Origin of the sequence: Natrinema pellirubrum DSM 15624 (genome assembly GCF_000230735.2) — an archaeon.
GTDB classification, from domain to species: Archaea; Halobacteriota; Halobacteria; order Halobacteriales; family Natrialbaceae; genus Natrinema; species Natrinema pellirubrum.
Genome location: NC_019962.1, coordinates 392,237 through 446,521, shown reverse-complemented (window position 1 = coordinate 446,521; position 54,285 = coordinate 392,237). Strand labels below are relative to the sequence as shown.

General features: G+C 66.7%; 58 protein-coding genes and 1 pseudogene (1 of these 59 running past the window's edge). 27 read left to right on the top strand and 32 right to left on the bottom strand.

Annotated features, from left to right (window positions below; translation table 11 throughout):
• Window positions 1–122 carry the 5' portion of an EstA family serine hydrolase gene (locus tag NATPE_RS02215; RefSeq protein WP_006180216.1) on the bottom strand. The gene continues 1,006 nt to the left of window position 1, outside the view, so only the first 122 of its 1,128 coding nucleotides appear in the window; it begins with the start codon at window positions 120–122; its stop codon lies off the left edge, out of view.
• 117 nt (window positions 123–239) lie between these two features.
• Between NATPE_RS02215 and NATPE_RS02210 the strand changes: the two genes are divergently transcribed.
• From NATPE_RS02210 to NATPE_RS02200, 3 genes are all read left to right on the top strand, one after another.
• Complete coding sequence (locus NATPE_RS02210; RefSeq protein ID WP_015298705.1) at window positions 240–2,099, top strand: molybdopterin biosynthesis protein; 1,860 nt, start codon at window positions 240–242, stop codon at window positions 2,097–2,099.
• Window positions 2,100–2,420: 321 nt separating this feature from the next.
• Window positions 2,421–3,407: an ABC transporter substrate-binding protein gene (locus NATPE_RS02205; protein ID WP_006180217.1), complete on the top strand. Its 987-nt coding sequence runs from the start codon at window positions 2,421–2,423 to the stop codon at window positions 3,405–3,407.
• Window positions 3,404–3,838: a desampylase gene (locus tag NATPE_RS02200; protein WP_006180218.1), complete on the top strand. Its 435-nt coding sequence runs from the start codon at window positions 3,404–3,406 to the stop codon at window positions 3,836–3,838. Before NATPE_RS02205 ends, NATPE_RS02200 begins: the two co-directional genes overlap by 4 nt.
• A gap of 18 nt (window positions 3,839–3,856) precedes the next feature.
• On the opposite strand, the gene NATPE_RS02195 is transcribed toward NATPE_RS02200, so the two are convergent.
• A complete protein-coding gene (locus tag NATPE_RS02195; protein WP_172637282.1) occupies window positions 3,857–4,288 on the bottom strand; it encodes a hypothetical protein in 432 nt (143 codons plus the stop codon).
• 333 nt (window positions 4,289–4,621) lie between these two features.
• A complete protein-coding gene (locus NATPE_RS02190; protein ID WP_006180220.1) occupies window positions 4,622–6,097 on the bottom strand; it encodes a sulfatase-like hydrolase/transferase in 1,476 nt (491 codons plus the stop codon).
• Window positions 6,098–6,240: 143 nt separating this feature from the next.
• Here NATPE_RS02190 and NATPE_RS02185 point away from each other — a divergent pair, with 143 nt between their 5' ends.
• The gene (locus NATPE_RS02185; protein ID WP_006180221.1) at window positions 6,241–6,471 is read left to right on the top strand and encodes a hypothetical protein; all 231 of its coding nucleotides are present in this window, start codon (window positions 6,241–6,243) and stop codon (window positions 6,469–6,471) included.
• Between the two features lies 1 nt (window position 6,472).
• Here NATPE_RS02185 and hisS read toward each other — a convergent pair whose 3' ends face one another.
• On the bottom strand, window positions 6,473–7,771 hold the full coding sequence (hisS, locus tag NATPE_RS02180; protein WP_006180222.1) for a histidine--tRNA ligase: 1,299 nt from the start codon (window positions 7,769–7,771) through the stop codon (window positions 6,473–6,475).
• Between the two features lie 159 nt (window positions 7,772–7,930).
• On the opposite strand from hisS, the gene NATPE_RS22525 reads away from it, so the two are divergent.
• Window positions 7,931–8,071, top strand: a complete 141-nt coding sequence (locus NATPE_RS22525; protein ID WP_006180223.1) for an ATP-binding protein — start codon at window positions 7,931–7,933, stop codon at window positions 8,069–8,071.
• Here the strand turns inward: NATPE_RS22525 and NATPE_RS02175 are convergent.
• From NATPE_RS02175 to NATPE_RS02165, 3 genes are all read right to left on the bottom strand, one after another.
• Complete coding sequence (locus NATPE_RS02175) at window positions 8,044–8,634, bottom strand: alpha hydrolase (RefSeq protein ID WP_006180224.1); 591 nt, start codon at window positions 8,632–8,634, stop codon at window positions 8,044–8,046. The genes NATPE_RS22525 and NATPE_RS02175 overlap by 28 nt on opposite strands.
• A complete protein-coding gene (locus NATPE_RS02170; RefSeq protein WP_006180225.1) occupies window positions 8,634–8,984 on the bottom strand; it encodes a DNA-binding protein in 351 nt (116 codons plus the stop codon). The genes NATPE_RS02175 and NATPE_RS02170 overlap by 1 nt, the downstream gene beginning before the upstream one ends.
• A gap of 103 nt (window positions 8,985–9,087) precedes the next feature.
• A complete protein-coding gene (locus tag NATPE_RS02165) occupies window positions 9,088–9,543 on the bottom strand; it encodes a 30S ribosomal protein S19e (protein ID WP_006180226.1) in 456 nt (151 codons plus the stop codon).
• Window positions 9,544–9,639: 96 nt separating this feature from the next.
• Here NATPE_RS02165 and thiL point away from each other — a divergent pair, with 96 nt between their 5' ends.
• Window positions 9,640–10,518 (top strand): thiamine-phosphate kinase, encoded by an 879-nt coding sequence (thiL, locus tag NATPE_RS02160; RefSeq protein ID WP_006180227.1) that lies wholly within the window; start codon window positions 9,640–9,642, stop codon window positions 10,516–10,518.
• A 24-nt stretch (window positions 10,519–10,542) separates the two neighbouring features.
• On the opposite strand, the gene NATPE_RS02155 is transcribed toward thiL, so the two are convergent.
• From NATPE_RS02155 to NATPE_RS02145, 3 genes are all read right to left on the bottom strand, one after another.
• Window positions 10,543–11,706 carry a site-2 protease family protein gene (locus NATPE_RS02155; protein ID WP_006180228.1) on the bottom strand — a complete coding sequence of 388 codons (1,164 nt, stop codon included), beginning with the start codon at window positions 11,704–11,706 and terminating at the stop codon, window positions 10,543–10,545.
• A gap of 247 nt (window positions 11,707–11,953) precedes the next feature.
• Complete coding sequence (locus tag NATPE_RS02150) at window positions 11,954–12,193, bottom strand: DUF7123 family protein (RefSeq protein WP_006180229.1); 240 nt, start codon at window positions 12,191–12,193, stop codon at window positions 11,954–11,956.
• A gap of 256 nt (window positions 12,194–12,449) precedes the next feature.
• On the bottom strand, window positions 12,450–13,286 hold the full coding sequence (locus NATPE_RS02145; protein ID WP_006180230.1) for a molybdopterin synthase: 837 nt from the start codon (window positions 13,284–13,286) through the stop codon (window positions 12,450–12,452).
• Window positions 13,287–13,423: 137 nt separating this feature from the next.
• Between NATPE_RS02145 and NATPE_RS02140 the strand changes: the two genes are divergently transcribed.
• The 4 genes from NATPE_RS02140 (at window position 13,424) to NATPE_RS02125 (ending at window position 18,859) form a co-directional block, all read left to right on the top strand.
• Complete coding sequence (locus NATPE_RS02140; RefSeq protein ID WP_006180231.1) at window positions 13,424–14,446, top strand: CapA family protein; 1,023 nt, start codon at window positions 13,424–13,426, stop codon at window positions 14,444–14,446.
• 92 nt (window positions 14,447–14,538) lie between these two features.
• Window positions 14,539–15,264 carry a UMP kinase gene (gene pyrH, locus NATPE_RS02135; RefSeq protein ID WP_006180232.1) on the top strand — a complete coding sequence of 242 codons (726 nt, stop codon included), beginning with the start codon at window positions 14,539–14,541 and terminating at the stop codon, window positions 15,262–15,264.
• Window positions 15,261–16,973, top strand: a complete 1,713-nt coding sequence (gene lysS / locus NATPE_RS02130) for a lysine--tRNA ligase (RefSeq protein ID WP_006180234.1) — start codon at window positions 15,261–15,263, stop codon at window positions 16,971–16,973. The genes pyrH and lysS overlap by 4 nt, the downstream gene beginning before the upstream one ends.
• Window positions 16,974–17,017: 44 nt before the next feature.
• Complete coding sequence (locus tag NATPE_RS02125) at window positions 17,018–18,859, top strand: site-2 protease family protein (protein WP_006180235.1); 1,842 nt, start codon at window positions 17,018–17,020, stop codon at window positions 18,857–18,859.
• Between the two features lie 24 nt (window positions 18,860–18,883).
• Here the strand turns inward: NATPE_RS02125 and NATPE_RS02120 are convergent, their stop codons facing one another.
• Entirely contained in the window at window positions 18,884–19,408 is a 525-nt protein-coding gene (locus NATPE_RS02120; protein ID WP_006180236.1) for a PadR family transcriptional regulator, read from the bottom strand.
• Window positions 19,409–19,565: 157 nt separating this feature from the next.
• Between NATPE_RS02120 and NATPE_RS02115 the strand changes: the two genes are divergently transcribed.
• Both NATPE_RS02115 and NATPE_RS02110 read left to right on the top strand, forming a co-directional pair.
• Window positions 19,566–21,053, top strand: a complete 1,488-nt coding sequence (locus NATPE_RS02115) for a heme-binding protein (protein WP_006180237.1) — start codon at window positions 19,566–19,568, stop codon at window positions 21,051–21,053.
• Window positions 21,054–21,154: 101 nt separating this feature from the next.
• The gene (locus NATPE_RS02110; protein ID WP_006180238.1) at window positions 21,155–22,486 is read left to right on the top strand and encodes a dicarboxylate/amino acid:cation symporter; all 1,332 of its coding nucleotides are present in this window, start codon (window positions 21,155–21,157) and stop codon (window positions 22,484–22,486) included.
• Here NATPE_RS02110 and NATPE_RS02105 read toward each other — a convergent pair whose 3' ends face one another.
• From NATPE_RS02105 to NATPE_RS02095, 3 genes are all read right to left on the bottom strand, one after another.
• Entirely contained in the window at window positions 22,487–22,672 is a 186-nt protein-coding gene (locus NATPE_RS02105) for a hypothetical protein (RefSeq protein WP_006180239.1), read from the bottom strand. It lies immediately after the preceding gene.
• Window positions 22,673–23,042: 370 nt separating this feature from the next.
• A complete protein-coding gene (locus tag NATPE_RS02100) occupies window positions 23,043–23,429 on the bottom strand; it encodes a DUF5611 family protein (RefSeq protein ID WP_006180240.1) in 387 nt (128 codons plus the stop codon).
• A 151-nt stretch (window positions 23,430–23,580) separates the two neighbouring features.
• On the bottom strand, window positions 23,581–24,591 hold the full coding sequence (locus NATPE_RS02095) for a DUF7093 family protein (protein WP_006180241.1): 1,011 nt from the start codon (window positions 24,589–24,591) through the stop codon (window positions 23,581–23,583).
• Window positions 24,592–24,792: 201 nt separating this feature from the next.
• On the opposite strand from NATPE_RS02095, the gene NATPE_RS02090 reads away from it, so the two are divergent.
• From NATPE_RS02090 to NATPE_RS02070, 5 genes and pseudogenes are all read left to right on the top strand, one after another.
• Window positions 24,793–25,089 carry a DUF6432 family protein gene (locus NATPE_RS02090; RefSeq protein ID WP_006180242.1) on the top strand — a complete coding sequence of 99 codons (297 nt, stop codon included), beginning with the start codon at window positions 24,793–24,795 and terminating at the stop codon, window positions 25,087–25,089.
• Window positions 25,090–25,128: 39 nt separating this feature from the next.
• Entirely contained in the window at window positions 25,129–26,217 is a 1,089-nt protein-coding gene (gene ygfZ / locus NATPE_RS02085) for a CAF17-like 4Fe-4S cluster assembly/insertion protein YgfZ (protein WP_006180243.1), read from the top strand.
• Between the two features lie 84 nt (window positions 26,218–26,301).
• Window positions 26,302–27,357, top strand: coding sequence for a hypothetical protein (locus NATPE_RS02080; RefSeq protein WP_006180245.1), 1,056 nt, complete (start codon window positions 26,302–26,304; stop codon window positions 27,355–27,357).
• Between the two features lie 91 nt (window positions 27,358–27,448).
• Window positions 27,449–28,621: pseudogene (locus NATPE_RS02075) on the top strand (thiamine pyrophosphate-dependent dehydrogenase E1 component subunit alpha).
• Window positions 28,622–28,698: 77 nt separating this feature from the next.
• Complete coding sequence (locus NATPE_RS02070; protein WP_006180249.1) at window positions 28,699–29,187, top strand: hypothetical protein; 489 nt, start codon at window positions 28,699–28,701, stop codon at window positions 29,185–29,187.
• Between the two features lie 42 nt (window positions 29,188–29,229).
• On the opposite strand, the gene NATPE_RS02065 is transcribed toward NATPE_RS02070, so the two are convergent.
• Window positions 29,230–29,748 carry a gamma carbonic anhydrase family protein gene (locus NATPE_RS02065; protein ID WP_006180250.1) on the bottom strand — a complete coding sequence of 173 codons (519 nt, stop codon included), beginning with the start codon at window positions 29,746–29,748 and terminating at the stop codon, window positions 29,230–29,232.
• Between the two features lie 148 nt (window positions 29,749–29,896).
• Entirely contained in the window at window positions 29,897–31,252 is a 1,356-nt protein-coding gene (glnA, locus tag NATPE_RS02060; protein WP_006180251.1) for a type I glutamate--ammonia ligase, read from the bottom strand.
• 123 nt (window positions 31,253–31,375) lie between these two features.
• Here glnA and lrp point away from each other — a divergent pair, with 123 nt between their 5' ends.
• Window positions 31,376–31,840, top strand: coding sequence for an HTH-type transcriptional regulator Lrp (gene lrp / locus NATPE_RS02055; protein WP_006180252.1), 465 nt, complete (start codon window positions 31,376–31,378; stop codon window positions 31,838–31,840).
• Window positions 31,841–32,120: 280 nt separating this feature from the next.
• Here lrp and NATPE_RS02050 read toward each other — a convergent pair whose 3' ends face one another.
• Window positions 32,121–33,233: an IS630-like element ISNpe13 family transposase gene (locus tag NATPE_RS02050; RefSeq protein ID WP_015298696.1), complete on the bottom strand. Its 1,113-nt coding sequence runs from the start codon at window positions 33,231–33,233 to the stop codon at window positions 32,121–32,123.
• Window positions 33,234–33,312: 79 nt separating this feature from the next.
• Window positions 33,313–34,980 (bottom strand): thermosome subunit beta, encoded by a 1,668-nt coding sequence (gene thsB, locus NATPE_RS02045; RefSeq protein WP_015298702.1) that lies wholly within the window; start codon window positions 34,978–34,980, stop codon window positions 33,313–33,315.
• Window positions 34,981–35,415: 435 nt separating this feature from the next.
• Between thsB and NATPE_RS02040 the strand changes: the two genes are divergently transcribed.
• Window positions 35,416–36,165, top strand: a complete 750-nt coding sequence (locus NATPE_RS02040) for a hypothetical protein (RefSeq protein ID WP_006180256.1) — start codon at window positions 35,416–35,418, stop codon at window positions 36,163–36,165.
• A gap of 17 nt (window positions 36,166–36,182) precedes the next feature.
• On the opposite strand, the gene NATPE_RS02035 is transcribed toward NATPE_RS02040, so the two are convergent.
• From NATPE_RS02035 to NATPE_RS02020, 4 genes are all read right to left on the bottom strand, one after another.
• Complete coding sequence (locus tag NATPE_RS02035) at window positions 36,183–36,497, bottom strand: HalOD1 output domain-containing protein (protein ID WP_006180257.1); 315 nt, start codon at window positions 36,495–36,497, stop codon at window positions 36,183–36,185.
• A gap of 243 nt (window positions 36,498–36,740) precedes the next feature.
• Entirely contained in the window at window positions 36,741–37,064 is a 324-nt protein-coding gene (locus NATPE_RS02030) for a DUF7577 domain-containing protein (protein WP_006180258.1), read from the bottom strand.
• A gap of 74 nt (window positions 37,065–37,138) precedes the next feature.
• The gene (locus NATPE_RS02025; protein ID WP_006180259.1) at window positions 37,139–38,038 is read right to left on the bottom strand and encodes an acyltransferase; all 900 of its coding nucleotides are present in this window, start codon (window positions 38,036–38,038) and stop codon (window positions 37,139–37,141) included.
• Between the two features lie 76 nt (window positions 38,039–38,114).
• Window positions 38,115–38,330 carry a hypothetical protein gene (locus tag NATPE_RS02020; RefSeq protein WP_006180260.1) on the bottom strand — a complete coding sequence of 72 codons (216 nt, stop codon included), beginning with the start codon at window positions 38,328–38,330 and terminating at the stop codon, window positions 38,115–38,117.
• Window positions 38,331–38,454: 124 nt separating this feature from the next.
• On the opposite strand from NATPE_RS02020, the gene NATPE_RS02015 reads away from it, so the two are divergent.
• Entirely contained in the window at window positions 38,455–39,510 is a 1,056-nt protein-coding gene (locus tag NATPE_RS02015) for an aldo/keto reductase (RefSeq protein WP_006180261.1), read from the top strand.
• Between the two features lie 39 nt (window positions 39,511–39,549).
• Here NATPE_RS02015 and NATPE_RS02010 read toward each other — a convergent pair whose 3' ends face one another.
• The gene (locus NATPE_RS02010) at window positions 39,550–39,870 is read right to left on the bottom strand and encodes a DUF7521 family protein (protein ID WP_006180262.1); all 321 of its coding nucleotides are present in this window, start codon (window positions 39,868–39,870) and stop codon (window positions 39,550–39,552) included.
• Window position 39,871: 1 nt separating this feature from the next.
• Window positions 39,872–40,216 carry a winged helix-turn-helix domain-containing protein gene (locus NATPE_RS02005; protein WP_006180263.1) on the bottom strand — a complete coding sequence of 115 codons (345 nt, stop codon included), beginning with the start codon at window positions 40,214–40,216 and terminating at the stop codon, window positions 39,872–39,874.
• 105 nt (window positions 40,217–40,321) lie between these two features.
• On the opposite strand from NATPE_RS02005, the gene NATPE_RS02000 reads away from it, so the two are divergent.
• The 4 genes from NATPE_RS02000 to NATPE_RS01985 all read left to right on the top strand — a co-directional run bounded on the left by NATPE_RS02000 (window position 40,322) and on the right by NATPE_RS01985 (window position 42,872).
• Window positions 40,322–40,756, top strand: coding sequence for a hypothetical protein (locus NATPE_RS02000; protein WP_006180264.1), 435 nt, complete (start codon window positions 40,322–40,324; stop codon window positions 40,754–40,756).
• 201 nt (window positions 40,757–40,957) lie between these two features.
• On the top strand, window positions 40,958–41,125 hold the full coding sequence (locus NATPE_RS01995; protein ID WP_006180265.1) for a DUF7560 family zinc ribbon protein: 168 nt from the start codon (window positions 40,958–40,960) through the stop codon (window positions 41,123–41,125).
• Between the two features lie 196 nt (window positions 41,126–41,321).
• Window positions 41,322–42,308 carry a bile acid:sodium symporter family protein gene (locus tag NATPE_RS01990; protein WP_015298700.1) on the top strand — a complete coding sequence of 329 codons (987 nt, stop codon included), beginning with the start codon at window positions 41,322–41,324 and terminating at the stop codon, window positions 42,306–42,308.
• A 105-nt stretch (window positions 42,309–42,413) separates the two neighbouring features.
• Entirely contained in the window at window positions 42,414–42,872 is a 459-nt protein-coding gene (locus NATPE_RS01985) for an NUDIX hydrolase (protein ID WP_006180267.1), read from the top strand.
• An 88-nt stretch (window positions 42,873–42,960) separates the two neighbouring features.
• Here NATPE_RS01985 and NATPE_RS01980 read toward each other — a convergent pair whose 3' ends face one another.
• Complete coding sequence (locus NATPE_RS01980; RefSeq protein WP_006180268.1) at window positions 42,961–44,397, bottom strand: DUF402 domain-containing protein; 1,437 nt, start codon at window positions 44,395–44,397, stop codon at window positions 42,961–42,963.
• Entirely contained in the window at window positions 44,394–44,771 is a 378-nt protein-coding gene (locus NATPE_RS01975; RefSeq protein WP_006180269.1) for a DUF7532 family protein, read from the bottom strand. Before NATPE_RS01975 ends, NATPE_RS01980 begins: the two co-directional genes overlap by 4 nt.
• A gap of 324 nt (window positions 44,772–45,095) precedes the next feature.
• Between NATPE_RS01975 and NATPE_RS01970 the strand changes: the two genes are divergently transcribed.
• Entirely contained in the window at window positions 45,096–46,409 is a 1,314-nt protein-coding gene (locus tag NATPE_RS01970) for a dicarboxylate/amino acid:cation symporter (RefSeq protein ID WP_006180270.1), read from the top strand.
• Window positions 46,410–46,487: 78 nt separating this feature from the next.
• Window positions 46,488–47,510, top strand: a complete 1,023-nt coding sequence (locus NATPE_RS01965; protein WP_006180271.1) for a PrsW family intramembrane metalloprotease — start codon at window positions 46,488–46,490, stop codon at window positions 47,508–47,510.
• Between the two features lie 38 nt (window positions 47,511–47,548).
• Here NATPE_RS01965 and NATPE_RS01960 read toward each other — a convergent pair whose 3' ends face one another.
• The gene (locus NATPE_RS01960) at window positions 47,549–48,154 is read right to left on the bottom strand and encodes a riboflavin synthase (RefSeq protein WP_006180272.1); all 606 of its coding nucleotides are present in this window, start codon (window positions 48,152–48,154) and stop codon (window positions 47,549–47,551) included.
• Between the two features lie 23 nt (window positions 48,155–48,177).
• Window positions 48,178–50,064 carry a PAS domain-containing sensor histidine kinase gene (locus tag NATPE_RS01955; protein WP_006180273.1) on the bottom strand — a complete coding sequence of 629 codons (1,887 nt, stop codon included), beginning with the start codon at window positions 50,062–50,064 and terminating at the stop codon, window positions 48,178–48,180.
• Window positions 50,065–50,242: 178 nt separating this feature from the next.
• Here NATPE_RS01955 and NATPE_RS01950 point away from each other — a divergent pair, with 178 nt between their 5' ends.
• Window positions 50,243–50,497, top strand: a complete 255-nt coding sequence (locus tag NATPE_RS01950) for a DUF7533 family protein (RefSeq protein ID WP_006180274.1) — start codon at window positions 50,243–50,245, stop codon at window positions 50,495–50,497.
• A gap of 52 nt (window positions 50,498–50,549) precedes the next feature.
• Here the strand turns inward: NATPE_RS01950 and NATPE_RS01945 are convergent, their stop codons facing one another.
• The 4 genes from NATPE_RS01945 to NATPE_RS20925 all read right to left on the bottom strand — a co-directional run bounded on the left by NATPE_RS01945 (window position 50,550) and on the right by NATPE_RS20925 (window position 54,134).
• Entirely contained in the window at window positions 50,550–51,707 is a 1,158-nt protein-coding gene (locus tag NATPE_RS01945) for a M24 family metallopeptidase (protein WP_015298699.1), read from the bottom strand.
• Window positions 51,704–53,587, bottom strand: coding sequence for a UvrD-helicase domain-containing protein (locus tag NATPE_RS01940; RefSeq protein ID WP_006180276.1), 1,884 nt, complete (start codon window positions 53,585–53,587; stop codon window positions 51,704–51,706). The genes NATPE_RS01945 and NATPE_RS01940 overlap by 4 nt, the downstream gene beginning before the upstream one ends.
• A 74-nt stretch (window positions 53,588–53,661) precedes the next feature.
• Window positions 53,662–53,820: a DUF7563 family protein gene (locus tag NATPE_RS23525; RefSeq protein WP_006180277.1), complete on the bottom strand. Its 159-nt coding sequence runs from the start codon at window positions 53,818–53,820 to the stop codon at window positions 53,662–53,664.
• A 128-nt stretch (window positions 53,821–53,948) separates the two neighbouring features.
• Window positions 53,949–54,134 (bottom strand): HVO_0416 family zinc finger protein, encoded by a 186-nt coding sequence (locus tag NATPE_RS20925; protein ID WP_049905393.1) that lies wholly within the window; start codon window positions 54,132–54,134, stop codon window positions 53,949–53,951.
• Window positions 54,135–54,285: the final 151 nt, after the last annotated feature.

The following is a 54,285-nucleotide window of genomic DNA, read 5'->3' as shown; positions in this document are numbered from 1 at the left end:
TCGATCACCGGTTCGCCGTCGACGTAGACGGCGAGTTGGGCCCCGTGGTGGAGGCCGGCCTCGAGATGGCGGTCGAAGAGATCGGCGATGCGCTCGCGGTCCCGCTCGGAAATGCGTGACATGGATCGCACCTCTTCGGGCGGATGCTTAATCGTTGTTGTACGAGAACATATCACAGGAGCGTAGCACCTGACGGCGAGTCGACCGACGTTTTTAGCCGCGGCGCTCCAAGAGCGGGTATGAACCGCAAGGAGTTCCGCGATCTGGCCTCACCCGACGAGGCCCGCGAGGCGATCGACTCGCTGTCCCTCGAGGGCGGGATCGAACGCGTTCCGCTCGAAGACGCCCGCGGCCGTGTCCTCGTCGCGCGACTCGATGCCGAACTCGACGTGCCCGGCTTCGACCGGGCGAGCCTCGACGGCTACGCGCTCCGAGCCCGCGATACGTTCGGCGCGGACGAGGCCGATCCAGCCCACCTCGAGATCGTCGGCGAGGTCCACGCCGGCGCGAAGCCAGACGTGGCACTCGAGGAGGGTCAAGCGGCCGAGATCTCGACCGGTGCGGTGATGCCCGACGGGGCCGATGCGATGGTGCCGGTCGAGCGTACCGATACTGACGGCGACGAGGTCCTGGTCCGTACTTCGGTCGCCCCCGGCGACAACGTCATGTTCGCCGGCGCGGACGTCGCCGCCGGCGAGCGCGCGCTCGGTCCGGGGACGACGATCACGCCCCGGGACATCGGTTTGCTATCGGCGCTGGGCATCGACGAAGTGCCGGTTCGGGCGAAACCGACGGTCGGTATCGTCTCGACCGGCGACGAACTGGTACGGCCGGGCGACGAACTCGAGAGCGATCGGGGCGAGATCTATGACGTCAACAGCTACACGATCGCCGCGGGGGTCGAGGACGCGGGCGGCGAGGCGGTGCTGTATCCCCACGCCGGCGACGAGCAATCGGAGATGGAGGAGATCCTGCGGACCGCGGCCGACGAGTGCGATCTCGTCCTCTCGTCGGGATCGACCAGCGCGAGTGCAGTCGACGTCATCTACCGGGTCATCGAGGAGCAGGGCGAGTTGTTGCTCCACGGCGTGAGCATCAAACCCGGGAAGCCGATGCTGATCGGGCGGTTGGACGACTCCGCGTATGTCGGCCTTCCGGGCTATCCCGTCTCCGCGATGATGGTCTTTCGAACCTTCGTCGCGCCGGCGATCCGCGAGGCCGCCGGGAAGCCAGAGCCCGCATCGGCAACCGTTTCGGGGCGGCTGGCGCGGCAGGAACGCTACGAGGAGGGCCGCCATCGACTCATGCCGGTCGGCCTCGTGACCGACGGCGACGGCGAGGTACTCGTCTACCCCGTCGACAAGGGCAGCGGCGCGACCACCAGCCTCGCGGATGCCGACGGCGTCGTCGAGGTCGGGCCCGAGACCGACTACCTCGAGGCGGGCGAACCCGCCACCGTCACCCTCTTTTCGCCGGACGTCCGGCCGCCGACGCTCTTTGCCGTCGGCGAAGATGACCCGACGTTCTCGCGGCTGCTCGACGGCCTCGAGAACCCCCGCTATCTCTCGGTGGGCAGCCGCCCTGGCCTGCGGCGGCTCCGGGAGGGGGTCCCCGACGCGGCCGTCGTCGCCGGCCCCGTCGAACCCGAGTTCGAAGCGATCGAACTCGGCCGCTGGGAGCGCGAGTGGGGGCTGGTCGTCCCCGCGGGCAACCCCGCCGAACTCGAGGGGCTTGCGGATCTGGTCGATCGCGACCTGCGCTTTATCAATCGGACGACCGACTCCGGCCTGCGCTCGAGCCTCGGCGCTGCGGTGGCCGATCTCGCCGACGAGCGGGGCGTCGACCGCCACGACATCGTCGACGCCATCGACGGCTTCGACTTGGGGCTGCGCGCCCACGAGAGCCCCGCCCGGAAGGTCATCGCCGGCGACGCCGACGCCGGACTGGGCCTGCGCGAGACCGCCGACCGACTCGATCTCGGGTTCGTCCCGCTCGGCGAGCAGCCGGTGTGCGTGCTGGCGAACCCCGATCGAACCGAGAAGGAGGGAGTTCGGGAACTCGAGGCAGCGCTTTCGGACGTATCGTCGGCGCAGCGATAGCAGCGAGTCCTTTCGACCAGTTCTCGGCCGCTCGAGAGCTATCGGCGTTCCGTCGGAGTGAGGAATGGACTGCCCTAAACCAGTCACCCGGTGCGCGGTGGCGCGCGCTGGCGGCCGCCCTCGTTAGCACTCGGTCGGCCGATGACACTGCGCGAGGGATGAGCGAACGCCGGAGGCGTGAGCGAATCGGTTGGGGAGGGCGTGGCCGCTCCGTGGTGCCACGATAGCAGGACATGATTCATTCACACTGTCGTCAAGTGGGTTGTATATCATCATTCCTCGAGCCCGCCGTTTTTGACCGCTCGCTCCCTACGGACGACCATGCGAACCGTCACGACGCTGCCCTCGGCCACCGAAATCGTCGCCGCACTCGGCCGCGAGCCGGTCGGCGTCTCCCACGAGTGCGACTACCCGCCGGCGGCCGCGGACGCCCCCGCGATCACTCGCTCCCGGCTCGAGGTCGACGAGTCGGCCTCGAGCGGCGAGATCGATCAACAGGTCCTCGAGACGGCCGACACCGAGGCCGGCGTCTACGACATCGACGTCGAAACGCTCGACGCCCTCGAGCCCGACGCCATCGTCACGCAGGGGATGTGTGACGTCTGTGCGGTCGACGTGGCGGTGATCGAAGACGCCGTCGCCCGGATCGATGCGAGTCCCGAGATCGTCCCGACCGACCCCCACAGCGTCGGCGACGTGCTGGACGACATCGAACGGATCGGCGCGGCGATCGACCGCCAGCAGCAGGCCAGCGAGTTGCGGGCCGATCTCGAGGCCCGGCTCGAGGCGATCCGGGAGAGGACGGCGGACATTCCGCCCGAAGACCGCCCGCGCGTGGCGATCCTCGACTGGACCGACCCCGCCATGGTCGCGGGCCACTGGACGGCCGAACTCGTCGACTGGGCCGGCGGCGAGTACGGACTGGCCGACGCCGGCGAGCGCTCGCGCCCCCGCGAGTGGGAGGAGATCCGGGCGTACGACCCCGAGGTGCTGATCGTTGCGCCCTGTGGGTTCGGCCTCGAGCAGATCGCACAAAATGCGACGGATCTGACCGAGCGCGACGGCTGGGCGGAGCTGACGGCGGTCCGGGAGGGACGGGTCTGGGCGATGGACGGCGACCACTACCTCAACCGGCCCGGGCCGCGGCTGGTCGACACCCTCGAGGCGCTGGCCCCGATCGTCCACCCCGAGCGATTCGACGGCCCCGACCCCGCGGTCGCGGTGCCGTTCGACGATCTCGAGGCGGACGTCCCGGGCAGCGAGTCCGTCCAGGGAGACCCTCGAGCCGAGGTCGACTCGGGACCGTGATCGTCCTACCGACCGGGATCCGGGAGACGATCCTCGAGCGTGCCCGCGACGGAACGCCTGCGGAGATCTGTGGCGTCCTCGGCGGCGAGTACGACCCCGACGGGCGGAGCCGCGTGGCGTCGCAGTACCCGGCCAGGAACGTCGCCGACGACCCGCGGACCAGATACGAGATCGATCCGGAGCAACAGCTGCGGCTTTTCGACCGGCTCGAGGACAGCGGCGAGGCGATCGTCGGCTTCTATCACTCCCATCCCCGCGGGCCAGCGCGGCCGAGCGCGACCGACGCCGCGAACGCGACCTGGCCCGATCGGTCGTACGTGATCGTCTCGCTCGAGCCCCTCGAGATCGGGTCGTGGCGCTGGCGGACGGGGAGCGACGGAGCCGACGCTCCCGGCGATCGGTTCGAGCGAGAGCAAGTCGTCGTCGAGTGACCCGGTCCGTCTGCGGGGTCAGTCGTCCTCGAGTTCGTCGGCCCGCTCGCGGGCCTCGGCCGCCCGCTCGCGGAACTCTTCGATCCGCTGGGTCAGCTTCTTGCCCGCGGTGTAGGCGAACTCGTCGGGCATCATTCCGTACTCGATCTCGAGGGTGATCATCGTGTCACAGCCCTCGACGATCTCGGGGGCCCAGCTGCCCTGTGCCAGTTTCGACTCGTCGGTGACGATCGCCTCGCCGTCCTCGACGTCGATAAAGGCCGAGACGATGTTCCAGATGTTCGGATTGCTCGAGCTGACCTCGTCGAACAGGCCCTCGAGACGCGACCCTTTGATGTCCTCGTCGCGCAACTCTTCGAGGAGGTCCTCGAGTGCGTCGGCGATCTCCTCGTCGCGGGCGGCCCGCTCGCGGAGGTCGGCGGGCGAGTCGTCGGTGTCGTCGCGCGTCATCGCTGTCCCCCCGTCTCGTCGGTGGCGGCGATCATAGACGATGGTATCGGCTTCGGCACCGTAAACGTACGCTTCCGTTTCGACATTGTATGGTGGAGTCGTCTTCGGAGTCGTCTCTTCAAACGAGAACGTCACCGAACGCGCTGCCATCGTTACGGACGACAACAGGGAGCGCCCTGCTATCGTGGCAACACGGAGTGGCCACACCCTCCCCAACCGATTCGCTCACGCCTCCGGCGTTCGCTCATCCCTCGCACAGTGTCATCGGCCGCCCTCGTTGGCACTCGGTCGGCCGACAGCGCGCGCCACCGCGCCTTCCAAACCAACTGAAAGCTACGACGCATTTTCCAGCACACCGCTCACCCAGACCCGGTTCGGGTCGTCCGTCTCATCCATCCACTCGGTCAGCCGCTCGCGCATGTTTGTGCGGACGGTCTCGTACTCGGGATGGTCGATCAGGTTTCGCAACTCGGCGGGATCGGCCTCGAGGTCGTATAGTTCATCCATATCGGGGCCGTTGTAGACGTATTTGTACGCCGCCGTCCGGACCATCCGCTGACTGTAGAGGCCGAACTCGTCGCCGTGGTACTGGGCGAACGTCGAGTCGCGCCACTCGAGGTCGGCGGGCGGCTCGCCCCCGTTCTCGAGCAGCGGGACCAGGCTCCGCGAGTCGAAGCTCTCCGGAACGGGGACCTCGGCGATCTCGAGGAACGTCGCCGCGAGGTCGTGGAGGTGGACCGGCGTCTCGCAGGTCGCGCCGTCGGTGACGCCGGGCCAGCGGATCTGCAGCGGGATCCGATAGGTATCGTCGTACATCAACGGCCCCTTGTTGAACTGGCGGTGGCTCCCGGCGAAGTCCCCGTGATCGGAGGCGTGGACGACGACCGTCTCGTCGGCCAGCCCGTGGTCGTCGAGGGCCCCGAGGATCCGCTCGAGTTGGTGATCGATCATCGTGAGAAACCCCCAGTACTTCGCGAGCGCCTCGGCCCACAACTCCCAGTCGAAGTCCGCAACGCCGCGGTAGGCGAGGTAGTTCTCGTGGACGCGCGGTTTCCCGTCGTAGGTCTCCGCGTAGCTGTCGGGTGGCTCGATGTCATCCGGATCGTACATCGAGGCGTAGGGTTCCGGGACGACGTAGGGATGGTGGGGCCCGTAGAAATCCGTTCGGTGGAAGAAGGGGCCGTCCCGGTCGCCGTCGGCGTGGGACTCGATCGCGTCGATCGTCCGTTCGGCGAGGAAGTACGCGCGCGTCTCCTCGACGTCGATGGGGGACTTCGCGGCGACGAACGTCCCGTTTTCGCCGTCTCTTGGATCCTCGCCGGTGTAGATCGTCCCCTCGAGTGCGACCTCGCCGACGGGCGTGCCACGCTCCCTGCGGTACTCGCGAAACGCCTCGTCGATGTCGTCGTGGTGCGTGTCGCTCCCGCCGAGATACGAGAAGCCGAAGTCGGCCGGCGTCCGCTCGCGACCGGCGTGCCACTTGCCCGTGTAAGTCAGGTCGTAGCCGGCCGCGACGAGTTCCTCCGAGAACGTCGGCAACTCGTCGGGGAGATCCTCCCGGATTGCGTCGGGCTCGTGGCAGTTGTTCAACATCCCGTGACCGTGGGGGAACTGCCCCGTCAGCAGCGACGCACGAGCGCTCGAGCAGATACTGATCGGGGTGACCGCCTGCTGGAAGCGGACCCCCTCGCTCGAGAGCGAGTCGATCGCCTCGGTTTCGACCGGCGGCCCGTCAGGCGCGCTGGCGTCGTATCGCTCCTGATCGGTGAGGACGAACAGGACGTTCGGGCGGGAGTCGGAGTCGGCCATCGACCGTCGTACACCCCGGTCGCAGTTAATGGTGGGACCTGCGGCGGCTCTCGGCGGCTCTCGGCGGCTCGAGCGCGACTGCCGTATAAGACGCAACCGCGTGAACCCCACCGTTCATTGGGCCGCCCTTCGAGGGGCCGCACGTGCCGAGCGCGTACTGCGACGAATGTGGGTGGGAGTATCGGACCGACGGGGAAACCGGGGAACTCAGCCGGGCGATGATCGACCACTTCGTCGAGACCGGCCACTCGCCGGTCGAGCGCCGCGACGCGGACAGTCGCCCCGAAAACGACGGTGATAGTCGGGGAGCCAAAGCACAGTCGGCAGGGCGGCCGGAGTCGGGAACGGAAGCACAGCGGCCAAACCGCGAGTGAGTCAGGCGAGGTCCTCGAACGTCGGTCGCTCGCGGTCGCCGGGGAACTCGTCGACGGGGACTTGCGTCTGGTCACCCGATTCCATATCCTTGATCGTCACCTCGTCGTTCGCGAGGTCCTGTTCGCCGACGATAACGACCGTCTCGGCATTTATCGAGTCGGCGTAGTCCAGTTGCGCGCCGAACGACCGGCCTGCGATGTCCGTCTCGACGACGTGGCCCCGGTCACGCAGTTCGCCGACGATTCGGGCCGCTTCGGTGCGCGTGTCTCCGATCTGGAGGACGTAGTAGTCGGTCGTCACGTCTTCTTCGGGCCAGACGCCGGCCCGCTGGCAGAGCAACGCGAGCGTCGCGTGGCCCGGCGCGACGCCGACCGCCGGCGTCGGCTGGCCGCCGAAACTCTCGATGAGGTCGTCGTAGCGTCCGCCCCCGAAGATCGACCGTGATACCTCGCCCGCCGAGTCGAAACACTCGAAGACGACGCCCGTGTAGTAATCCAGTCCGCGGGCCGTCTCGAGCGAGATCGTACAGTACTCCCGGGCACCGAAGTCCGCGGCCGCGTCCAGTACGTTCTGTAGGTTCTCGACCGCTGCGGTCACACGCTCGGTCCCCGCGAACGCCTCGACTTCCTCGAGATCGCCGGCCGCGATAAGGTCGCCGAACTCGGCGGCCTGATCAGCCGAGAGGCCGGCCTCGATCAGCAGGTCGTGGTACTCGGCCCGCGAGAGCTTGTCCGATTTGTCGACCGCACGGATCGCCGCCTCGGTGTCGACGTCGGCCTCGTAGCTCTCGAGGACGCCCCCGAGGATGTCCCGGTGAGAAATTCGGAACTCGAAGTGGTCGCCGGTCAGTCCCAGTCCGGTCAGGGCGTCGGCGGCCCACGCGAGGATTTCGGCGTCGGCCGTCGGCTCCGACGAGCCGAAGATGTCGACGTTGGTCTGATAGAACTCGCGGTAGCGGCCCTGCTGGACCTGTTCGTAGCGCCAGAACGGCCGCGTGGAGACCCACTTGATCGGCTTCGACAGTTCCTGCTGTTTCGCGACGACCATCCGGGCAACGGTCGGCGTCAGCTCCGGCGTCAGCGTGACGTGGCGACCGCTCTGGTCCTCGAAGGCGTAGAGTTCGTCGACGATGTCGTCGCCGCTCTTGTCGGTCCACATCTCGGCGCGCTCGAGCGCCGGCGTCCCGATCTCGCGAAAGCCGTACTCGCGGGCAGTGTCCTCCAGCACGTCGATGGCCTCCCGTCTGGCGGCCATCTCGCCGGGGTAGAAGTCACGAAAGCCCTTGATCCGGTCGTACATGGATATCCGTTCGGGGACGCCGAACTTCTATCCTTTCGTTCCGCTCCCGCGGCGCTCGCGGTCGCCACCCGTTTGCGTCGGCGCTGCTTCCCTTCGTTCCACCAGTCCCGTTCCGAGCCCAGCCCGTCGATCGATGTCGACCTGTACCCGACACCGACTGTGCAACGCGTCGCCGACGCCCACGACTGGCAGGTGACGATTACCGAAAGCGAGGCCGGCGGGGCCCGGTTCGAGTTCGCGCGCGGCGGGTATGGACCGGAGCGACACCGTCGTCAGCGGACGTTCGTCACGTACGTCTGATCGTGATCGGGGAAGTAGTCCGCGATTGCCGCCCGCCCCTCCTCCTCGGCGATGAGCGCCCGGAGTTCCGCCTCGTAGTCGGCCCGATCGATCTCCTCGCTCGGACCGACCGTCACGTCCAGTCGGTCGTCGACGAGCCGGTCGACGGCCGAGCGACCGAAGCCCGACAGCGGGGCGATGTAATCGATGTCGTGGCGGTCCTCGAGGCTCTGAGCCTGTGCCCGCGAGACGGTCGGCACACGGTCGTCCCGGCGGGTGCCGTCGGCGATGGCGTCGAACTCCCGTGTCGCCAGTCGCTCCAAGGCATGCTGGTGGACGTGCTGGATGCCGTTTCGCGGGAACCCGTCCTCGCGGATGCGATCGACGGCTTCGCGGGCGACGTCGGGATCACACTCGAGGCGTTCGAAGGCAAAGCCCGCGGACTCGGCCGTTTCGCGGGCGTGTTGCCAGTCGTCGCTGATCCCGAAGTGGGCCGTCAGTAGCGTCACGTCGTAGAACTCCTCGAGCAAGAGTGCGGCCAGCGTCGAGTCCTTGCCGCCGCTGTAGAGCAGTCCGAGCTCCATCACCGGCGCTGGATGTCGAAGCTCTGGGAGTCGGGTTTCAGCTCCTTGAGGAGCTGTTTCATCTTGTCGTCGTCGATCTTCCCCTGAATGCGGCCGCTACGGGCGAGGCTGATGACCTGGCGCTCGACCTGTTCGCCGAACTGGGGCTTGCTCATCTTGACGGTGTTGAGCCGCTTGCGGGCGTCGTCGGTCAGGTGCTGGCGCAACACGGCCTTCTTCTGGGCTTCGGCCTGCTGCTGGGCCGCCTCCTGGCCGCCCTCGCCCTGTTGGGCCTCGGCCCGGTCCTGTAGCTGCTCCATTTTCTTCTGTCGGAGCTCCTCGAGTTTCTCCTCGTCCGGTGAGCCACTCATGGTTGTTACGTACTTGTCCGGCGGGCGGGAAAATGATTACGGACGACGGAAGCGTCGCTCTGGGCGGCGAAATCGATGCGAGAACGGTGCGACGTGAACGGCGTTACGCGTAGCGCTCGAGTTCCGGGCGGTCGAGTTCCTCGAGGACCTCGTCGGCGGTCTCGTCGAGCAGACTCCGGCCGTCGGCGGTGATGCGGCGACCCTCGCCCTCGGCGGTCTCGACGAGGTCTTCCTCCTCGAGCTGCTGGAGGATGGTCCGGATGAGGTTCTTCGAGCCGTCGGTTCGCTTCGCGGGCGCGACCTGATAGCGGTTCGAGCCGCCCTTCGCGCCGCCGTACTCCGTCGAGAGTCGCTCGACGCCGATCGGGCCGCGGTCGGCGACCTTGCGCAGGAGGCTGGCCGCGCGGGTGGCCCAGAAGTCGTCCTGCTCGGGCGGCAGTTCGTTGGCGACGCCGCTCTTGGCGAATTTGCCCCAGTCCGGTTCCTCGAGTCGGTCCGCGAGATCGTCGGCGAGCGCCTCGATGAGGTCGTCCGCCGGAACGTCGTACATCGTAGCCATTGGCGTGTGATTTCCGTCCGCGGCATTTAAGACCATCGTATCGAGCCGATCCGGCCGGCCCGGACCGCTTTTCGCCCTCGAGTCGAAACGGGGGGTATGGACGAACGCGCCGCCCTCCGACTGCTCGAGGGGGAACTCGCGGCGGCCGGCGACGACGCGGCCGTCGTCGACGGACTGGTCGTGACGACGGACATGCTGCACGATCGAACCGACTTTCCGGACGGGACGACCCGGTATACCGCCGGCTGGCGCGCCATCGGCGCGTCGCTGTCGGACGTCGCCGCGATGGGTGCCGAGGCGACGGCCGCGGTCGCAGCCTACGCCGCACCGACCTTCGAACGGGACGAACTGCTCGCCTTCGTTCGTGGCGCGAGCGAAATCTGCGACCACGTCGACGCCGAATACGTCGGCGGCGACCTCGACGGCCACGACGAGTTCACGACGGCGACGACCGCGATCGGCCGCGCCGACGATCCCGTCCGCCGGTCGGGGGCCCGCCCCGGCGACCACGTCTGCGTCACCGGCACCCTCGGCCGCAGCGCGGCCGCGCTCAAGTTGTTCGATCGGGGCCACACCGAGCGGGCGAACGAACTGTTTCGGTTTCGCCCACGGATCGCGGCCGGCCGAGCCCTCGCCCCGCACGCGAGCGCGATGATGGACTCGAGCGACGGGCTGGCCCGCTCGCTGCATCAACTGGCCGAAGCGAGCGATTGCGGCTTCGCGATCGAGTCGGCGGCGGTCCCGATCGACGACGCCGTCCGCGAGGTCACAGACGGTGACGCCGACGCGCTCGAGCGCGCGACGACCTTCGGCGAGGACTTCGAACTCGTCGCGACCGTGCCCGAGGACTCGCTGTCGGCGGTCCGGTCGGCGACCGACGTCCCGCTGTCGGTCCTCGGAACGGTTCGGGAGCGCGACCACGGGATCAGTATGGACGGCGAACAGCTAGCGGACCGGGGTTACACGCACGGGTAGGCGCCGGTGACTGACGGTGACGGCTCAGCCGATGACCATCACCGGAACCGGCATGAAACAGAGCAAGCCGAGCCCGAACGTGACGACGCCGAGGACGGTCCGGCCGGTACCGAGGCGGTCGTCCCGAATCGGCGTCGCTGCCCCCGCCGACGCGAACACCGTCGTCAGCAGCCCCCAGATGATCCAGACCGAGACCGCGTTCACCGTGTACTCCTGGACGTAGTAGAGATAGCCAGCAAGAACGAACAGCGCGCCAGGGACGAGCGCGGCCACGGTGTCGTGGAACTCGCCGGTCATCGCCCGCAAAATGTGGCCGCCGTCGAGCTGGCCGACCGGGATCAGGTTCAGAAACGTGACGAACATCCCGACCCACGCGCCGATGACGACCGGGTTCACGCCCGTCGTCGGGTCGTCACGATACAGCGGCTGGTCGAACGCCGCTGCGAGCAACTCGAGCAGCGGCGGATAGCCCAGTTCGATCCGGACCGCGTCGGGGTTCTGGAGCAGCGCCGGATCGACGGTCACGGGTGGCAGGTGGAGCCCGATCACGCTCACGACGACCGTCGCGACCAGCCCCGCGAGCGGCCCGGCGACGCCGATATCGAACAACGCCTTCCGGTCAGGCATCCGGCCTTTCATCCTGATGACCGCGCCCATCGTCCCGATGAGCGTCGGAATCGGAATGAAGTAGGGCAGCGAGGCCTCGACCCGGTGGTACCGACTCATGACGTAATGGCCCATCTCGTGAACCATGAGAACGCCGAGGATCGCCAGCGAGAACGGCCACGCGTGGAGGAGATCGGTCGGGTTCGCGAACGGGTCGAGCGCCGGATACCACCACCACGAGCCGACGAACAGCGTCGACGCGATCGTCGCCAGCAACAGCACGACGTTCGTCCAGGGGATCCCGTCGATCCCGCGGGTCGCCGGCTCGGCGACGAGGACGTACTCGCCGTGGCGGCGTTCGAACTCGAGGTCGTAGCCCCGGTCGTTGAACGCCGGCCAGAGGTCGCGCATGACCCGCTCGGGGTGGGTCAGCGGGTCGCCGTAGTACACTATCTGATCGTCCTCGCGTCGGACTTCGTAGACTGCAAACACCGACTCGATCCGATCGATCGGCGGTCCGTCCGCGGGGGAACGGCCGTCACGTTCCGTGCCGTCGAAGCCGGACCGGTCGCCGTCGTCCATCACCCGTGATTCGGCTCGGGGCCGTATAAAACGACTGTCGCCGGCAGCCGAATCCGTTTCTCGTGGGCTGGCCGCGGCTATCGGCGAGCGGATAGCAATATGGCTGTCGGCGGGAAAACGAGTACGAACCGCGTCGTCGGTGAACGCGTCAACGTGTTCGGAACGTCGTGCCGGATAGCGTTAGTGACGCGGCGGCACGCGGGAGCGGATGCGGGGACGGGCGGACCGATCGAGCGTCGGTACGGCGTTACGCGGGAGCGACACGCCACGTCGTCGCGCTCGTGTACGACCACTTCTCGATCTCGAGGTCGCTGACCGAGTCGGAGAGCTTGACCATCAACGCGCCGATCTCTTTGGGGGACATCCCGACGTCGTCCGCGATGAACTTGCCTTTGAAGTACAGCTCGCCGTCTTCGGCACGTTCGCGCAGGTAGCGTTTCAGGCGGCGTTCCTTGCTTTCCGTGGAGGGTTGGGCTGTCGTACTCATCGACGATTCTCCCTTGTGGCGGCGACCCGTTATAAAGAAGGGTTGGTTAGCCCCGTTTCGATTGTGTTCAGCTATCCGGAGGGTAATAGACGTTTTATGTTCGGTAATAGAACTATTATCGAACCGCTCAGATCCCGTTAGACGTTTTAAAACCGCTTCTAACATATTATCTTCGGCTCGATAGGCATGGGGAGTTCAATGTCGTCTTTCCCGACCGTTTCGCCCGTTCAGCCCGGCCGGTGAACGACGGGAACGATCACGATCGCTCGTGGACCCAGAACTCGTCCTCGACCGTGACCTCCTTCTTGAACAGTGGGACTTCGTCTTTCAACCGGTTGATCCCGTCCTCGACGGTCCGGAACGCCTCCCCGCGGTGACCGGCCAGCACGACGACGAACACGATGTCCTCGCCGTTCTCGACGATCCCGGTCCGGTGGTAAAGTTCGACCGCAAAGACGCCGTCCCGCGACTCGAGGTCGGCCTCGAGGGCGGCCAAGCGCTCGTCGGCGACGCCCTCGTACTTCTCGAACTCGAGGTACTGCGTGCGCGCGTCGTCCGCACTGTCTTTCGCTCGGACGCGGCCGGTAAACGTCGCGATCGCGCCCGCACGGTCGGCCGCCGGCGACGCCTTGACTCGGGCCACCAGCGACTCGAGGGTTCGGTGGGGTTCGGCCGCCTCGAGGTCGTCGACCAGCGCCGCGAGGTCGAGGCCGGCGGGCCCCTCGACGGTCGCCAGCACCTCGCCGGCGGCCTCGCGGTCGGACCCGTCGCCGCCGACGAGAATCGACGGATACTGCAACGAGGGGACGCCGACCACGACCGCGTACTCGCAGTCGGTCGCCAGCCGGTCGAGGGCGTCGCGGACGCCCATCCCCGTCCCCGAAGCGGTCCAGTCGCCGTCGACGCCAAGGTCGTAAGTGACGTCGCCGCCGCGTGTCGCCGACTCGCGGACTTGCGTCCCGTCGGCGATGGTCGCGTCGTATCTGACGACCCCGACCCGCCCCCGCTCGGAGAGCCGGTCGACGACCCGATCGACGACCGCCTCGAGCGCGTCGCCGTCGGCTCCCGCGTCGCGAACACCGAGTACGTGCATGGCTAGACTGTGGGTCGGTCGGGGTTTGTAGCTGTCGACGAAAGCCCCGCGGCCGGGGGTCGTCGCGGTCGGGACGCGGTGCCTCGAGCCGTCGAACGCTGGTCCGGGATTTTGGGTCTCGGTCGCGAACGATTCGTATGGCGCTCCGAATCGGCTTCACCGGTGACGTCATGCTCGGGCGGCTCGTCGACGAGCGCCATCGGAGCCGCCCGGTCGACGCCGTCTGGGGCACCGTCCTCGAGCGGCTCCACGGACTGGACGGGCTGGTGTGCAACCTCGAGTGCGTCCTCTCGACGCGGGGTCGGGAGTGGCAGCGAACTCACCGTCCGTTTCACTTTCGGGCCGACCCCGACTGGGCGGTCCCGGCGCTCGAGCGCGCGGGCGTCGACGCCTGTGCGCTGGCGAACAACCACGTCCTCGACTACGAGGAGACCGCGTTACGGGACACCCTCGCCGCGCTCGACGACGCCGGGATCGCCCGCACGGGTGCGGGTGAGACGCTCGACGAAGCGCTCGAGTCGGCGGTGCTGACGATCCCCAACTCCGAGGCAAGCGGCGGCAACGACGGACTCGACCTCGCGATCGTCTCGTTTACCGACAACACGCCCGAATACGCCGCCGACGCGGACTCGCCGGGAACGGCCCGGATCGAGATCGACGCCGACGATCCGGAGACGCGACGGCTCGTCCGGGATGCCCTCGAGCGCGCACGCGAACGAGATCCTGATATACTGGTGGCCTCGCTACACTGGGGGCCGAACATGGTGACGGAACCGCCGGACTCTTTCAGGGACTTCGGTCACTGGCTCGTCGAGAACGGCGTCGATCTCGTCCACGGCCACAGTGCCCACGTCTTGCAGGGGATCGAGGTCTACGAGGGGGTTCCGATCTGCTACGATACGGGCGATTTCGTGGACGACTACCGGATCGACGAGGCGTTGCACAACGACCGCAGTTTCCTGTTCGTTCTGCGTGTGACGCCCGCGGGTGGAGTCCGCGACCTCCGGTTGTATCCCACCGAAATCGACGGCTGTGCGGTCCACGAGGCGAGCCCGGACGCGGCCGCGTGGGCCCGAGATCGGATACGCGAACTGTCCGATCCGTTCGGGACCGAGTTCGAGCGCGAAGGCGACGGACTCGTCCTGTCGCTCGAGCGGTGAGTCGCGGCGGCGACTGGCTCGAGCGGTGTGTCACCACGCCGTCCGGGCAGTTGACAACCCTTAAGATAGCAACTCCGCTACACCGGGGTAGTATGAAAGTGGTCGTCTCCATCGGCGGGAGCGTACTCGTCCCCGAGCCGGGCGCGGATCGGGTGGCCGAGCACGCCGCCGTCATCGAGGATCTCATCAGCGAAGGCTGTCGGATCGGGGCCGTCGTCGGGGGTGGCGGCGTCGCCCGCGAATACATCGGAGCCGCTCGCGACCTCGGGGCCAACGAGATCGAACTCGACCAGCTCGGGATCGACGTTACCCGACTCAACGCACGGCTGCTCATCGCCGCGCTCAGCGAGGAGTCGGTGACCGCGCCCGCACTGGACTACGAGGAGGCAAGCGAGGCGCTGCGCCGGGACGACATCTGCATCATGGGCGGGGTCGCACCGGCCCAGACGACCGACGCGGTCGGGGCCGCCCTCGCTGAGTACATCGACGCCGACCTGCTGGTCTACGCCACGAGCGTCCCCGGCGTCTACAGCGCCGACCCCAACGAGGACGACGACGCGACCAAACACGATCGGCTCTCCGCGACGGAACTGGTCGACGCCATCGCCGGCCTCGAGATGAACGCCGGCGCCTCCGCGCCCGTGGACCTGCTGGCGGCGAAGATCATCGAGCGCTCGGGGATGCGGACGATCGTCCTCGACGGCACCGATCCGGACCGGATCGCCCGCGCCGTTCGGTACGGCGATCACGAGGGGACCGACATCGTCCCCGACGGTGCCGGCGCGGAACCGACCTACTGGGCGGCCGACGAGCAATGAGTGCCGACGGCGACGCCGACGAGGAGACCGGCGACGCGGCGGCGTCGGACGCGATCAGTCCCTACACGCTCCAGAGTGAGGAGGCAAGCGAGACACGCCACGCGTTCTGGGCCGACACGGTCGCGGACCGCATCGAAGCGCGCGATCCCGACGAGCCGATCGTCGTCAAGGGCGGTATCTCGCCCTCGGGCGTTCCTCACCTGGGCAACGTCAACGAGATCATGCGGGGGTACTTCGTCGCCGAGGTGCTTCGGGACCGCGGCCACGAGGTCCGACAGGTCTTCACCGCCGACGACCGCGACCCGCTCCGGGGACTGCCCCGGACCCTCTGTGACCTCGAGGGGAACCTCGTCGATCTCGGCGAGGTCGACGCCGGCGCGCTCGGCCGGAACCTCGGCGCGCCCTACACCGATATCCCGGATCCGTTCGGCTGCTGTGACTCCTACGGCGACCACTTCGCGACGATCATCCAGGACAGCGCCGACGCACTCGACGTGCCGATCGAACTGGTTTCGAACACCGAGCTGTACGAGTCCGGCGAGTTCGATGCCGTGACCCGGTTCGTCCTCGAACACCGCGAGCGGGCGAGTGAGGTCCTCTCGAAGTACCAGGACAAAGTCGACGCAGACGGCGACTACGTCCCGTTTAACCCGATCTGCGAGGAGTGTGGGAAAGTCACCGAGACGGTGACGAGCGTCGAGCTGGCCGGTGACGAACCGACCGTCGACTACCGCTGTACCGACATGGAGGCCGGCGACCAGACGATCGACGGCTGCGGCCACGAGGGTACCGCCACGCTGCGGGAGGGGAAGCTCCCGTGGCGCTTCGAGTGGCCCGGCCAGTGGCAGCTGCTGGGCGTCGACTTCGAGCCCTTCGGAAAGGACCACGCCGAAGGCTCGTGGCCGAGTGGCCAAGACGTCGCCCGCAACGTCCTCGAGATCGAGCCCCCGGTGCCGATGGTCTACGAGTGGTTTACCCTCGACGGCGAGCCCTTCTCCTCCTCGGCCGGCAACGTCATTCTCGTCTCGGACGTCCTGGAACTGCTCGAGCCCGAAGTCCTGCGGTACTTCTTCGTGAAGGATCCCGTGAAGGCACGCGACTTCAGCATCGAACACCTCGACCAGCTGGTCGACGAGTTCGACCGGCTCGAGGCGATCTACTTCGGCGAGATCGAGGCCGACGAGGACGAGCGGGCATTCGCCGAGCGGGTCTACCCCTTCATTGTCGAAGCGCCCCGCGAGGAGCGAATCCGGCTGCCCTACACCTTCGCCGCGGTACTCGGGATGTTCGACGATCCCGACCTGCGCGAGGACGTCGCTCGCAAAGAAGGCCACATTCCCGACGATGCGCCCGAGTGGGCGATCGAGGACGCCCTGGATCGGGTCGAACAGGCCCGCAACTGGGCACGGCGTACCGGCAACGAGTTCGACTACGAACTCAAACGGACGGCGATCCCGGATCACGACTTCGACGCGGCGACCGAGGACGCGCTGGCGGAGTTGGCCGACTTCATCGAAGCGGGCCACGAGCCCGACGAGATCCAGGGCGAGATCTACGAGACCGCAAAGCGCCACGACGTCGATGTCGGCGACTTCTTCGCGGCGGGGTACCGGCTGTTCTTCGACGAGGACCAGGGGCCGAAACTCGGCCCGTTCCTCGCGAAGGTCGACCGGGAGTTCGTCGTCGCGCGGCTCCGGCGGGAACGCTAGGACAGACAAAAGCCATTTGAGAACGCCCGCCCGAGGTAGTACCGATGGATCACGGTTCCCTCGGTTTCGTCTCGCCCCCTGCAATATACGGCTCCGAACTCCTCACGTGGGCCCTGATCGGTCTCCTCTGCTACTGGGCCGCGATCGTCGGCCTGCGAAACGCGGGCCGGCTACCGGACTACGTCGGCACACAGGGACCGATCCTCACCCTCCATACCAAACGCGGTCGTGCCCTCCTCGACCGCCTCGCTCGCCCCAAACGGTTCTGGCGGGCGTGGTCGAACCTCGGCGTCGGCATCGCGCTGGTCGTGATGATCGGGATGTTCGTGTTCCTCCTGCAGGCGGCGATCACCGCGCTCTCGACGCCGGAGATGGCGACATCCGCCGTTCGACAGCCGCGTAACGTCCTCGTGATTCCCGGCGTCAACGACTTCCTGCCGCTGTCTGCCACGCCCGGGATCGTCTTCGGGCTGCTCGTCGGCCTCGTCGTCCACGAGGGCGGCCACGGGCTGCTCTGTCGCGTCGAGGACATCGATATCGACTCGATGGGGATCGCGATGCTTGCCGTCCTGCCGGTCGGCGCGTTCGTCGAGCCCGATCAGGAGAGCAGCAAGTCTGCCTCCCGCGGCGGCCAGACCCGGATGTTCGCCGCCGGCGTCACGAACAACTTCGCGATCACGCTGCTTGCCTTCGCCCTGCTTTTCGGCCCCGTCGTCGGCTCGATCGGCGTCGCCTCCGGGGCCGCCGTCGGCGGCGTCGCACCCGACTCCCCCGCCGACGACGCCGGGATCGAACCCAACGACCGCATCACGGCGATCAACGGCACCGCCGTCGAGACCAACGACGACCTCGCGGACCGTCTCGAGGCCACCAGCGGCGAACGGGTGGCCGTCGAACTCAACGGCGAGGAGACGGTGACCGTCGACCGATCCCTGCTCGTGACCGCGGCGATCGACGACGGCCCGACCGGCCTCTCGACCGGCGACGAGATCCGCGCCGTCGACGGGCAGACGGTCGCGACCGAACGCGGCTTCTTCGACGCCGTCGGCGAGAACGAGCGCGTGAACCTGACGATCGACCCCGCCGACGGCGGCGACCGAATCGAGCGTACGGTGGCCGTCGGAGCCGCCGTCTCGGTCGTCGAAGACGAACCCCTCGAGGCCGAGACCGGACCGACCGACGAGACGATGGTCATCACCCGGTTCGACGGCGAACGGGTCCACAGCTACGCGGAGTTGGCCGACCTGCTCGAGGACACCGAGCCCGGACAGGAGGTCGCGGTCGCGGGCTACATCGGTGACGAACGGGGAAGCTACGAGGTGACCCTCGACGAGCATCCGCGATCCGACAGCGGGTTCCTCGGCATTCAGCCGTACCAGGGAACGTCCGGCGTGGCGGTCAGCGACATCGGGGTCCAACTCTATCCCGCCGACGAGTACCTGGGGCTGCTCGGCGGCGATGGCGACACGCGGTTCGGACCGATTACCGACACGTTCCTCGGGAAAGTGGGGCTCGCAATCCTGCTGCCGGTGATGGGCGTCAGCGGCGCGCTGCCGTTCAACTTCGCCGGCTTCACCGGCGGGATTCAGAACTTCTACGAGGCACAGGGGCTCCTCGGCGCGTTCGGCGACGGGACCGTCTTCCTGCTGGCGAATCTGCTGTTCTGGACCGGCTGGATCAACCTCCAGCTTGGCTTTTTCAACTGCATTCCGGCGTTCCCGCTGGACGGTGGCCACATCCTCCGGACGAGTACCGAGGCGATCATCTCGCGGCTCCCGATCGAGGCGACCCGTGGGATGGTCCGGGTCGTGACGACGACGGTCGGCGTGACGATGCTCGTGAGCTTCCTCCTGTTGCTGTTCGGGCCGCAGTTGGTCTCGGGGTAGCGAACGACCGTCAGGCCCGCGACGTCACTCCTCGTACTCGACGCCGTGGCGCTCGTAGAACTCCTCGGGCGTCGCCTCGAGGCGTTCGAACTCGGTATCGAAGTAGTGTTCGTAGTGGCGGACGACCTGTTCGACGACCCAGCGGCTGAACGCCTCGTCGAAGTGCCACTCACCCTCCATTGGGGGAATGTCGAACCGGTCGTCCGTCGAGAAGGCGGCATAGACGTGGAAAAAGCCAAGGATGACGTCCGCGAAGTCACGGGCCTTCTCCGCGCCCGTTTCGCGCCGCTCCTCGAGTTCCGCCCGACCCTCGGCGGTCAGTTCGAAGTACTTTCGGTCGGGTTCGTCCTCGCGTTCGATGCGCTCGGCCCAGCCCTTGTCCTCGAACTTATAGAGGATGGGGTAGACCGAGCCGTAGGATGGCTCCCAGTGACCGCCGCTGATCTCACAGATCTCCTTCAAGATCTCGTATCCGTACCGTGGTTTCTCCGCGAGAAGCTCGAGGACGAGATAGGCGATGAGTCCTTTCGGCGGGCCACTTTTCCGCATGTGTCTCGGGGATAAAACGGACGGCGCTAAAGGGTTTCGGTCACGCCGAGTTCCGACGGTGCAGGTTCGGTACCGGTTGATCTGGCGGCGACGGTCGGGGCCGAAACTGTCAACCGAAATCCGGTCCTTCTTGAGCGCCCGGTTCCAACCCGCAACTATGGAACGACGGCGACCACCACAGACCGAAGAAGGCTGGTACGTTCTCCACGATTTCCGGTCGATCGACTGGGACGCCTGGCGAGCCGCCCCGGAGCGGCGACGTGAGCGGGCTATCGAGGAAGGTATCGACTACCTCGAGGCCAGCGAGGCCGTCGACGACGCCGACGAGGGCGATTCGGCGACGTTCGCCGTCCTCGGCCACAAGGCCGACCTGCTCGTCCTCCATCTCCGTCCCACCCTCGGCGATATCGACGCACTCGAGCGGCAGTTCGAACACACTGCGCTCGCGGAGTTCACCGAGCGAGCCGACTCCTACGTGTCGGTCACGGAGGTCTCGGGCTACATGTCCGAGGACTACTTCGACGAGGACAGCGAGGTCGAAGACGCCGGCCTCGAGCGCTACATCGAGTCCCGGCTCAAACCCGAGATTCCCGACAGCGAGTTCCTGAGCTTCTACCCGATGAGCAAGCGCCGCGGGCCGGACCACAACTGGTACGAACTGCCCTTCGACGAGCGGGCGGACTACCTCGCGAACCACGGCGAGATCGGCAAGGACTACGCCGGCCGCGTCACCCAGATCATCACCGGCAGCGTCGGGCTCGACGACTTCGAGTGGGGTGTGACCCTGTTCGGTGACGACCCGACCGACGTCAAGGAACTGCTCTACGAGATGCGCTTTGACCCCTCGAGTTCCCGCTTCGCCGAGTTCGGGCGGTTCCTCTCGGCACGGCGGTTCCCGCCGGAAGATCTCGGGGCCTTCCTCGCCGGCGACCGCGTGCCGGCCGAGGGCGAGGGGTCCCATCCCCACGCCGGCGGTGACGCCGAGGGACACCACGGCGGCTCCGACGGACATCATCACGGCGACGACTCGGGATCGGGCCACGGCGACGAGAGCGGCGGTGTCCGCGATGAACTCGAGGACGAGGGCATCTACGCGGGCCAGCCCCACGGCGAGGACGTCCACGCGGTCGTCCTTTACTCGGCGGCCGACCCCGACGAACTGTTCGCGGAGGTCGACGGCTACCGGGAGAACTTCGACCACTACGACACCCACGTGAAGACGGCGGTCTACGAGCCCCAGGATACCGACAGCGAAACCGCCGTCGTCAGCCTCTGGGATACCGAACGGGCCGCGAACACGGCCGCCGGATTCCTCGCCGAGTTACCCGAAGTCGTCCGACAGGCCGGTGACGACGAGGACGATTCGTGGGGGACGATGGGGATGTTCTACACCGTCAAACCGGACCACCGCGGGGACTTCGTCGAAACCTTCGACGACGTCGGTGGCGTTCTCGCCGACATGGACGGCCACCGTAAGACCGACCTGCTTGTCAACCGCGAGGACGAAAACGACATGTTCATCGCCAGCCGCTGGGACTCCCGGGAGGACGCCATGACGTTCTTCCGGAGCGACGCCTTCTCGGAGACCGTCGAGTTCGGACGGGACGTCCTCGCGGACCGACCGCGACACGTCTTCCTGGCCTGAGACGGACCCCAGTCGTCTCCGCCAGGACGGCCCGTCATAGGTGTGGGACAGTCTCACCGGTACCGACACGGGTTGATCGGTCCCGTTCATAAGGCGGATCGATGAGTACGACGCAGGAGTCGTTGCCACGACGAACGTGGGAGCAGTATCGCTCGATTCCGATCATTTACCGTATTGCGGTCGCGTTCGTCCTCGGGACCGCACTCGGGGCCATCGCCGGCGAACGCGCTGCCGTTCTCAGCCCGCTTGGTGATCTCTTCTTGCGGTTGCTCGAGATGCTGATCATCCCGTTGATCGTCTTTACGCTGCTTGGCGGGATGCGCAAGCTGACGCCGTCGAAACTCGGGAAGGTCGGCGGACTGACCGTCGCACTCTATGCCGCGACGACGACGATCGCGGCCCTGATCGGGCTGGCAGTCGCGAACCTGTTCGATCCCGGAACGGCCGTGGAGTTCACCGGTGGCGAGGCCCAGCAGGCCGAACCGCCGTCGGTCTCCGAGGTCGTCCTCGGTATCGTCCCCGAGAATCCGCTGGCCGCGATGGTCAACGGTGAGATTCTGGCGACGATCTTCGTCGTCGTCGTCTTCGGGTTGGCGTTGACGATCGTCCGCGAGTCGACGACCGAGGAGCCGATCGCGGACGCGATCGACGGCTTCTTCGGGTTTATCGACGCCGGTACACAGGCGCTGTTCACGATCGTCTGGGGCGTCATGGAGTACGGCGTCGTCGGCGTCTTCGCGCTCATGGCCACCGCGATCGGGACCGAAGGCCTGGGCGCGATCGTGCAACTGGGCGCGCTCGTCGGCGTCATCGCGATCGGCATCGCGATCCACATGACCGTTACCTACCTGGGCGTGATGACCGTCGGTATCCTCGGTCAGTCACCGCTCGCGTTTCTCGACGGCGCGAAAGACGCGATGGTGACGGCCTTTACGATCCGTTCCTCGAGCGGGACGCTGCCGGTGACGATCACCGACGCCGAACGGAACCTGCGCATCGACGAGTCGGTCTACGGCTTCGGCCTCCCGCTCGGGGCGACGATCAACATGGACGGGGCGGCGATCAGACAGGCCGTCACGGTGGTCTTCGCCGCGAACATGGTCGGCGTGTCGCTCGGCCTCGGCGATCAGTTGATCGTCCTCGCGACCGTGATCCTGATCAGTATCGGCACCGCCGGGGTCCCCGGGGCCGGGCTCATCATGCTGACCGTTATTCTGAACGCCGTTGGACTCCCCCTCGAGATCGTCGGCTTCGTCGCGGGGGTCGACCCGATCCTCGGCCGGATCGCGACGACGAACAACGTCACCGGCGACCTCGCGGTCGCGTCGGTCGTCGGCAAGTGGACCGACGGGATCGACCTCACTGAGGGGGTCTGGGCCGACGGCTCGCAAGCCAGTGGCGACGGCGAGGACGGCGTCGCAGCCGGTGACTGATCAGGGACTCGAGTCCGCCGACTCGTCGTAGAAGAAGTAGGCGGCGATTCCGGCCAGACCGAACGCCAGCGTCACGAACGGCCACTTGCCGGGATCACGGCCGGTCAGGTGGCCGTGGGCGGTCACGAAGATCGCGAAGCCGACGTGAGCGACCAGCGTCGCCGCGAGAAACGCCTGTAGTTCCATTACTGAGTACTTCGACGCGGCGATCAAAGCCGTTACGAAGCCGGTGGACGGCCCCACGAGAAGAGCAGTGCCATGGCCGGGAGGGCGGCTCACCGCACCCGCGGTGAGTCGCCCGACTCGGGGGAGGGCAGGCCACCACCCGATCCGACCGCGAGCGAAGCCGTGCGCGGCGCTTCGCGCCGCGGACAGTCGAGCGGCCGACGGCCGCGAGACGGGCTGAGCGAGCGGACCGACGACCGATGTGGAGGGGCGCAGCGCGCCCCGAAACGGAGGGAGGAGTGTTTTTGATCGACCTTTTGCCGAGGGACGGTGCGCTGGGCGGCAGCTACGCTGCCGCCAGCGCGATAGACCGCAGCGCAAAAGGTCGTCGTTAATCGAAATCGTGATCCGGGTCGTCCTCGACTTTCCGCTTCATCGAGTCGCGTCGTGCCTTGGCGTCACGGCCGGTCGCCTCGAGCAGGAAGTCGTTCTTGATGTCGACGGCGTCGGCCGCGGCCTCGAGTTCGTCGGGGCCGAGTTCGGTGGGGTCGCGCTCGTTGAACTCGACGCCGAGTTTGTCCTTCTTGCCGGAGTACTCGACAGCACCGACGACGATCTTCTCGAAGACCGGGTTGTCCGGCTCGTCGATGAGGTAGAGGTCGCTGCCCTTGTACTCCTCGGTGCCGGTGATCGGGCCGAAGTAGTCCTCGACCGTCGACTCCATATCCGGAATGCGCTCCTCGAGATATTCACCGCGACGCATCTTGTACTCCTTCATGGATTGGGAGAAACACGGCGGCGCGTTTACCTCTTTTCATAGCCAACGATTCGATCCGCTGACCTGTCAGGGATCGCTCGAACGGCGGTATCACGGACACGGGACCCGTGACCGTCGCGGTTGCACCGCGAAATCGGGATCCCGGTCCGTATCAACGCCGCTCGCGTTCGCTGAGATATCCCTTCCGGCAGTCGGGACAGATGTCGCCGGCCCGCAACGAGCCCCGATCGCCGGCAGCGATGTACTCACACCGGGGGCAGTAGAACTCGGTCGGCACGTCCTCGCCGGGACCGCTGTCGCCCTCGGCGGGCGTCGGGACCGACTCGGCTCGCTCGATGCCGGTCCCCGATTCCGACGCGACGTCGGCGGCAGCCTCGGTCGCGTCCTGCGTCGGCGGCTCGGCAGTCACGGAGCGGGCGTCGGCAGCGGCCTCGGCGGCGTCAGCACCGCCGACGGGGTCGTCCGGCTCGTCGTCGAGGAGGACGGCGTCGTCCTCGATCGCGGCCGGATCGACCTCGGCACCGGCGTCGGCCGCGTCGTCGGCACCTGCAGGGCCGTCGTCGGGCCAGTCGGTCGGTTCGTTCGTCTCGTCCGCCGGCGGACCGACGTCGTCGGAGTCGGGCCACTCGCCGCGTTCGCGGTCACGGTCGGGATCGGCGACCGGTTCGTCGTCGTCCTCGAGGATCTCGCCGTCGTCGGTGACCGGATTGCCGTTCTCGTCGGTCGGGAGATCGATCTCGTCGTCGACTCCGGCCGGGTCGGGCTCGGCCGCCTCGAGGTCAGGGGCGGCCGGGTCGGCCGCAGTCTGGTCGGCGTCGTCCGTGTCGGCCGGATCGGCGGTTGCGGGGCCGGCGGCCGCCGTCGCGGGTTCGTCGGCATCGATGAACTCGGCGTCCTCCTCGCCGTCGATCGGATCGGAGTCGGACGCGAGTGCTGGTTCGGGCGGTTCGGTATCGGGCTCGGCGGGGGGAGAGTCGGCGTCCGTCCCGGCGGAGAGGCTCGTTACTTCGGTGTTCTCGCTGATGACGTTGCGCTCGCCACAGCGGGCACACTCCTCGTACTCCTGGACGGTTACGACGACCTCGCTGCCCCGTTCTTCGCGCTCGCGTTCGACCTCGGTCTCGCCGAAGTCGTGTCCGAGCAGCGAACATCGCAGGACCATTGTCCCACCGTACCGACCGGTCCCATAAAAAACGTACTGCTAAGCGGATTTTCGGTCGTGACAACGCGTTGAGTGCAGATCGGCGGACAGGCGAGTCGGACCGTACCTCGAGTCGTGGCTCGAGGAGGCGGGTTCGGCGGCGGCGTTCGTCGCTGTCGGAACGACAAACGTCAAATCCCGGGTCGTCGAATGGACACACGGATGAGAGCAAAGCGGGAGTACCGGAACCGGGAGAGGACGGAGGTGGCGGTACTCGACGCCTTGGTCGACCGCGCCGAGGACGGAATGACGGTCTTCGAACTCCGGGCGGCCGTCGAGGTCGACATCGACGAACTCGAGGACGCCCTGGCGACGCTCAAAGAGGACGACCTGATCGCCGTCGACTCGGGCTCGGAGACGGTGATCAAACCCGCCGACCGCGTCGTTCCCGACGAGCCGACCGACGAGGACGACGACGAGTCGTTCGGCGAGTGGCTTCGCGACCGGCTGCCTTTTTGAATCGAAACGCCTGATACGGTCAGGCCCCAGGGAGTATCCATGAGCGTCATCGAGTCCATCCACGAGGATCACGGGGCCACGTTCGGGGAGCGCGCCGACCGGACGATCGTCGACCACTTCGGGCGTCCCGAACGAACCCATCGCGCGGTCCGCAACGGCGTCGGACTGTTCGAACCGGCCTACGGCGTGATCGTCGTGGAGGGCGACGATCGCGTCGAATACGTCGACAACGTGGTCTCGAACCGGGTCCCCGCCGAGGACGGCGAGGGCTGTTACGCGCTCGTCCTCGACCCACAGGGCGGGATCGAGGTCGAACTCTACGTCTACAACGCGGGCGAGCGACTGCTGCTTTTCACCCAGCCCGAAACCGCCGAACCGCTGGCCGAGGAGTGGTCGGAGAAGGTGTTCATTCAGGACGTCGAGATCCGGGTCGCGACCGACGATTACGGGATCTTCGGCATCCACGGTCCGCAAGCGACCGAGAAGATCGCCAGCGTTCTCAACGGGGCCGCCTCGCCCGATCGCCCGCTTTCGTTCGTCCGCGGGACGATGGGCGACGAAGGGGTCACAGTTGTCCGGACCGACGCGCTGACCGGCGAGGAGAGTTTCGACGTGATCTGTGCGGCCGACGACGCCGAAGCGGTCTACGACACGCTGCTCAACCACGGCCTCAACGCCGCCCCCTTCGGCTACCGGACCTTCGAGAGCCTCGCGCTCGAGGCCGGGACCCCCCTGTTCCACACCGAACTCGAGGGGGAGCTGCCGAACGTCCTCGGCCTCCGAAACGCCTTGGACTTCGAGAAGGGCTGTTACGTCGGTCAAGAAGTCGTCTCCCGCGTCGAGAACCGTGGCCAGCCGAGTCGGCGGCTCGTCGGACTGACGCTCGAGGGCGAGACCGTCCCCGAGGGCGGCGCGGCCGTCTTCGACGGCGACGCCTCGGTCGGCGAGGTGACCCGCGCGGGCGAGAGCCCGATGCTCGAGGAGATCATCGCACTCGCCGTCGTCGACTACGGCCTCGAGAGCGACGACCTGACGGTCCGAATCGATGGCGAGGAGGTCGCCGCAACGCGGACCGAACTGCCATTCGTCGAGGGATCGGACCGGTCGGCGCGGCTGCCGGAATACTAGGGGCGATCGAGAACGAGACGTGCTGGTGAAACGGTCGTTTTAGCCAGCCGAAAGTATTCGATAGTCGTCACCGTGGGTCCCCGTATGGACTGGAGTCGCAGACGGACGCTCCGAGCCGCGAGCGGCTCGGCCCTCGGAACGGTCGTCGCGGGCTGTCTCTCGAGCGGCGACGACGGGACCGGAGAGGCCGACGAGAACGACGACGAATCGGACCGGAACCGCGATCCCGGGGAGCCGGCCGGCGACGCCGAGGACCGTTCGATCGACGGCCGACTGCACAACGATGCCGCGACGGCACGGGTCTTCGCGGTAACGGTTCGGGACGAGACCGGCACCGTCGTCGCGGATGACGAGCGGGACGTCCCGGCGAACGGAACGACGAGAATTCCGGCGATCGCCGGCCCCGGGGAATCGCGGACGATCGAGGTCACCGTGGACGGAACGACCGCGACCGAGACGCTCGCGTTCGACGTCGAACCGATCCCTGGCGGACGGGAGGGGTACGTAGACGTCACGTACACGGCCGAGGAGGGGCTCGAGATCCGCTTCACCCCGATCGAGAACACCGGGGACGACGACCTCCCGCGAGTCGACGAGCCACCCTACGAGATCATCGATCCCGGCTGCGGCCCCGACGGCGGTCGCGAGCCGCTCTGGCTGTGCGAGGCCATGCCGACCGCTCCCTCGTTGTCGTTCGAACAGGTGTCGACGACGGGAGCGGTCCGCCGGGACGAGGGCCTCACCGGGCACCACGACGACTCCGGGTCGCAGTTCTACGCGGCGCTGTTGACCGATACCGACGGTCTCGAGCGGGTGCGGCGTCGCGAGGGCTCGGCAGTCGACGAGCTGCTCGCGGGCACGGACCCCGCGTCCGAGGCCGTCCTCGTCGTCCAGACTGGGTGGGGATCCGGGACGGTGCGACCGCATCTCAAGCGGGTCGAGACGACGAGGAACGGCGTCCACGCGTTCGGGTGCCACCGTCTGCCGTGCGAGAGAACCGACGACATCACCGCCCGAACGGTCCTCGCGCGGTTCGACCGGCCGGCGAGCCTCGAGTCGGCCCACGCCACGCTGACCGTCGACGCCGATCGGCGGGTGACCGTCGCCGCCGGTGAGGGCGTCGTGACGGTCGACGAGTGACGGCCGCTGGTGGCCCCCGCGCCCCTCGAGCGGGGCTCGAGGGGCGACCCCCGGAGTGAGTCTTATATGCTCCGGCATCAACGGTCGAGCCATGTCGGGAGACGCCCTCGAGCGAGACCTGCTGGACCGGGAGCCTGACGACCGGATCCGCGTACTCGACCCGGACGGCACCGTCGTCGCGCCCGAACTCGAGCCGGACCTCGCGGCCGAGACGCTGCGGTCGATGTACCGGGACATGCGGTTTTCCCGCCGGTTCGACGAGCGGATGATCAGCCTCCAGCGGCAGGGCCGGCTGGGGACCTACTCCTCGCTGGCCGGTCAGGAGGGCTCCCAGATCGGGTCGACCTACGCGCTGGCCGACGACGACATGCTCTCCTTTCAGTACCGGGAACACGGGGCGCTGGTCGTTCGGGGTCTGCCATGGGAGTACCTGCTGTACTGGATGGGCCACGAGGACGGCAACGCCGCGCTGGCCGAGATCGACGTCCTACCGCTGGACATCTCGATCGCCGCCCACCTTCCCCACATCGTCGGCTGGTCGTGGGCCGCGAAGCTGAACGGCGACGAGCGCGTCGGCGTCGCCCACTTCGGCGACGGCTCGACCTCCGAGGGGGACTTCCACGAGGCGCTGAACTTCGCCGGCGTCGTCGGGCGTGGCCCGACTGCTCGTGGGACGTAGTCCCACGCTGTCTTCGACACGCCGACGGTCTTTTTCTGTAACAACAACCAGTGGGCGATCTCGGTCCCACGGGAGCGCCAGACCGCGAGCGCGACCATCGCACAGAAGGCCACCGCCTACGGCTTCGCGGGCGTCCAGGTCGACGGGATGGACCCGCTCGCGACCTACGTCGTCACGAAGGCCGCCCGGGAAAAAGCCCTCGAGTCCAGCGACGAGCGATTACGACCGACGCTGATCGAGGCGGTCCAGTACCGCTACGGCGCGCACACGACGGCCGACGATCCCGACGTCTACCGGGACGAGGAAGAAGTCGAGGAATGGCGCGAGAAGGATCCGATCGACCGGTTCGAAGCCTACCTGCGGGACGCGGGCGTCCTCGACGACGACCGGATCGAGGCGATCGAGAGCGAGATCGAGGAGACGCTGGCCACGCTGGTCGACCGCGCCGAAGACGTGGCGGGCGATCCCGGCGATATGTTCGAGTACGCCTACGCGGAGCCGACGCCGCGACTCGAGGCCCAGCGCGACTACCTCGCCGACCTGCGGGAGCGCCACGGCGACGATGCGTTACTCGAAGACGAGTGAACCTCTGGAACAGCGTATAAAGGCCGCAGTGGGACAGGCAAACGGCTACCCGAACGTCGTCGCAACCCCCAGTCGATATGCAACTCGAGCAGCCGTCCCGGGAGGCGAGTTGGGAGGGCACGGTGCCGAACGCGGTCGACGCACGGGTCGTCGGGCTGGTCGTCGTGACGGCCGGCCTCGCCGCGTCGATCAACGTCCCCTACGGCGGCCTCGCGATGGCGGCCGCGTCGTTCGCGGTGGTGACCGGCGTCGGCCTCGGCTGTCACCTGCTCGGCGAACGAAAGCTCCGCCGGATCACCGACGATCTGGTCGAGCGGTGGGTCGCTGCCGGCGGCGAGATCGAGGGCGTCACCCGCGCCGCGACGGGAACGAGGACCGAGTGGCGCGTTCACACCCCCGAGGGCGACATCGTCATCGGCGGGGTCGCGCTGGTGCCGATCGCCCGCCTCTCCGTGGAGTGGCGGGGCATCGCCGACACGATGGCCGCCAGCGAGGCCGAGGAGCGAATCGACCACCTCGCCGAGAGCCTCTACCGGGAGATCTTCGAGATCGGAACCGCGACCTAGCGGTCGTAGCGCGGTTCCGGATGCCGCGCGAGCGGGCTGTTTTCAATCGAACAGTTCCTCGTGGCGCTGGGCCAGGTTCGTGTACTCGCCCGACGAGTAGTCGTCGAGGATCGCCGCCGCGTCGATCCCGGTGTCCTCGAGCGGCGTGATCTCCGCAGGGACGCCGCGAACGAACGAGTCAGGCGGGATCGTATACTCGTCGGGGACGACGGTGCCAGCGGCGACGATGCTGCCGGTGCCGATCGTCACGCCGGTGTTTATCGTCGCGTTGAACCCGATCAGCGATCGCTTCTCGACGGACGTCTCGTTGAGGACGGCCCCGTGACCGACCATGACTTCGCTCGCGAGTCGCGAGGCGTGGATCGTCGCGTTGTCCCCGACGTGCGTTTCCCGGCCGACCCGGACGGGACCGACGTCGCCACGTAGCACGACGCCGGGCCAGACGCTCGCGTCCGCCGCAACCTCGACGTCACCGACGAGGGTCGCCTCGCTGCTAACGCGGGCCGTGTCGTCGATCGTCGGCCGGTCGTCCTCGAACGCGTAGGTCCTGCTGTCGACCATGTGTGACAGTATCACTATCGCACCCATAATACCGAATCACGATCACCGTGACAGTCGTCGATGCATTGGCAACGGGACTCGAGTCACGACCGCGAGCGAGGGCTGATGACCGAAGCGGAGAACAAAAGGCCGGACCGATCGGCGGCGTTCAGAACGTCTCGAGGTAGCGGTCGAGTTCCCAGTCGGAGACGTCGACGAGGTAGTCCTCGAACTCCTGTCGCTTCGCTTCGACGAACTTGGGCGCGACGTGGTCGCCCAGCGCGTTGTAGATGGCCTCGTCCTCCTCGAGGGCGTCGACGGCCTCGCCGAGGTTCGAGGGCAGCGTGTTGATGCCGTACTCCTCGCGTTTTGCCTCGTCGAACTCGTAGATGTTCTCGCGGACCGGGTCGGGGCAGTCGAGATCGTTCTCGATGCCGTCGAGGCCGGCGTGGATCATGACGGCGAGCGCGAGATACGGGTTACAGGACGGGTCGGGCGAGCGCAGTTCGACGCGCGAGGCCGCCGGCGTTCGGGCCGCCGGTTTGCGGATCAGCGCCGAGCGGTTGCGGTCCGACCAGGCGACGTAGACGGGCGCCTCGTAGCCGGGCACCAGGCGCTTGTAGCTGTTGACGGTCGGGTTCGCGATCGCCGTGATCGCCGGCGCGTGTTCGAGGATCCCGGCGGTGAAGGCGTGGGCCTCGTCGCTCAGGTTGAACTCGTCGTCCTCGTCGTGGAAGGCGTTCTCGCCGTCCTCGGTGAACAGCGAGAGGTGCGTGTGCATCCCCGAGCCGTTGATACGCGGGATCGGCTTGGGCATGAACGTCGCGTGCAGGTCGTGCTGGGCGGCGATCGCACGAACGACGGTCCGGAAGGTGCCGACGTTGTCGGCCGTCGCGAGTGCGTCGTCGTAGGTGAAGTTGATCTCGTGTTGGCCCTCGGCGACCTCGTGGTGGCTGGCCTCGACCTCGAAGCCCATCTCCTCGAGGCCGTAGATGATGTCGCGGCGGACATCGCTGGCGAGGTCCTTCGGCGCGAGGTCGAAGTAGCCGCCGGCGTCGTTGGTCTTGGTCGTGGCGCGGCCGTCCTCGTCCTCCTCGAACAGGAAGAACTCCGGTTCGGGTGCGGCGTTGACCATGTAGCCCATCTCCTCGGCGCGGTCGAGTGCGTTCTTGAGAACGCGGCGCGGATCGCCCTCGAAGGGTTCGCCCGTGGTCGTGTCGTAGACGTCACAGATCATTCGGGCGGCGGCACTGTCGTCCTTCTGGCGCCACGGGAGGATCGCGAACGTCTCGGGGTCGGGCTTGAGTCGCATGTCCGACTCCTGAATGCGAACGAAGCCTTCGATAGAAGAACCGTCGAAGTAGATCCCCTCGGTGAAGGCCTTCTCGGCCTGGCGGGCCGGCACGGAGACGTTCTTGACTGTGCCCAGAATGTCGGTAAACTGTAGTCGGAGGAAGTCGACGTCTTGCTCCTCGATCTCGTCCAATACCGCTTGTTCGGTTTCAGAGAGGTTTCCGCTTGTCATCTTTCTCGTCGTATCCTCGTAACCAGTATACTAAAGCACTACCGTTCCGTGCAAATCTTCGCTCTCCCTCTCGAAACTGCATATTCGTAAATTTCTAAAGGGCACGGTGAGTGGGTATACCTGATGACGTACGAAAATCTCGATGCAAAACTAGTGAATGCACTTCTCGGTGACGGCCGGGCGAGCCTGCGAAGCCTCGCGGAGGAACTCGACGTGTCCGTGACCACCGTCTCGAACCACCTCTCCGATCTCGAGGAGCAAGGCGTGATCGAGGGCTACACCCCGCGGGTGGATTACGACGCGGTCGGCTACGACGTGACTGCCGTGATCCAACTGCAGGTCGAGGGGAACGCCCTCCCCGACGTCACCGACACGCTGCGCGATCACCGCCAGATGACCAGCGTCTACGAGGTCACCGGCGACTACGACGTGATCGCCATCGGCAAGTTCGAGGACACCGATGGGATGAACGACCAGATCAAGCAACTGCTGACCGATCCCGATATCAAGGCCTCGAACACGAGCGTCGTTCTCAACGCCGTGAGCGAGAACGAACAGTTCGAACTCGAGGTCGAAGGCGAAGAGTAATCGGACGGGTCTTTTCGGCAGGGTTCACTCGAATAGTGGCGACTCCGCGTCGTCTGTTAAAATGTCATCAAGCACTCGCAAATATCGGCGAGTGAGCGGTTCGAAGAACCCGAACGATGCCGTTCACCGAACGCTTCGCGTTCGGGCCGACGAGCGACCGTCGGGAGCGAGGAGTGCTTTTGGTCCAGGTTTTACCGAGCGAACGAGCGAGCAGCGTGAGCGAGTGAGCGTGGTTCGAGACGGCGGAGCCGTCTCGTTATCACGAAAGAGCGCGTAGTGATTAGCAAATCTTATTGAGAAATCCACTGAGGTGATTGTCAATCCACGATGCAGCGAAACTCAGTTTCTCGGTCAGTTGGTCGAACAGTTCGTCAAGGAGTCTCCGGTACTCGTCTTCGCCGTTAACAATCAACGGCGAAGACTCCCACTTGAGACTCTTCCAGACAGGTTCGATTGGGTTGAGGTCCGGGGAACCAACCGGAAGGAACACCAGATCAATCCCGAGTTCATGAGCACGCTTGCGCGTGTGCTTGCAGACGTGTGACGAAAAGTTATCCAACACGAGCAGAATCCGCTTGCCGGGATTCTGCTCGCGGATCTCCTCGAAACACCCACAGATTTGTTCTTTCTCCTGGTTCGGTGGGAACGACAGCACGCTCTCTCCGTTGAGCGCATAGAACCCGGCCGCTGGTGTATCGATTTTCACCAGCGGCCGAGTGATATGTGGTTCATCGACCGTATACAGTCGCTGAGAGTTGTCCCATGGTTGTGGATGCGAGACATCGAAAAATCCCACCACAGTCCCGCCATCAGTGCAGATATCCTCATCGGTACGCCACTTCTCTTCGTCGTCATCGTCGTCACTCTCGCGCTTATTATGTGGCTGGTCGTGAGCATCCTCGTCGAACGCGTACTCAACGCGTTCGTCGAGGATCTCTTCGGCGTTGTCGGGTCGATCAGGCCGTTTTGTCCGAGGAATGGCGTAGGAAAGGCCGAGATTGTGTAGGAACGTTGGGAGGTAGTGTGGATGATATTCGACGTCGAACTCCTCGTCGAGAAGGTGCTGAATCTCCTGTTTTTTCCACGGTTGTCCCTCACGTAGTCGATCGATGAGTTCGTCTTGTTGGTCTTCGTCGAGCTTCGGGGGCCGACCGCCCCCGAAGTTCGGAGTGAGTTTGCCGAGACCTCCTTCGTTCCAGCGGTTAACCCAGTTCGTGGCGGTGCCCTCAGATTTCCCGACGTCGTCGGCGGCTTCCTTCAGCGTGGCACCCTTGTACAGCCGTTTGATGAACACGAGGCGTTCGAATTCCTTCTGATCGTCTGCCTCGCCGAGAAGACGATCCAGATCTTCTTCACTCAGGTGTCGCACGATTTTCTTCTCTCGACCAGTCACTACACTAAAGAGATACTTCTACTCAATAACTTTCCCGAATCACTACGCGCTCTTTCGGTTGACAGCGTAAAAGCTGGGCTTACATCATGCCGCCCATGCCGCCGCCCATGCCGCCCATGCCGCCGGCACCGCCGGGGCCGCCCTCTTCGTCGTCGCCCTTGTCGGTGGAGAGGTCGCCGGCGGAGATGATGTCGTCGATCTTGAGAACGAGGTTCGCGGCCTCCGCGGCGGAGGTCACGGCCTGTTCCTTGGCGTGGGCCGGTTCGACGACGCCGGCCTCGAAGGTGTCCTCGACGTCGCCCGAGAAGACGTTCAGACCGGCCGTGATCTGCCCGTCGTCGTGGGCCGCACGCAGGTCGACGAGCGTGTCGATCGAGTCCAGTCCCGCGTTCCCGGCGAGGACGCGCGGGACGAGTTCGAGCGAGTCGGCGAAGGCCTCGACGGCCAGCTGTTCGCGGCCGGAGACGGAGTCGGCGTAGTCGCGCAGACGGCCGGCGAGTTCGACCTCGATGGCACCGCCGCCCGCGAGGACGCGGCCGTCGGAGACAGTCTGTGCGACGACATCGAGCGCGTCGTTGACGCCGCGCTCGAGTTCGTCGACGACGTGGTCGGTCGAGCCACGCAGCAGGAGGGTGACGCCGTGGGCGTCCTCGCCCTCGACGTAGAACAGTTCGTCTTCCTCGTCGCGGGTGACGTCGCCGAAGCCGAGGTCCTCCTCGGTCGCGCTCTCGAGGTCGGAGACGATCGCCGCGCCGACGACTTCCTGGAGGAACTCGAGGTCGGACTTCTTGGCGCGTCGCACCGCGAGGATGCCTTCCTTGGCGAGGTAGTGCTGAGCGAGGTCATCGATGCCCTTCTGGCAGAAGACGACGTCAGCGCCGAGGTCGGCGATCGTGTCGACTTTCTCCTGTAGCTGTTTCTCCTCGCGGTCGAGGAACTTCTGGAGCTGGTCGGGGTCGGTGACCGAGACCTCGGTGTCGACGTCGGTCTCCTCGACTTCGATCGCCTCGTCGAGCAGGAGGATGTCGGCGTCCTCGACCGAGTTGGGCATGTTGTCGTGGACGGGGTCCTTGTCGACGATGCCGCCCTCGAGGAGGTCGGACTCGCCGGCACTGCGACCCGTCTGGGTCTCGATGTTGAGGAACTCGAGGTCGACGACGTTGTCGCCGTTCTCGTCCTCGACGGTGACCTGCCGGATGGCCTCGACGATGAGTTCGGCGAGATACTCCTTGTTGACCTCGGTGCCCTTGCCGGTCATCGAGGTCTCGGCGGTCTTTCGGAGGAGTTCCTCGTCGCTCGTGTCGATGTCGGTCGCGATGTCGTCGATCTCCTGGCGGGCCTGCTCGGAAGCGAGGTGGAAGCCCTTGATGATCGCCGTCGGGTGGATGTCCTGCTCGAGGAGGTCCTCGGCGTTTTTGAGGAGTTCGCCGGCGATCGCGACGGCGGTCGTGGTGCCGTCACCGGCCTCGTCTTCCTGCGTTTCGGCGACCTCGATGATCATCTCGGCCGTCGGGTTGTCGATGTCCATCTCCTTGAGGATGGTGACGCCGTCGTTAGTGATCGTCACCGATCCCATGGAGTCGACGAGCATCTTGTCCATGCCCTTCGGGCCGAGTGTGGATCGAACGGCTTCAGCGACCGCACGGGCGGCGCTGATGTTGTAATCCTGCGCGTCCTTGTCCTTGACGCGCTGGGAGTCCTCGCTCATTACGATCATCGGCTGCCCCTGCTGCATTCGCTGACTCATAGTCACTCGATCGATTGATTGTGATTCTACATAAAGCTTTCTCAATCGTCGCAGTCGGCCGTACCAGTCCGGCGGCCGATTCGCCGACGAAAACCGCCACAGTGTACGGGATTGACGACCGATTTCGCCGATCGGATCGGCTCGTGAATCGTTCCCAGTCGGGGGTCGGCACGGTGCTTTTATATTAGATAGTGTGTGGCGATGGGATCCTCGTTCGGACCAACCAATGGCACCCCTCACGACGCCATCGAAAACACGTCTCACGACCCTCGTTTGGGACCGTCGACCGAACCGCTGATCCACCGGTCCGGAAAGCCGTGGTTTTCCGGCCGAAACGATGCCAGACCCGGCGCCGGTTGGTGAATAAATACTGACTCAGTGCCGAGTCAACACAACAGAAGGGTTATCCCGGTAGTAACGTATTACCACTCGAGCATGGACGAGTCCCCGTCCGTTCCCGAATCGTTCAACGATCCCCGGATCACCCCCCAGTTCTACCGCCGGCTGCCCGGACCGGACGGCGACCTCGTACTCGTCGGGGTCGTCCACGACCACCCCGCGAGCATCGCCCGCGTCGAGCGGGTCCTCGAGCGGATCGAGCCCGAGACGGTCGCCCTCGAGTTACCGGCCATCGCCGTCCCGCTGTATCGCGTCTACGCCCGTGATCGCGCCGACGACGCGGCGTCGCCGCGGTTCGGCGGTGAGATGAGCGCCGCGATTCGGGCCGCACCCGAGGCCGATCCCGTCGGGATCGACGCGCCGAACTGGTCGTTTCTCCGACTGCTCGTCCGGCGGCTGGTCGCCGACCGCGTCTCGGCCGGGACCGCCCGGCGCGTCCTCGCGAGCGTCGGCGGCGCGACCCGCGAGGCACTCGCCTGTCGGGTCGCCGCGACGCTGACTCACGCGACCTCGATGACGGTCGTCCCTGGCACGCGGGCCGAATACGACTGCGATCGCGACGACCCGCCGGAGCGACAGGCCGACCACGAGCGTGCCCACGTGGCCGGCGTGCAGGCGCTACTGGGCGGCGTCGATACCGACGGAACGGCGCTGTCCTATCGCGATGATACGCGCGAGCAGTGTATGATCGATCGCCTCGAGGGTCTCCGGGCCGAGTCGGGCGACGTCGTCGCCGTCGTCGGCGTCGATCACCTCGAGCGGCTCGCGACTGACCTCTCGAGCTGACGAAAAAGCGGTTGTTTTCAGCGCCGGGTCGGCGGTTCGATCAGGATTTCACCGTCGCCCCTGACCGTGACGTGATAGCCATCGACGACGAACGAGAGCGCGCCACCGGTCCGGGGACTGCCGTTGTGGCGCGGTCGGAAGAGCCTGTCCAGCGCGGCGGGGTCGACGGCATCGTACAGTGCGACGCGGCCGTCGGTGACGTCGACGCCCATGCAGTCGGCCAGCGCGTGGATCACGGTCGTGCTGAGCGTCGCCGGGCCGGCGGGATCGTGCGAGACGCGATACAGGGGCGGAGAGCGAGACCGGGCGGCGGCGGAAGCGTAATCGTTCATTGCGGTTCGTCTGCGTCCAGTCCTCACTTGAGAACCAAAAGCGTAATCGTTTATTACTACATCAACCCGGTGGAGTGACGGAGGAACAGTAGTTAGAACTCGAGAGTATCCACGAACTAGAAACGAAGTGTGCAATCGAGTTGCGACGGGCCACCGAACGGCGACAGTGAGTGCCGATGCCGGATCGTCGAACGGGTCCCGGATCGATCCGCGTTCGAGAGGGGCACCAGTCCGTGCCGGCGTTTATCGGCGCAGTGCGGACACGCAGTTCCAGCAGTACGTAAACGCCTGATCACCCTCGTTGGGCGCACCGCAGTGGGGACAGCGGGTCGGTTCGCCGTCGACCACCGCCCGGTCGTCAGGGACCGGCTCGGCGTCGACGTCGTCGGACGCGTGCGGGTACCGGTCGGAACCCGGCGAGGACCGGACGCTCGCGCGGTTCGGATCGGCCAGCGACGGCGTCCGCTCACCGTCGCCGTCGTCGCGCCGGGCGTAGAGATAGTACAGTAACAGGTGCAACAGGGCAAACAGCGCGATGTATCCGATGAGCCAGCCCCACAGCTCCATCACCGTGACATATGTTCTCGAGGCACTTGGCTATTCCCCGCCGTCCGAATCGAAGACAGTTCGAGAAACGGGACCTACTCGGGTGGCTGGAGGTTCCGGCCGAACTCGTCGAAGACCTCGAGGTCGTCCGGGACATCGTACTCGATCCGCCGTTGTGCCTGACGGTTCGTGCCGGCCTCGTCGACGGGCGTGGCGACGTCCTCCCAGCCGGGCTTGATCTTGACGCTTGTCGCGGGCATCCCGATCGCGATGTGGTGGGCGGGGACGTCGTTCTGAACGATGCCGCGCGCGCCGACGATGGCGTTCTCGCCGACCTTGCAGCCGGCCCGGACCATCGCGTCGTAGGTGAGCCGAACGTCGTCCTCGACGATGGTGTGGTAGTTGCGGACCTCGGTCTGGTCGACGACGTCGTGGTCGTGGCTGTAGACGTGGACGCCGTCGGAGATCGAGACGCGGTCGCCGATGGTGAGTTTCCCGCGGTCGTCCAGGTGGACGTCGTCGTGGACGACCGTGTTGTCCCCGATCGTGATGTTGTGGCCGTAGGTGAAGGTGATACCCTTGAAGAACCGACAGTTGTCGCCACACTCCTCGAAGAGGTGGTCCGCGAGCATCCGTCTGAATCGCAGCGCGAACTCGACGTTGTCCGCGATCGGGAGGCTGTCGAACTGCCGCCAGAGCCACTGGAGGTGTTTCGAGCGGCGGAACCGCTCCTCGTCCTTCTCGGCGTAGTACTCGCTCTCGAGCGTGGTGTTGCAGGGATCGTAGCTCTGCAGGCGGACGCGTTCGGCCGCCGACACCGACTCGCCGCGCTGCCAGCGCTCGTAGGCTTCGCGGTCGCCCGAGAGGTCGATCAGGACGTCTTCGACGATCGAGCAGGTGTCCTCGTCGCTCGCAAGCCGTCGATCGACCTCGTCGATGAACTCGCGCATCCCCGATTCGGCCTCGTCGGGGAGCGACACGTACCGCTTTGTCATACCCCGAAGTATTGCCCGCCGAGTTGATAGGGGTTCGGTTGTCCGGTCCCGGTTGCCGGACCCACTGGCACGCGTGTCACCGCGATTCGGTCTCGGCCTGCCAGCTAGCGAGCAACAGGACGGGGATCGCGAGCGCGACGACGACCAAAACGACGCCGACGACGACGCCGCTGATCGTCAGCCGATCGGTCGCAAACTCGAGGGAGCGACCGGCAAGCAGTCCGATCGGAAGCAGTGCGAGGACGACCCCGAACAGGATCAGTCGGGGATTGCGGCTGCGAGCGGCGACCATACCGATAGCTGTCAGCCTAGGCCGCATAACGGTTCGCCTCGCCGACGCGGTCGCCCCGAACCCGTTCGGACGGCCGCTCGAGCGTTCCGTTCACCATAAGTTCCCCCACTACGAAGGGGTCGATATGCAACACAGCGAACTGGGCGACTCCGGCGTCGAGGTCAGCGAGGTCGGCTTCGGTGCGTGGGTCGTCGGGACCGACTGGTGGGGCGACCGCTCCGCGGACGACGCCATCGAGATGGTCCAGTACGCCGTCGATCAGGGGATCACCTACTTCGACACGGGCGACGTCTACGGCCACGGCGACAGCGAGGAACTGCTCGGCGAGGCCCTGGCCGAGGTCCGCGACGAGGTCACCGTCGCCACCAAGGTCGGCTACGACTTCTACGACAACCCCCAGGCCGGCCACGGCGAACTCCCGAAGGAGATGGAGCCCGACTACCTGCGGGAGGCCGTCGAACAGAGCCTCGAGCGGCTCGACATGGACTCCGTCGACGTCCTCCAACTGCACAACGCCGACGTCGACGAAATCACCCCCGACGTCCTCGAGCTACTGGACGAACTCGAAGAGGAGGGCCTGATCGACGCCACCGGGCTCGCGCTCGGCCCCTCGATCGGCTGGCTCGCCGAGGGCGACCTCGCCATCGAGGAGGAGTTCGACTCCGTCCAACTGGTCTGGAACGTCCTCGAGCAGGAGGTCGGGAACCACTTCCTCGAGACGATCGAGCGCACGGGGTCCTCGACCAGCCTCATCCCCCGGGTGCCACACTCCTCGGGCATTCTCAACGAGCAGGTCACGCCCGACACCGAACTCGGTGAGGGCGACCATCGGGGCTTCCGCCCCGACGAGTGGTACGAGACGGGCTGGGAGAAACTCGAGCAACTGCGCTTCCTTGAACGCGACGGCGAGCGCACGATGGGGCAGGCCGCGATCGCGTGGCTGCTCTCTCACGACCCCGTCGCGACCGTGACGCCGACGTTCCGTACGAAAGGCGACATCGACGAGTGGGCGGCCGCCAGCGACGTGCCGAAGCTCACCGACGAGGAGATGACCCGCGTCGACGAACTCTACGTGAACGACTTCGACATCGACCGCGACGACGGGATGGACGCGCTGCGCTCGTCCGTCGACGGCGCGGACATCGAGTCGGCCGGACTGGACAAACTCGCGGCCGACTGATCGAGCCGACGGCTTCTTTCGAAGCCGGATCCGGTGCGTTCAGGCCGGCATTCGGAGCGCGTACAGGATCGCGAGCAGCCCCGAGAGCTGGCTCGCCTGACTGAGAACCGCGAGCAGCGTCTCCGAGAGGAACGGGAGTACCGCGTAGAGGATCACGAGTAGGAACGGGACCGCGAGCGCGAACAGGAACCCGACGGCGATCACCAGCATCGGCCGGCTGTCGTTTCGCCGGTAGCCCCGGTAGGCTTGATACGCGATGAACAGCCCGATGACCGCGCTCAGGACGTCGGTCGCCTGCACGAACGTCGCGACCCAGTCGGCGGGCGAGGCCTCCCAGAGCTGCAGCGGGAGCGAGCGCACGTCAGATCCCCTCGATCAGGTCCGTGAAGCGGTCGGCCATGTCCTCGCGGCGCTCGATACGGAGGGTCAGCTCGCCGCCCTCGAGGTCAGCCGTGATCCGCTCGAGATTCGTCGAGTAGACGGTCCGGTGGTGGCCGCCGTCGGGATCGGGCCTGGTCCGCTCGACGAGGAGACCGCACTCCCGGAGGTCCTCGAGCCGCCGATACACCGTCGGTTGGGACGCGTCACAGTGGGTACTCAGAGTGGTGGCAGACATGGGTTCCTGACTCGTCTGGGTGAGGATCGTGCGAACTGTCGGGTCCTCCAGCAGGGCCCCGACCGTCTCGACGTCCGGCTCCTCACTCACGGTACGGGTCTGTACCGAGAACGGACATAAAGGGGTTTTCACGACTGCAGCCGCTGCAGTCGTGCGAGACCGGCTTTCCGTCCGGCCCCCGTCCGTGAGCATACGATGTCATCGACCCGAACGACCGGACGGCTCGAGCGGTTCCGTGATCGATTCCGCCGCGTCGCGACGCGGCTGGCGACACTGTGTGCGAGTCGCGCTGGCGGCCGACTCCGGCCGACCGCGGCCGGCGGGCTCCTTGTCGTCCTCGCAAGCATCGCGGTGAGCCTCGCAGCCGCGCCGGCCCTCGGCGACAGCGTCCGGATCCGCTGGTCGGTCGGGACGTACTACGGCCCGGAATACGCGCCGACGGTCCTCGCGCTGACCGCCGCGTCCGGCCTCGTGGCGGCCGTCTATCTCGGACTGCGTGCGCTCGGGACGGCCCTCGAGGGCACCGAGGCGTTCGATCGCCGGCGCGGGTACTACGAGCTGTGTGTGCTGACGGTCCTCCTGACCCTCGTCCTCGGTCAGATCGCGTTCGTTACGGCCAACGTCCTGTAGCGGCTCGAGTCGACCGATCGGGCAGTGTCTCGAGTACGGGTACCGAACACCGCCGAGCGGTCGAATCCGAACCCCTGCGATCGGCCGTCGGGCCGTGATCGTGGGGATCAGCGGACCCACGTATATACGACCCTCTATATCTGGGTCGTCTCCCTATCGGGGATGGAGCCGAAGGTCTAGTCGTCGAGGATACCACCCACCATGACACCGTACGAATTTACCTGCCCCGACTGTCGCCAGGAGATGGCGGTGACCGAGCCCGTGCGAGAGGCGACGTTGGCCAACGGCTGTCCCGTCTGTGGCCGGCCCGTCGCCGACGATCACTTCACACCGGTCGCCGGCAGCACCGAACGCGCGGATCCGGCATAGATCGCTCACCGATGCGATGACCCGCGTCTCGAGCCCCCGCCTGTATTACCGACCCGATCGGGAGCCGCTCGTCTCACCACGTCCCGACTCGCGTTCCACGTGAGCCGTTGCTGTGACAAACGCACACGTAAGCCGTAGTATTAATGTAGCAGACTCACAGACGGCTGTGCATGTTTCACAGTGCGGTGAGAACCGAATGAGTTTGCAGCGTGTTCTGGAACGAATCGGATCGGTGACGAGCAAGTATTTCGTCGTCTGGGTACTGGTCGTCTCCCCGCTCGCGCTCTACTCCCCCGAGACGTTCACCCCGATCGCACCCTACATCACACCGCTGCTGGGCATCATCATGCTCGGGATGGGGCTGACGCTGACTCCCGCGGACTTCCGTCGTATCCTCGAGCGGCCGCGGGACGTCTTCATCGGCGCGATGAGCCAATGGCTCCTGATGCCGACGATCGCCTACGTCCTCGTCGTCGCGCTTGGGTTGCCGGAGGAGATCGGTCTCGGCCTGATACTCGTCGGCGCGGCCCCGGGCGGGACCGCCTCGAACGTGATGACCTATCTCGGGCGCGGCGACGTCGCGCTCTCGGTGTCGATCACGTCGGTGACGACGATCGCCGCGCCGCTCGTGATGCCGGCGTGGATCGTCCTGTTGGCCGGCGAGTCGATCACCGTCACGTTCGCGGAGATGGCGACGTCGATCGTGCAGGTCGTTTTGCTCCCGGTCGTCGGGGGCCTGGTACTGCGCTACGTCCTCGACGAGTACGCGCCGGCGCTCGCACAGGCCGGACTCTCTATCTTCCCGGCGATCAGCGTGATCGCCATCGTCGCCATCGTGGCGGCGGTCGTCGGCCTCAACGTCGAGACGATCCTCGGCGCGAGCGCACTGGTCTTCCTCGCGGTCGTGTTGCACAACGGCCTCGGGCTCGGGGCCGGCTACGCGGTCGGTCACGCGGCCGACATGGCGGAGGATCGAGCGCGAGCGTGTGCGTTCGAGGTCGGCCTCCAGAACAGCGGCCTAGCCGTCGCGCTCGCGACGGCCCACTTCAGCGCGGGTGCCGCACTGATCCCGGCGCTCTTTAGCGTCTGGCACAACGTCTCCGGCCCGGCGCTGGCGACGCTGTTTACCTACCTCGACGAGGACGCGCCCGTCGGGGACGGGGAGCCGGCCGCCGCCGACTGACCGCCGGAGTCGTCGTTCGGCGCGATCGGTCGGACAATTCCCTTAAGGACATTCAATTACCCCCATGACAGGTTTTTACGCCGGCATACTGTGTTAACTAGTAACATGGGAGACGTCACGTACGTCCGGAAGGCGTGCGCCTACATCACCCGCGGCTCGAGCGAGCTACTGGTCTTCGAGGGGCCGGGCCACGACGGGCTCCAGATTCCCAAAGGCACCCTCGAGCCGGGAGAATCACCGCAGGAAGCGCTGTTCCGAGAGGTCCGTGAGGAGAGCGGACTGGGAACGCTGAACGGCACCCAGCATCTGACGACCGACGTCTGGACCCGCCGCGAAGAGCCGCCGAAGCGCTACGTTTGGCACTTCTTCCATGCCACGGTCTACGAACCGCGAGATCGGTGGACCCACACCGTCACCGACGGCGGCGGCGAACACGGCTCGGAGTTCGAGTTCCGCTGGGTCCAGCCGGCGACAGCGGGGGAGTTCGCGCTCGATCTCGACGAGTACGTCGATCTGCTCCCGGTCGCCGCGGGGGCCGAACCGGCCTCGAGCGCCTCGGACTGATCGCCGGCGCGGATCGCGTTCCGGACGGACGCTCCCAGTCGCGTCGCTCTCGAGCGCGAGCGCACCGAAAACGCGGACCGACGCGGACCTATTTCGAAAGCGCCCGTTCGACGGCTTCCGCCACGTTCATCGCCTTTGCGGCGAGATCCTCGGCGACGAGTCCGTCGTCGATGGCCGCCTCGAGGTCGTCCGCGTCGACGATCTCGACGGTCCCGTCAGGCTGCCGGATCACGTCGACGTAGAGGTCGACGTACCGCGCGGTATCCGGAAAGAGTTCGACCGGCGTACAGACGTTGACGTAGGTGCCCTTCGCCGTGCCGTCGGCCGCCTTGTAGGTCGTCGGATACCACCACCGACCCTCGCGGAACTTCGTCACGGCCACGTCGCCCGACTCCTTGGGCACCCCGAGCGCGTCGTAGCTGCCGCCGCCGCTCATCGAGCGCTCGAGGGTGAGCTTGCCCTCGGGGTCCCAGTCGGTGACCTCGCCGCGACCGAGCGAGATGAGCCGGCCATCGGGTTTGCCGTGGCCGATCTCGAGGCGGTCGCCGTTCGTCGGGCCGAACTGGCGGGCGACCGCGGCGAAGGGGAAGGCATCGTCGTCGGTCGTATCGGCACCCAGCGAGCCACAGACCGCCTCCGCGAAGTCGACCGCGGCGCTGGCGGCCCGATCGGCGGCCTTCGACCGGTGATGGCCCGGCATCGTCGTCTCGACCCGCCGGCGGACGCCGTCCAGTTCGAATCGGGTCTCGCGGCCGAACCAACACCACTCGGTCCGCCGGGGCGTGGCGAGCAGTCCCGGCTCGCCGGGCTCGCCCGGCGCGTCGGCAAGCGCATCCTCGAGCGCCCGGGCCCGGCTCGCGGCGTCCTCGAGGGCAGCCCCCATCGCCTCGAGGTCTGCGTTGGCCGCGGCGTGTTGCCAGCGCAGTCCCCACCCCTCGGGGATCTCGACCGAGAGCAGGTCGGTCATGCCGACCAGTTCCTCGGCGCGCTCGCCCCGCAGCGCCGCCGAGACGCCGCTGCGATCCTGCGAGAGCGTACAGAGCCCGCCAGCGACCTCGAGAGTCGGTTCCACGAGCGGGCGGTCGTCGTCCCACGGCGGCGCAGGCTCGCTGACCTGCACCCGGTAGCAGTCGCCCGCGTCGACGTAGCCGTCGACGGCGTCGTACGCGAGATAGCCCCGCCGGCCCTCGCCCAGGTCGACCACTGCGCCGCCCCCGCCGCCGGCCTCGAGGACCTCGGCGTCGAAGACCGCGCCGCGGGGAACCTCGGCGTCCCAGCGGAAGGCGTCGATGGCTAGCCCTTCGAGGGCCGTCGCGACCGTCTCGACCGCGTCGGGGTCGCCGGAAATCTCGACGCCCTGCCGATCGCGGGTCGTCTCGACCGTCGCGTCGGCCGGCGCGGCGTCGAACGACTGGTCGAAGCGCTCCCGAATCGGCTCGGAGGCCTGCACGACCTCGCAGTCGGCCTCGCTCAGCAGTTGCGTGACGGCCGTCGTGTAGATGCCGCGGACTCGAGCCGTCGTCATCGCAGCCTGTCGCGGTCGGCGGCGAACCGCACCCGGTCGTTGATCGTCGGTCCCAGGGAGAGTTCGACCGAGCCGTCCTCGAGGAGCCGCCCCCCTTCGACGTAGACACCCCAGGTGTCGAAGCGGAGCCAGCCCCGCATCTCGTCGCCGTGGGTCGTGATGTCGGCGTAATCGACCGCGTGTTCCGGATACGCCGAACTCGAGTGGGCCATGTCCATATCCGAGTAGACGGTGTCGTGATCGTCGAAGAACGCCTCGAGCGCCGCCGCGTCGTCCGCGACGGCCTCGACGACCGCCTCGGAGGCGGCACGGAGGTCGTCGGTCTCGAGGCCGACGTCCCGGAGCGCCCGCTGAGTTCGCTGGTCGAAGTGCATGGGCGTCGGTTCGAACGGGAGGCCTTTGTGGATTCCGAGTCCGAGCGATCGGCGCTTTCGGGACCCGGCACGTCGGACTGGACAGGACAGGGCATCGTTCTGACGACGGGGAGAGACAATGCTGGCAGGGGATCCGATCGAGGCAACCGACCGATACCTGATCGTTCGTACATCCTCCCCCCAGCCATTAGTAATTATTTGTAGTGTGTTTTCATCCGGGAAGAATGATACACCATCTCTGGAAAATAGCTATCCGAGCGCGACGGACCCAGACCGTATGTTCAGGATCGATGATTTTATTGTGTGAGTATTGCCAGGGTGGGTATGGCGATCACACTCAGGCAGCTCTACGATCGATATCGCTCCGTTCCGATCATCTACCGCATCGGCGTCGCGTTCGTCCTCGGCTCGCTCGTCGGCCTGACGGTCGGCGAACCGGCAACGCGGCTCGAGCCGCTCGGTGATCTCTTCGTTCGACTGCTTCAGATGATCGTGATTCCGATCATCGTCTTCACACTGCTTATGGGTGCCAGACGGCTCTCGCCGTCGAACCTCGGGAAGATCGGCGGGCAGGTCGTCGCGCTGTATCTGGTCACGACTGCGATCGCGATCGGTATCGGGCTGTTCGTCGCGAACCTGATCAATCCCGGGACCGGGCTCGAGGTGGCCGACGCGACCGTCGAGACCAAAGAGGCCCCCGACATCGTCGAGGTGTTCATGAACATCGTGCCGACGAACCCGATCGGAGCGATGGCCGCGGGCGACGTCCTCCCGACGATTTTCTTCACGATCGTGTTCGGGCTCGCGCTGGCCTATCTGCAAGACGAGTACGACGTCAGCTCGGCCGTTCACGAGGGTGCCGAAACGGTGTTCGAGATCGCCGAAACAGGCGCGGAGGCGATGTTCAAGATCGTCTGGGGCGTCATGGAGTACGGCGTGATCGGCGTCTTCGCCCTGATGGCGACGACGTTCGGGAACGCCGGGGTCGACGCGATCGCACCGTTTGCCAAGCTCATCGGCGCGCTCGCGATCGCCGTCGGCCTCCACATCGGCGTCACCTACCTGCTGATCATCCAGTGGGGACTGCTCCGGGAATCACCGCTGGATTTCCTCCGGGGAAGCAAGGAAGCGATGGTAACCGCGCTCTCGATCCGCTCCTCCAGCGGAACGCTGCCGGTCACGATGAACGACGCCGACGAGAACTTCGGCGTCGACGAGGAGGTCTACAGCTTCTCGCTGCCGCTGGGCGCGACGATCAACATGGACGGGACGGCGATGTATCAGGGCGTCGCGGCAGTCTTCGCCGCCAACATGGTCGGCCAGACCCTGACCATCGGCGAACAGCTCACCGTCGTCGCGACGGCCCTCCTCGCGAGCGTCGGTACTGCCGGCGTCCCCGGAAGCGGCCTGATCATGCTCACCATGGTCCTTACGCAACTCGGCCTCCCGCTCGAGGTCGTCGGCATGGTCGCGGGCGTCGATCCGATCCTCGACCGCCTGCGGACGATGAACAACGTGACCGGCGACTTGGCAGTCACGACGCTCGTCGCCGGCTGGAACGACAAGATCGACCGCGCGGCCACCGTCTGGTCGGAGACGGACGTCCCGGACTCGACGCCGGGCACGACCGACGACTGAGACGGCCGTCGGGACACTGGACGACGGGACGCCGCCGGTTGCCGAACCTATACCCGGCCGGCAGCCATACCGTCGCTCATGCAACGCAGGCGAGACCCGGTCGAACGCGCCGAGGAGCGGTCCGGAGACGGGTCACTCGACCTCTACGATGTCTCGACGTGGAAACCGCGATCCGTCCCGGATCTGATCGCGTACACGCTCTACAACGCGGTCAGCTACGGGTTTCGGGCGATCGTGTTGCTAACCGCGATCGTGATCACTCTCTCCTTGCTCGTCTCGCCGGCCGCGCTCGTCGTCGAGGACCCGTATCTCGCGGGCTTTTTCGCGCTTTCGCTCGTCCCCGCGGGACTGCTCGCGGCGTATATCTGGTACGCCGATATCACGACGGCGGAACCGCTACGGCTGCTCGTCGCGACCTTTCTGCTGGCGATCCTGTTCGCGACGTTCGCCGCAGTCGTAAACTCAGTGACGCGGCCGCTGTTCGGCGTCGGGGCCGTCGGGAGCCTCCTCTTTTTCTACCTGATCGTCGGCCCCGTCGAGGAGACGGTCAAACTGCTCGCCGTAAAGGTCTTCGCCTACCGGAGCAGCAGTTTCGATGCCGTGATCGACGGCGCGGTCTACGGTGCCGTGGCGGGACTCGGCTTCGCGGCCATCGAGAACGCGATCTACATCGGCCGAGTCGTCGGCGAGGCGGAACCCGAAGCCAGCCTCCTCGCGACGGCGGGCGGGATCGCGACCGTCCGGGCGCTGGCCGGCCCCGGCCACGTCATCTACTCGGCGATCGCGGGCTACTACCTCGGGCTGGCGAAGTTCAACCGCGAGTACGCCGGCCCGATCGTCCTCAAAGGGCTGCTCGTCGCCGCGTTCGTCCACGGCACGTACAACGTGACCGTCGGCATCGTACCCGGGCAGGTGGCCAGCGCGCTCCCGATCGGCTACGGGATCGCCTTCGTCGGCTACGTCGTGTGCTACGATCTGGCGGTCGGCTACTACCTCTACCGAAAGCTCGCACGCTACCGCCGGACCTACCAGACCGTCACGAACGACGGCGTCGGCGACTTGCGGCCGGAACTGACCGAGTTCGACCCGCCCCAGCGCTGACCGGGCCGGGGCGACGAGAACCGTCTCGAGAGCGCCGCTCAGTCGAACCGCGCTTCCAGCAGCCGTTCGACGTACTTCGCGAGGACGTCGACCTCGAGATGGACGGGATCGCCGGGCTCCTTCTCGGCGAGCGTCGTCAGGTCGTAGGTCGTCGGGATGATCGCGACGGTAACCCGGCCGCGTTCCTCGTCCAGGTCCGCGACGGTCAGGCTGATGCCATCGAGCGTGATCGACCCCTTCTCGACGACGTATCGGTCGAACGCCGCCGGGAGGTCGAACTCGAAGAACCAGTCCTCTTCGACGGACTCGATCTCGGTGACGGTGGCGACCGCATCGACGTGCCCCTGGACGACGTGGCCGTCGAACCGGCCGTCGGCCGGCATCGCCCGCTCGAGGTTGACCGTCTCGCCGGTCTCGAGGTCGCCCAGATAGGTCCGCTCGACCGTCTCGGTCGCGAGGAAGACCTCGAACCACTCGCGCTCGCGGAACTCTTCGACGGTGAGACACGCGCCGCTGACGCTGATGCTCTGGCCGTGTTCGAGCCCCGTCGCGACCTCGTCGGCACCGATCCGGAGCCGGAGGCCGTCGTCGGTGTGTTCTCGTGCGACGATCTCGCCGGTCTCCTCGACGATCCCCGTGAACATAGCCGCAACTGACGGGCGACGCGTCAAAGCCGTTCCGGGTCCGACTCGAAGGCGCCGTCGGCGGGAACGGTCCGGACCCCGGTGAACTCGAAGCGCGCGCCGCCGGCCGCGCTTTCGGTCACGTCGATCCCCCAGTCGTGGGCCCGTGCGATCTCACGGACGATGTTCAGCCCCAGCCCCGTCCCGTTCTCGCCGGTCGTCCACCCCGGCTCGAGGACGCGGTCGCGGTCGGCGGGCGGGATGCCCGGCCCGTCGTCGGCCACGGCGAACCCCCCTTCCGAGAGCGCGACCGTGACCGTGACGTCCGGACCGCCGTGTTCCACCGCGTTGCGAAAGAGGTTCTCAAGCAGGTTGCGGATCCGACTCGAGTCGGCATAGAGGAGGCCGTCGGATTCGACCCGCAGCGTCGCATCGGCGGTCGCTACGCAGTCCCAGCAGTCGGCGACGATCGTATCGAACGCGAGCGACTCCACGTCGTCGACCTCGTACCCGTCCCGGACCATCGTCAACACGTCGTCGACGATCCCTTCCATCCGGTCGAGGGCGGCTGCGATCTCGTCGCCATGGGTGGCCACGGCACCGGTCCGCTCGCCCTCGAGCAGTCCCTGGGCGACGTTGAGCGGGTTCCGGAGGTCGTGGGCGACGACGCTCGCGAACTCGTCCAACCGCTCGTTCTGGCGCTCGAGGTCCCGCTCGTAGGACAGTCGGTTGAGTGCGATCTCTGCGTTGACCGACAGCACCGAGGCGAGTTCCTCGTCGGACGGATCGAACGTCCCCACCGCGGGATCGACGACGCTGATCACGCCGTGGTCGCCCATCGGGTGGTACATCGCGGATCGCGCGTCGCCGCGGTCGTACCCGTCCTCGAGGGTCCGAACGTCGTCGAACCGGAGCGACTCGCCGCTGTCGTAGACGCGACTGACCGGAGCCGACCCGTCGATCGGGTACATCGGACGGTCGCCCATCTCCGTTTCGGCCCCGTCGGTCACAGCGGCCGGCCGCAATCGGTCGTCGTCGGCGAGCCGGACCACGTTGTACTCGTAACCGAGGATCGTCCGCGCGGCATCGGCGACGAGGGCGGCGATCTCCTCGCGATCGTCGGCGGCAATCAGCTGCCGCGTCGCCGAATGGAGCGTTCGAAGCTGTCGCTGGTACTCTTTCCGGTCGGTCACGTCGCGGAAGACGCCGGCGATTAATCGGCGGTCGTACAGGTCGAAGACGTGAGCGTTGATCTCGACTGGGATCCGCTCGCCACCGCTGGTCTCGGCGTGGATGTCGGCACCATCCGGAAACGCATGTAAGATCGATCGATCGGAACTGGGGCCGGCGACGTATTCGTCGAAGAGCGCCCGATAGCGGTCGGCCTCCCCGGAGGGGTGAAGGACGGTCTGTGGCCGCCCCACGAGGTCACAGGGCTCGTACCCGAGCAGATCACCGGCCCGTCGGTTCACCTCGATTATCTCGCCCGTCGCCGCGTCCGCGACGACGACTGGGTCGGGAACCGCCTCGAGGATCGTCTGGTACTTCGCGCGGAGCGCTTCCCGGTCGTGAACGTCCCGAACGGCGGCCATGACCTCGCGTCGGCCGCCGCTCCCGATCGGGCTTAGACTGATGTCGATGGGAATCTCCGAACCGTCCTTCCGCCGGCCCGAGAGGTCCAGTCCGGCACCCATCTGGCGGGTCTCTGGGTCGGCGATGTAGGCGTCGCGATCGGCGACGTGATCGGCTCGAGCGGCCTCGGGAACGAGGGTCTCGATCGGTTCGCCGACGAGTTCGGACGGATCGTAGCCGAACAGATCGGTGACGCGGCCGTTCGCATAGGTGATACGTCCGTCGCGGTCGGCGACGACGATCGCGTCGGGCGAGGCTTCACAGATGGCTTCGTATCGCTGTCGCGGGTCCTGATCCATGGGTGGCGGTCGGTTTCGGAGCCGATACCGAAACCACGATTCCCGACAGGTTTCAATCTTTTAGTAAATTATCCGAGCGGCCAACGGCAAACGAAACGCCCGACGAGAGACGGCCACGGCGATCGGTCAGCGTGCCTCGTCGCCGTGTTTTTATCGGTCGCCCCCCTACCGCGTATCGATGGCCGGTATCATCGAGACGATCAAGTTCGCGGGCACGCTCGTTCTCGCCTTGCCCGCGGCCCTCGCCGGACTCGAGTTGTTGTTACTTCGCGGCCAGACGGGGTTCGGCGTTGCGTTGCTCGGACTCGCCGTCGGCCTCGTGATCGCCCAGCACTGGCTAACGATGCCGACCGACATTCCAGAGCTACTGGCCGAGCGGGTCATGGGGACGATCGCAAAAGAGCCCGACGCAGAGGGCGACGACGAGCCGTAGGCCCGGGCTCGGCCGCCGGGGGAGCGTCGACGCAAGCCACTGCTCCCGTTGACTACAGTAGCGACGCGGGCGACAGCGACTGAGACGGCGTGGCGAGCCACTCGGGCCGCTCGCCCTCGTCGGTGACCGCCAGCACGTCGGCGATCCGGATCCGACTCCCCGGACCGACCGCTCCGGCCACGTCGAGTCGGACCACGGCGCCGGGACCGACCTCGTCGCCGCCCGCAAGGGGGCGCTCGCGGGGCTCGAGTCCCACGCCGGCGACCTCGGTCGTGACCGTCTGCTCGGTATCGAACCCGAACGACCGGACCTCGGCCTCGAGGTCGGCTTCGACGGCGGTCACCGACTCCACGCCGGCGGTCAGCATCGACCGCGCCGAGCGAAACGACTGCGTGACGGCGACGTGGACACGCCGCTCCCGGCCGCCGTCGCTGTCGACGACCAGCGTCCGAACGAGGCCGCCGTAGTAGCCCGCCGGCTCCCGCGGCGCGGCCGCGATGACGATCGGCTCGCCGGGTCGGAGCGGTTCGTCGGGGTCGCGACTCGAGTCCGGATCGACGGCGGTATTGCCGGCCGGCAACCCGCCCGCGCCGACGATCGCCTCGTCGATGGCGGTCCGCAGGTGGGTGGCCGTCAGCGGTTCGGGGTCGGCTCCATCGTCGTGTTCACCCACTGCGAGCCGCCCGTCGACGACCGTCGACTCGGCCAACAGCGACGCCGCTCGCCGGACCCCGGCGGCGGCCGCCCGCTGGGCGGCCGCGATGCGCTCGCGCTCGCCGGCCGTTTTCGTCGCTCGCGCCCGCTCGAGGGCGTCCGTCGAGGCGAGGTCGAATCCCGCCCGCTCGAGGTAGAGTGCGGCGTCGTGTGGGATGCGTGGCGGAGCCAGGACGGTCCCCTCGAGTCCCCGATCGGCCAGCGCCGACGCCAGCCGGTCCGCGGGGTGACCGCCGGCCCCGTCGGCGCTCGAGCGGACGAGCCACTCGTCGGCGGTGCCGTCGTAGGCCACGGCCGTCGTGTCGGCCGGCCGGTCGCAGGCGTAGCGAATCCCGGGATCGTGGTCGACGCCAGCGTGAACGAACGCGGCGCCGTCGCGGTCGGCGAGGGCAGTCGAGAGGACGTCGGCCGCGTGGCGCCGGCGCTCGCGGCCGAGTTCCGTGCCGTCGTCGAACCCGGGCCTGTCCGTCGCGCCGTCGGCGTTCCCACCGGTCACGGCGCTTCGGCTTCGGCCTCGAGATCGTCGGCCTCGGTGTCGGGATCGGGATCGGGCTGTTGGGCCTGCTCGACGAGTTCCTCGAGGGTCATGTCGGTCAGTTCGTTCTCGAGGAGGACGTCGACCGGCAGCGTCGGCGCGCCATCGACCAGGTTCTCGAGGAGGACGAGCCGTTCGCGGGCCCGCGACATGCCGACGTAGAAGACGCGGCGTTCGTTGTCGGTCAGCACGGGGACGGGCGAGGTGGTCTTGGTGAACTCCTCGCAGCCGGGGATGTCGGTGGGGTCGTCGACGGTGGCGACCATCTGCTCGACGACCTTCTCGGTGAGGTCGGTGCCGACGAAGACGTGGTCGGCCTCGCGACCCTTCGCGGAGTGGATCGTCCCGACGCGGACGCGGTCGGTGTCCATCCCCTGGTACTCGCCGATGGCGAAGTACGAGCGGACGCTTTTCTTCTGGAAGTTGGTGACCTTCCGGAGCATGTCGGCCGCCGAGCCGGGGCCGGGCATGAACGGCGCGTGGTCCTCGATGACATCGGCGGGAATCATGAGGTCCTCGAGGTCGTCGATACCCGCTTCTTCCTGTCGGTCGTCGATCTCGTCGAAGAGGTCGTCGCGTTCCGCGGTACCGAAGGCCGACTCCTGGAGCATGTCGGCGAGCCGGCGGGCCTGCAGTCCGGTGACGTCCTCGCCGGCGTCGATGGCCTCGACCGCCCGGACGTACTGGGTGAGTCGGTCGGTCCACATCCGCTGGTCGGTCAGCGAGGTGAAGGGGACCCCCTCGGTGATGAACTCATCGATGAACTGGAACATCTGGTAGCGGGCCCGGAACAGGACCATGATGGTACCGTCGCCCTCGACGAGGGTTCGGCGGACGTTCCGGACGACGTCGAGCATCGAGGCGTTGGTACGGGCCTCGACGGCACCGCCTTCCTTGCGGGGCTTGAGGTCCTTGTCCTGTCGGGTCTCGATGTGACGGATTTCCCTGTTGACCGCGTTGAGAACGTTCGAGGGCAGGCGATAGGAGTTCGGCAGAATGATGTCCTCGTCGACTTCTTCCTCGAGCAAGAGCGCGGGGTCGGCACCCTGCCAGGAGTAGACGACCTGATCATCGTCGCCGGCGATCAGGACCTGCTCCATGTGGGGTTTCCACTCCTCGTAGACGTCGTACTGCAGGGTCGTGATGTCCTGGAACTCGTCGATAACGAGGTAGTCGACGTTCGGGAGCAGGGAGCGCTGTTTGACCCGCTCTAACATGTCCGCGAAGCCGATCTTGCCCTCCTCGCCCTTGTAGGAGCGCCAGCCGCGGATCGCCTCGGGAACGTCGATCCGGTCGTCGTCGCTGGGCCAAGTCGGGGTGTACTTGTTCCCTTCCTGAGCGTTCGGGTCGATTTCGGGCGGGAGCCGGACCTCCTCGTCGTCCCACTGGAAGGGGACGTCGTACCAGTCGGAGACGTCGCGGCTGGTCCGCTGGAGCCACTGGCTCGTCGCGATGACCTTGTTCCCGATCGTCGTCGAACGGGCGGTGCGTCGCCCCGCGCCGGAGTACTCGTCCTCGTACTCGATGCCGTACTGCTCGCAGAACCCCTCCTTGTCGGATTCGCCGATGACGTCGCTTCGGGAGAGATCGAGCAGTTCGTAGGCTTTCGCGTGCATCGTACAGACGTTGCCCTGCAGCGCACGCGGACTCTCGTCGAGGCGCTCGGCTAACCGCTCGCGAACCTCTTGGGCCGCCGCTCGCGTATACGAGACGACGAGAATATCCCGAAAAGTGACCCCGTCCTGCTCGAGGATCTCCTCGACGTGGTCCAGCAAGGCGGTCGTCTTCCCGCTTCCCGGACCGCCGAACAGGCGGGTAACCGTCGTGTCCGTCGTAGTCATTGTAGCTGTACAGGAGCGCGACACCCATAAGTGACGTGGGTTTTCGGCGACAGAAGCCGACGACGACGCGACGATCAGGGATCGCGTGGGGAACGGGCGTCTCGAACCTCGGCACCGTCGCGTATCTTGTCCTGACAGTCCGGGCAGACGCGGGGATCCTCAACGCCGCGGGGCGTAAACACCCGGGCGTACGTCTCCGTGACGAACGCACCGCAGTTCTGGCATTCCGGCATAGTTCTCCTCAATACGCTATCATCTGTAACCCATTATAATTGTGTCGAATACACACTGATAAAAACAGTACACGGAACGCGAATTTATCGACGGGACGGCCGCAACGGGCTCGAGTCAGCGGTCGACCCTACGGCGTTGGCTCCCACCCACAAACGCTACAGGAGTTGGCGGACGTCTCGTGAAGGCCGCCGCAGTCGGGACACTGCTTTTTGTTATACTCCTGCTCCCACCCTACTCGTTCGACCGAGTGACCGCGGTCGGACAGGAATTGGTCGATGACGTCGTCACCGGCGTCATTGGGTGAGGTTGCCATATCCATGTGAACACACCCCACAGTATTAAATCGAATGGTGGCTGCTAATCCTGCCTCCTTCGCGACCCCACACGTCGGCCCCGCGGCCACGGAACCGACTACGACCGACTCGGCCAGCCGTCGCCCCTCTCGAGTCGACCCGCGGACTTTT

What these genes read in the sequence shown, in the direction of transcription:
- NATPE_RS02210 (WP_015298705.1), top strand. Translation starts at nt 240, where the DNA reads ATGAACCGCAAGGAGTTCCGCGATCTGGCCTCACCCGACGAGGCCCGC.
- NATPE_RS02205 (WP_006180217.1), top strand. Translation starts at nt 2,421, where the DNA reads ATGCGAACCGTCACGACGCTGCCCTCGGCCACCGAAATCGTCGCCGCA.
- NATPE_RS02195 (WP_172637282.1), bottom strand. Translation starts at nt 4,288, where the DNA reads ATGACGCGCGACGACACCGACGACTCGCCCGCCGACCTCCGCGAGCGG.
- NATPE_RS02190 (WP_006180220.1), bottom strand. Translation starts at nt 6,097, where the DNA reads ATGGCCGACTCCGACTCCCGCCCGAACGTCCTGTTCGTCCTCACCGAT.
- hisS (WP_006180222.1), bottom strand. Translation starts at nt 7,771, where the DNA reads ATGTACGACCGGATCAAGGGCTTTCGTGACTTCTACCCCGGCGAGATG.
- NATPE_RS02175 (WP_006180224.1), bottom strand. Translation starts at nt 8,634, where the DNA reads ATGGAGCTCGGACTGCTCTACAGCGGCGGCAAGGACTCGACGCTGGCC.
- NATPE_RS02170 (WP_006180225.1), bottom strand. Translation starts at nt 8,984, where the DNA reads ATGAGTGGCTCACCGGACGAGGAGAAACTCGAGGAGCTCCGACAGAAG.
- NATPE_RS02165 (WP_006180226.1), bottom strand. Translation starts at nt 9,543, where the DNA reads ATGGCTACGATGTACGACGTTCCGGCGGACGACCTCATCGAGGCGCTC.
- thiL (WP_006180227.1), top strand. Translation starts at nt 9,640, where the DNA reads ATGGACGAACGCGCCGCCCTCCGACTGCTCGAGGGGGAACTCGCGGCG.
- NATPE_RS02155 (WP_006180228.1), bottom strand. Translation starts at nt 11,706, where the DNA reads ATGGACGACGGCGACCGGTCCGGCTTCGACGGCACGGAACGTGACGGC.
- NATPE_RS02150 (WP_006180229.1), bottom strand. Translation starts at nt 12,193, where the DNA reads ATGAGTACGACAGCCCAACCCTCCACGGAAAGCAAGGAACGCCGCCTG.
- NATPE_RS02145 (WP_006180230.1), bottom strand. Translation starts at nt 13,286, where the DNA reads ATGCACGTACTCGGTGTTCGCGACGCGGGAGCCGACGGCGACGCGCTC.
- NATPE_RS02140 (WP_006180231.1), top strand. Translation starts at nt 13,424, where the DNA reads ATGGCGCTCCGAATCGGCTTCACCGGTGACGTCATGCTCGGGCGGCTC.
- pyrH (WP_006180232.1), top strand. Translation starts at nt 14,539, where the DNA reads ATGAAAGTGGTCGTCTCCATCGGCGGGAGCGTACTCGTCCCCGAGCCG.
- lysS (WP_006180234.1), top strand. Translation starts at nt 15,261, where the DNA reads ATGAGTGCCGACGGCGACGCCGACGAGGAGACCGGCGACGCGGCGGCG.
- NATPE_RS02125 (WP_006180235.1), top strand. Translation starts at nt 17,018, where the DNA reads ATGGATCACGGTTCCCTCGGTTTCGTCTCGCCCCCTGCAATATACGGC.
- NATPE_RS02120 (WP_006180236.1), bottom strand. Translation starts at nt 19,408, where the DNA reads ATGCGGAAAAGTGGCCCGCCGAAAGGACTCATCGCCTATCTCGTCCTC.
- NATPE_RS02115 (WP_006180237.1), top strand. Translation starts at nt 19,566, where the DNA reads ATGGAACGACGGCGACCACCACAGACCGAAGAAGGCTGGTACGTTCTC.
- NATPE_RS02110 (WP_006180238.1), top strand. Translation starts at nt 21,155, where the DNA reads ATGAGTACGACGCAGGAGTCGTTGCCACGACGAACGTGGGAGCAGTAT.
- NATPE_RS02105 (WP_006180239.1), bottom strand. Translation starts at nt 22,672, where the DNA reads ATGGAACTACAGGCGTTTCTCGCGGCGACGCTGGTCGCTCACGTCGGC.
- NATPE_RS02100 (WP_006180240.1), bottom strand. Translation starts at nt 23,429, where the DNA reads ATGAAGGAGTACAAGATGCGTCGCGGTGAATATCTCGAGGAGCGCATT.
- NATPE_RS02095 (WP_006180241.1), bottom strand. Translation starts at nt 24,591, where the DNA reads ATGGTCCTGCGATGTTCGCTGCTCGGACACGACTTCGGCGAGACCGAG.
- NATPE_RS02090 (WP_006180242.1), top strand. Translation starts at nt 24,793, where the DNA reads ATGAGAGCAAAGCGGGAGTACCGGAACCGGGAGAGGACGGAGGTGGCG.
- ygfZ (WP_006180243.1), top strand. Translation starts at nt 25,129, where the DNA reads ATGAGCGTCATCGAGTCCATCCACGAGGATCACGGGGCCACGTTCGGG.
- NATPE_RS02080 (WP_006180245.1), top strand. Translation starts at nt 26,302, where the DNA reads ATGGACTGGAGTCGCAGACGGACGCTCCGAGCCGCGAGCGGCTCGGCC.
- NATPE_RS02070 (WP_006180249.1), top strand. Translation starts at nt 28,699, where the DNA reads ATGCAACTCGAGCAGCCGTCCCGGGAGGCGAGTTGGGAGGGCACGGTG.
- NATPE_RS02065 (WP_006180250.1), bottom strand. Translation starts at nt 29,748, where the DNA reads ATGGTCGACAGCAGGACCTACGCGTTCGAGGACGACCGGCCGACGATC.
- glnA (WP_006180251.1), bottom strand. Translation starts at nt 31,252, where the DNA reads ATGACAAGCGGAAACCTCTCTGAAACCGAACAAGCGGTATTGGACGAG.
- lrp (WP_006180252.1), top strand. Translation starts at nt 31,376, where the DNA reads ATGACGTACGAAAATCTCGATGCAAAACTAGTGAATGCACTTCTCGGT.
- thsB (WP_015298702.1), bottom strand. Translation starts at nt 34,980, where the DNA reads ATGAGTCAGCGAATGCAGCAGGGGCAGCCGATGATCGTAATGAGCGAG.
- NATPE_RS02040 (WP_006180256.1), top strand. Translation starts at nt 35,416, where the DNA reads ATGGACGAGTCCCCGTCCGTTCCCGAATCGTTCAACGATCCCCGGATC.
- NATPE_RS02035 (WP_006180257.1), bottom strand. Translation starts at nt 36,497, where the DNA reads ATGAACGATTACGCTTCCGCCGCCGCCCGGTCTCGCTCTCCGCCCCTG.
- NATPE_RS02030 (WP_006180258.1), bottom strand. Translation starts at nt 37,064, where the DNA reads ATGGAGCTGTGGGGCTGGCTCATCGGATACATCGCGCTGTTTGCCCTG.
- NATPE_RS02025 (WP_006180259.1), bottom strand. Translation starts at nt 38,038, where the DNA reads ATGACAAAGCGGTACGTGTCGCTCCCCGACGAGGCCGAATCGGGGATG.
- NATPE_RS02020 (WP_006180260.1), bottom strand. Translation starts at nt 38,330, where the DNA reads ATGGTCGCCGCTCGCAGCCGCAATCCCCGACTGATCCTGTTCGGGGTC.
- NATPE_RS02015 (WP_006180261.1), top strand. Translation starts at nt 38,455, where the DNA reads ATGCAACACAGCGAACTGGGCGACTCCGGCGTCGAGGTCAGCGAGGTC.
- NATPE_RS02000 (WP_006180264.1), top strand. Translation starts at nt 40,322, where the DNA reads ATGTCATCGACCCGAACGACCGGACGGCTCGAGCGGTTCCGTGATCGA.
- NATPE_RS01995 (WP_006180265.1), top strand. Translation starts at nt 40,958, where the DNA reads ATGACACCGTACGAATTTACCTGCCCCGACTGTCGCCAGGAGATGGCG.
- NATPE_RS01990 (WP_015298700.1), top strand. Translation starts at nt 41,322, where the DNA reads ATGAGTTTGCAGCGTGTTCTGGAACGAATCGGATCGGTGACGAGCAAG.
- NATPE_RS01985 (WP_006180267.1), top strand. Translation starts at nt 42,414, where the DNA reads ATGGGAGACGTCACGTACGTCCGGAAGGCGTGCGCCTACATCACCCGC.
- NATPE_RS01980 (WP_006180268.1), bottom strand. Translation starts at nt 44,397, where the DNA reads ATGACGACGGCTCGAGTCCGCGGCATCTACACGACGGCCGTCACGCAA.
- NATPE_RS01975 (WP_006180269.1), bottom strand. Translation starts at nt 44,771, where the DNA reads ATGCACTTCGACCAGCGAACTCAGCGGGCGCTCCGGGACGTCGGCCTC.
- NATPE_RS01970 (WP_006180270.1), top strand. Translation starts at nt 45,096, where the DNA reads ATGGCGATCACACTCAGGCAGCTCTACGATCGATATCGCTCCGTTCCG.
- NATPE_RS01965 (WP_006180271.1), top strand. Translation starts at nt 46,488, where the DNA reads ATGCAACGCAGGCGAGACCCGGTCGAACGCGCCGAGGAGCGGTCCGGA.
- NATPE_RS01960 (WP_006180272.1), bottom strand. Translation starts at nt 48,154, where the DNA reads ATGTTCACGGGGATCGTCGAGGAGACCGGCGAGATCGTCGCACGAGAA.
- NATPE_RS01955 (WP_006180273.1), bottom strand. Translation starts at nt 50,064, where the DNA reads ATGGATCAGGACCCGCGACAGCGATACGAAGCCATCTGTGAAGCCTCG.
- NATPE_RS01950 (WP_006180274.1), top strand. Translation starts at nt 50,243, where the DNA reads ATGGCCGGTATCATCGAGACGATCAAGTTCGCGGGCACGCTCGTTCTC.
- NATPE_RS01940 (WP_006180276.1), bottom strand. Translation starts at nt 53,587, where the DNA reads ATGACTACGACGGACACGACGGTTACCCGCCTGTTCGGCGGTCCGGGA.
- NATPE_RS23525 (WP_006180277.1), bottom strand. Translation starts at nt 53,820, where the DNA reads ATGCCGGAATGCCAGAACTGCGGTGCGTTCGTCACGGAGACGTACGCC.
- NATPE_RS20925 (WP_049905393.1), bottom strand. Translation starts at nt 54,134, where the DNA reads ATGGCAACCTCACCCAATGACGCCGGTGACGACGTCATCGACCAATTC.